The organism is Roseovarius salinarum, from assembly GCF_002834145.1.
Classification (GTDB): Bacteria; Pseudomonadota; Alphaproteobacteria; order Rhodobacterales; family Rhodobacteraceae; genus Roseovarius; species Roseovarius salinarum.
In genome coordinates this window covers 192610-247552 of the sequence record NZ_PHNT01000001.1, presented here as the reverse complement: position 1 = coordinate 247552, position 54943 = coordinate 192610, and the positions used below count along the sequence as shown (strand labels likewise).

Sequence of the window (54943 nt, the reverse complement as noted above, 5' to 3'; positions counted from 1 at the left end):
AAGCGGCGGTGAGCGGATCGGAGGCCCGGATGAGTTTTTCCCACGCCCATCTTCTGGGGATCGAACCTCTCGCCCCGTCCGAGATCACGACGGTCCTCGACCTTGCCGACCAGTACGTCGACCTCAACCGGCGCCCGGAAAAGCATGCCGAGGCGCTCCAGGGGCTCACGCAGATCAACATGTTCTTCGAGGCCTCCACGCGCACGCAGGCCAGCTTCGAGATCGCGGGCCAGCGGCTGGGGGCGGACGTGATGAACATGGCGATGCAGGCCAGTTCACTGAAGAAGGGCGAGACGCTGATCGACACGGCGATGACGCTCAACGCGATGCACCCGGACCTTCTGGTGGTCCGCCACCCGCATTCGGGCGCGGTGGACCTGCTGGCGCAGAAGGTCAACTGCGCGGTCCTCAACGCCGGCGATGGCCGGCACGAACATCCCACCCAGGCGCTTCTGGACGCGCTGACGATCCGCCGGGCCAAGGGACGGCTGCACCGCCTGAACATCGCGATCTGCGGCGACATCGCGCATTCGCGTGTCGCACGTTCGAACATCCTGCTTCTGGGCAAGATGGAAAACCGCGTCCGGCTGATCGGGCCGCCCACGCTGATGCCGGCGGGCATCCGCGACTTCGGCGTCGAGGTCTTCGACGACATGGCCGAGGGCCTGCGCGGGGCCGACGTGGTGATGATGCTGCGCCTTCAGCGCGAGCGGATGGACGGCGGCTTCATCCCCAGCGAACGCGAATACTACTTCCGCTACGGGCTGGACGCCGAGAAGCTGGCCTTCGCCGCGCCCGAGGCCATCGTCATGCACCCCGGCCCGATGAACCGCGGCGTTGAGATCGACGGCGAACTGGCCGACGACATCAACCGCAGCGTCATCCAGGAGCAGGTCGAGATGGGCGTGGCCGTGCGCATGGCTGCGATGGACCTTCTGGCGCGCAACCTGCGCGCGCCCGCCGAGGGGGTCATGGTGTGAGCGAGACGGTCGAGGTCAAGCCGGGCGAACACGGCACGGTGCGGGTCTTTGCCATCGACCTGCCGGCCGAGGACGTGTCCGCCTTCGCCGAACCGCAGGACGACGCATGGCCGCTGCGCGACGCCCTCGGCTCGGCGCACCTCGACCCCGATCAGGTGGAGGTGATCGCGCTGGACGACCTCGCCGGGCTGGGACTGTCGGCATATCTGTCCGAGGGGCACCGGATCCCCGACAACCAGCTGGCGGACATGAAGGCGCGCCTGGACTCGTTGCGCGGGCATGTTCTGGTGCTGCCCTCGCGCGCGTTCGGCGGGCAGGCACAAACACTGACGCCGCGCGCGCCGCTGCGGCTGGTCGGCACCTTCTTCGAAGAGGGCGACCGCGTGAAGTTCGAACCGCTGCCGGCCGGTGGCGCGCGCGGCACTTTGGCGCCATCCGGCCCGGGCGCCGGCGGGGATCATCGCATCCGGTGGCGTCCCGTCATCCTCGCGGCTCTGGCGGTGCTTTTGCTGCTGGCGCTGGTCGTCGCGGGGCTGGCCGCGTGACCGAGGCGCTGACACCCACCACCCCGCTGGCCGACGGCGAACGCGTGACCGCCAGCTTCCACCCCGACCGGGCGACCTACTGGCGCGATCACGCGTGGCTTGCCGCGCTCGCCATGGCAGCGGGCATGGCCATCCTCTGGGCCATCGGCAACCCGCATGTCTGGACGGGGGCCGTGGGCGGACTGGCGGCGATCGCGGTGCGCGCCTTCTACCTCGCCTCCGACGAGTTGCAGGTGCGCTGGGACCTGACCGACCGGCGCCTTCTGGGGCCGCAGGGCCGGGCCATCCGGCTGGGCGAGATCGAGATGATCCGCACGCTGGGCAGCGCGGTGCAGGTCGTCACCCGCGGCGGCGACAAGCACCTGCTGAAATACCAGCCCGACCGGGACGCCACGCGCGCCGCCATCGAACGGGCCATGGCCGGGGGGCGGGGATGACCGACGCGAAGGACTGGGACGAGATCCTCGAGCCGGGCGAGCGCATCCTCTGGCAGGGGCGGCCCGACACGCGCCTCGTGTTCCCGCCCGAGCGCAAGGGTTTTTTCGTGTTCGGCCTGATTCTCGTCGCCATCGGCGTCATCCAGTTCTCCGTGCTGCGACGCGTGGAGCTGGACATCACGCTGTGGCCCTACACGCTGGTGCCCGTCGCGCTGGGCCTCGCGATCGTCGGCGTGCAGCCGTTCTGGACACGGCTGCGCCGCCGGCGGACGTGGTATACCCTGACCAACCGGCGCGCCTTCATCGCGACCGACCTTCCGGTGCTGGGCAAGCGGCTGAAATCCTGGCCGGTCAAGAGCGACGCGCCGCTGGTGCTGACCGAGGGCGCCCCCGCGAACGTCTGGTTCGCGGAAAGGCGCACCCGCACCGACAGCGGGCGTATCCGCGTCACCCCCATCGGGTTCGAACGCATCGCCGACGCGAAGGACGTGGCCGAACAGATGCGCACGCTGCGCGAGGAGGACCGATGACGCGGCCGGACCGCGACGACAAGGGGCACGGCCGGCGGGCCCGGCGGCTGTTGCGCCGCGGGGTGCTGGGCATTCACATCCTGCAGGTGCCGCTGCTGTTCGGATTGATGCTTGCGCTTCTGGTGCTCAGTGCCAGTTTCTTCTACGCGCTGGGCGAGGCCGTGATCACCCTCGACTTCCTCGATCGCGACAAGACCATCCTGCTGGTGCTGGACCTGCTGGACATGGTGTTCATCGCCAACCTGATCGTCATGGTCATGGTCTCGGGCTACAATGCCTACGTCGCCGCGACGCGCCAGGACGCGCCGGAGGACGGGATGTTTGCCTACAGCGACGAATTCCAGCCGGTGAAATCGCGCATCGCGGCGACGCTGGTCATCATCACCGGGATCCACCTGGTGCACGAGGTTCTGGCCGGCGATGTGAATGAGCCGCGGGGCCTGCTGGTCTTGGGCGCCACACACCTCATCCTGCTGGCCAGCGCCGCGGTTTTCATTTACATGGGCCGGTTCGAAAATCGGGCGCCGCCGGGCCCGGCCGGCGACCAGGGGAAGGACGGCCAAGATGGCGCATGACGATCCGAAGTGCACGCCCGAGGGGGCACAGGGATCAACCCTGTTCATCAACGCCCGGCTGATCGACCCGGAGGCGGGGACCGACGCGGCGGGCTGGCTGCTGGCCGAGGGTGGCACGATCCGCGCGACCGGGCATGGCAGCGACATGCCGGAAGCCGGGCAGACGGTCGACTGCGCCGGCCACTGCCTTGCCCCGGGGCTGGTCGATATCGGTGTGAAGGTCTGCGAGCCGGGCGAACGGCACAAGGAATCCTACCGCTCGGCGGGCCTTGCCGCGGCCGCCGGGGGGGTGACGACGATGGCCACCCGCCCCGACACGCTTCCCGCGATCGACAGCCCCGAGACGCTGGAATTCGTCGAACGCCGCGCCAACGCCGCCGCGCCGGTGAACGTGCTGCCCATGGCCGCGCTGACCAAGGGGCGGGACGGGCGCGAGATGACCGAGATCCGGTTCCTGATGGACGCCGGCGCCGTCGCCTTCACCGATTGCGATCATGTCGTGACCGACACCAAGGTGCTGTCGCGCGCGCTGACCTACGCCCGCGCCTGCGGCGCGCTTGTCATCGCGCACCCGCAGGAACCGGGCCTTTCGGCGGGGGCGGCAGCGACCTCTGGCAAGGTGGCCAGCCTGCGTGGCCTGCCATCGGTGTCACCCATGGCCGAGCGCATGGGGCTGGACCGCGACATCGCGCTTCTGGAAATGACAGGCGCGGCCTATCACGCCGACCAGATCACGACCCAGCGCGCCCTGCCCGCACTGGAGCGCGCGCGCCACAACGGCTTTGACATCACCGCGGGCACGTCGATCCATCACCTCACGCTGAACGAGCTGGACGTCGCGGACTACCGTACCTTCTTCAAGGTCAAGCCGCCCCTGCGATCCGAGGACGATCGCCAGGCGGTCGTCGCCGCGGTGCGCGACGGGCTGATCGACATCATCAGCTCGATGCACACGCCGCAGGACGAGGAAAGCAAGCGCCTGCCCTTCGAGGAGGCGGCCAGCGGCGCCGTGGGGCTGGAAACCTTCCTGCCGGCGGCGATGCGCCTTTATCACGCCGGGGAGCTGGAGCTGCCCGCGCTGTTCCGGGCACTGTCGCTGAACCCGGCGCGGCGGCTGGGGCTGGATTGCGGCCGGCTGGCACGGGGCGCCCCCGCGGACCTGGTGCTGTTCGACCCGGACAAGCCCTTCGTGCTCGACCGGTGGACGTTGCATTCGAAATCCAAGAACACGCCCTACGACGGCCAGCGCCTCCAGGGGCGCGTGCTGGCCACCTATGTCGCGGGCACCTGCGTGCACGGGGGGGCCGCCTGATGCCCGCGCTGGAGACCTCCGCCGCAGGTCTGATCCTCTGGGCCGTGCTCGGGTATCTTCTGGGCGCGGTGCCCTTCGGCCTGCTTCTGTCGAAGCTGCTGGGGCTGGGCAACTTGCGCGAGATCGGCTCGGGCAACATCGGCGCCACCAACGTGCTGCGGACCGGGTCCAAGGCCGCGGCGGCCGCGACCCTGCTGCTGGACGCGGCCAAGGGCGCGGTCGCGGTGCTGGCGGCGCGCGCGCTTGCCGGCGGGGATGCCGCGCAGGTCGCCGGGCTGGCCGCCTTCCTCGGCCATTGCTACCCGGCTTGGCTGGGCTTCAGGGGCGGCAAGGGGGTGGCGACGTTCCTTGGCCTCGTGCTGGCGCTGGCCTGGCCGGTGGGGCTGGCCTGCTGCGCGACATGGGCGGCGGCCGCGGGGATCACGCGCATCTCCTCGGCCGGTGCGCTTGCCGCGGCGGTCAGCGCGCCGCTGTGGATGCTGGTCAAGGGCTTCGGCGGCATGGTTCTGCTGGGCGTGGTGCTGGCGGCGCTCGTGCTGCTGCGCCACCGCGAGAACATCACGCGCCTGCGCGCAGGCACCGAGCCGAAAATCGGTCAGAAGTCGTGATCCCGTCTCAGTAGGAATATTCCGCGTAGATACGGCCCAGGTCGCCCTGCCATTCGCCATGGTAGCGCGCCAGCAACTCGTCGGCCGGAACCTGGCCGCTTTCGACGCTTTCCTTGAGCGTGCCCAGGAAATGCGTCTCGTCGGGGATCATGCCGCCGCCGCCGGCGCGTGCCCGGGCCCCGAGACCGGCCTCGGCGATCTCCAGCACCTGCGCCGCCAGCTCCTGCATGCGCAAACCGTCGACCTCGGCCTGCAGGGCGCTTTCCCCGGCGGCGATGCGCAATGCCTCGCGGAACGGCGCCGTCCAGCCCTTCACCAGATCCCAGGCGGCATCGAGGCTGTTGGCGTCGTAAAGCAGCCCCACCCAGAGCGCGGGCAGCGCGCACAGCCGGCGCCACGGCCCGCCATCGGCGCCGCGCATCTCCATGTACTTCTTGATCCGCGCCTCGGGGAAGATGGTGGTCAGGTGGTCGGCCCAGTCCGACATCAAGGGCACCTCGCCGGGTAGCGCGGGCAGCTCGCCCTTCATGAAATCGCGGAAGGACTGGCCCAGCGCGTCGTGGTAGACACCGTCGCGGTGGACGAAATACATCGGCACGTCCAGTGCGTAGTCGACCCATGCGTCGAAGCCGAAACCGTCCTCGAACACGAAGGGCAGCATGCCCGTGCGGTCGGAATCCAGATCACGCCAGACGCGGGCGCGCCAGGACTTGAAGCCCGTGGGCTTGCCTTCGAAGAACGGTGAATTGGCGAACAGCGCGGTTGCCACCGGCTGCAGCGCAAGCCCGACGCGCAACTTCTTGACCATGTCCGCCTCGGAGGCGAAGTCGAGGTTCACCTGCACCGTGCAGGTGCGATACATCATCGATTTGCCCATGGTTCCGACCCGGTCCATGTAGTCGGTCATCAGCTTGTAGCGGCCCTTGGGCATCCGCGGCATCTGTTCGTGGGTCCATTCGGGCGCCGCGCCCAGCCCGATGAACCCCACCCCGACCTTGTCGGCGATGTCCTTCACATCGGCGAGGTGCGCGTTCACCTCCTCGCAGGTCTCGTGGATGTTCTCCAGCGGCGCGCCCGAAAGCTCCAGCTGCCCGCCGGGCTCCAGGCTCACGTTGGCGCCGGCCTTCTCCAGCCCGATCAGCTTGCCGTCTTCTTCCAGCGGGGTCCAGCCGTGCAGATCCCGCAAGCCTTCGAGCACGGCAAGCACGCTGCGCTCACCTTCGTAGGTGATGGGAAGGTGGTCGTCCTTGCAATAGCCGAACTTCTCGTGCTCGGTGCCGATGCGCCACTGCTCGCGCGGCTTGCACCCGCTTTCGAGGTATTCGGCCAATTGCGCGCGGCTCTCGATCGGCCCGCCGCCGGACTGGGGAATGGACATGGGGCCTCCTGTCTTGCCGCGCGCCCGTGACGGTCCGTTACTTGCGCCGATCGCCGCCGGTGTCAATCCGGCGGTCACCGCTTCGGCAGGGCGGTGGCCTGATCGGTGTCACGGACCCAGATCCTCTCCGTCCGGCTGCTGGTATCACGCATCCGGGCCAGCATGTGGTCGGTGCGCAGGCCCGGCAGGCTAGCGAAGGCGTCGAACAGCGCGTCCGCGCCCTCCGCGTTCAGCGGGATGCACAGGTCGGGCTGGCCGGGCTGCGCGATCACCCAGTGTCCGGGGCGCCCGGACCGGTCAAGCGAGATCTCGGTGATTTCCGACAGCGCCACTGCCCCGCCCGTGACCGGCCCGAAATAGACGATCTGCCCCTCGTCCACACGGACGACACCCGGCCCGGCACCTCCGGTGCGAAAACGCGCGCGCTGCACGCCCGCGGCGGCAAGCCCGGTGCCGGCAACGAGGAGTGCCGCGCCCACGATGCGCAGGGCACCCGCGCCGACGACGACCCACCATAGCCCCACGCCCAAAAGACCCACCGCGACCAGGGCTTCGCGCCAGCGCAGCAGTGCCGCCCGCGCCTCCGGGCGAATGAAACTCATGCCCAGTCCCCCAGCGCCTGCTGCCAGACGGTCATCGCGGCGACCGCCGCGGTGTCGGCCCGCAGAACGCGCGGCCCGAGGCTGACGGCATGGGCAAAGGGCAACGCGCGCAGGCGGTCGCGCTCGGCCTGCGAAAACCCGCCCTCCGGGCCGATCAGGATGGCCCACGGCAGGCCCGCCGCATCACGCGGCAAGGTGGCTGCGCCACCCGCCAGGACCTCGTCGCAGAACATCAGTTGGCGCCCGTCGGGCCATGACTCCAAAACGGCATCCAGTTTTTGCAACTGACCGACCTCGGGGACGTAGGTGCCGCCGCACTGTTCGGCGGCCCCGATGGCGTGGGCCTGCAGCCGGTCCTGCCGGATGCGTTCGGAATTGGTGAAATCCGTCTGCACGGGCAGGATGCGGGACGCCCCCATCTCGGCGGCTTTCTCGACGATGAAATCGGTGCGCGCCTTCTTGATCGGTGCGAACAGCAGCCACAGGTCGGGCGGGTCACGCTGCGGCGCACTTTGCCCGCGGCAGACCAGCGTGCCCGCCTTCCTGCGCGCATCACGGACCTCGGCCTGCCATTCGCCGTCGCGCCCGTTGAAAAGCGCCACGGCATCGCCCGGGCCGCGCCGCATCACCCCGAAAAGATAGTGCGCCTGCTTGCCGTCGAGCGGAACCGTTTGCCCTTCCCCCAGCGGGTGCTCTACATAAAGCCTTATCTTCCCAGCCGTCATGAGGGCACCATATGACCGGCGACAACCGGACACCAGAGGACAGCGGCATCGTCGCCGACGCCGTGACCGGGAACTGGGTCGACACCCGCGCGCCCGCGGCGATGCGCCCCTACCTGCGGCTGGCGCGCGCGGATCGTCCCATCGGCACATGGCTGTTGCTTCTGCCCTGCTGGTGGGGGCTGCTGCTGGGCATGCTCCACGACGGCCGCGCGGAATGGCACGATCTGTGGATCTTCGCAGGCTGCGGCGTCGGCGCATGGCTGATGCGCGGCGCCGGCTGCACCTGGAACGACATCACCGACCGCGACATCGACGTGGGCGTGGCACGCACCGCCGCGCGGCCAATCCCCTCGGGGCAGGTGAGCGTGACGCAGGCACTGATCTGGCTGGCCTTCCTGGCCCTGCTGGCGTTCCTGATCCTGCTGACGTTCCGGGTGGGGGCCATCGTGCTCGGCGTGCTGGCCCTGGCGCCGGTGGCGGTCTACCCCTATGCCAAGCGGTTCACCTGGTGGCCGCAGGTCTTTCTCGGGCTGGCGTTCAACTGGGGGGCGCTGCTGGCATGGACGGCGCATACGGGCATGCTGGAATGGCCGGCGGTGGTGCTTTACCTCGCCGGGATCGCGTGGACCCTGTTCTATGACACGATCTACGCCCATCAGGACGCCGAGGACGACGCGCTTCTGGGGGTGAAATCGACGGCCCGCCTGTTCGGGGCGCGCACGCCGCGGTGGCTGCGTCGCTTCCTTGTGGCGACCGTGATGCTGATGGGGCTGGCGGTGCTGTCGGCCGGGCTGGGCCACGCGTCGCCCCTGGCCGTGCTGGTCGCGTTGGCCGGGCCGCTCGTGATGGGCTGGCACCTGCACTGGCAACTGACCCGGTTCGACCCCGACGACGACAGGCGCCTGCTTTCGCTGTTCCGCTCGAACCGCGATGCCGGGCTGATCCCCTTGCCGTTTTTCGCCGTCGCGCTGCTGCTCTGATTGCACTCGCCTCCTGCTGGGCCTAAACAGTCGGACGGAGCCAGAACAGCAAGAAGTTGGCCAAATCCATGCGCCTTTCCTCGATCGTCCCGGTCGCCGCCGCCTTCCTGGTTGCCGCGGTGTTGTCATTGGTCGCCGCCGGGTATGCCGTCTCGGCGGTCGAACAGGGGTCGAAATCGGTCGTGCGGCAGGAACTCGTGCGGCGCGGCATGGAATGGGTCACGGTCGATACCAACGGGTTGCAGGTCTTTCTCGCCGGCACGGCACCGTCCGAAGCGGCGCGCTTCAACGCGCTGTCGGCGGCCGGATCGGTCGTGGACGCCGCCCGCCTGATCGACCAGATGCTCGTGGCCGAGGCAGAGGACATCGCACCACCGCGCTTCTCGGTCGAGATCCTGCGAAACGAAAGCGGGGTTTCCCTGATCGGGCTGATTCCCGGGAACACCGACCGCGCGGCGCTGACCGGGCGCATCGCCGAGGCGGCGCCGGACGAAGAGATCACCGACCTGCTCGAGACCGCGGACTACGCGCGACCGGACACCTGGAGCGACACGCTCGATTTCGCGATCCGCGCATTGGCCGAGCTGGAGCGGGCCAAGATCTCGGCCGATGCAGACCGGGTCAAGGTGACCGCGATGACCGAAAGCCGTCGGGCCAAGCGCGAGATGGAGGAAACACTGTCGCGCCTTGCCCCTGCCGAGGTTGGCCTCGCGCTCGACATCTCGGCGCCGCGGCCGGTGATCACGCCCTTCACGCTGCGCTTTCTTATCGAGGACGGGAAGGCGCGGTTCGACGCCTGCTCGGCCGATACCGAAGCGGCCCGCGAGCGCATACTGGCCGCCGCCCGCGCCGCCGGGATGGAGGAGGACGGCGAAAACGCATGCACCGTCGGCCTTGGGGTGCCCTCGCCGAAATGGGCGACCGCGGTGGAACAGGCCATCTCGGCGCTTTCCGACCTCGGCGGTGGCAGCGTGACGTTCTCGGACGCCGACATCAGCCTGCTGGCGCAGCGCGGCACGCCGCAGGAGCGGTTCGACAGCGTCGTCGGCCGGCTGGAGAACGAATTGCCGGAGGTTTTCGCGCTTCACGCCGTGCTGCCCGAAACACCGGACGAGGAAGAGGCGGGCGGCGCCCCCGAGTTCACCGCGACGCTGTCACCCGAGGGGCTGGTCCAGCTGCGCGGGCGTCTGCCCGGCGCCCGGTCCCGCCGCGCGGTCGAAAGCCTGTCCAAGGCCAGGTTCTCTGCCGATTCCGTGCACAACACCGTGCGCGTGGACGAGGACCTGCCGTCGGACTGGCCGTTGCGCGTCATGGCCGGCATCGAGGCGCTGTCGCACCTGTCCAACGGCGCGGTCACCATCACGCCCGACAGCCTGCGCATCGCGGGCGACACCGGCCAGAAGGACGCACGGGCGCGCATCGCCGGCTTCCTGTCGGACAAGCTGGGCGAAGGCGCGCAGTTCTCCATTGACGTGACCTACGAGGAACAGCTCGACCCCGTGGCCAGCAAGCCCACACCCGAGGAGTGCGAAAGCCGGATCAAGGCCGCCCAGGAGGACAGCAAGATCAGCTTCGAACCCGGCTCGGCGAAAATCGGGGGCGATGGCAAGAAGGTCATGAACGAAATCGCAGAGATCCTGAAGGAATGCGGCGAGATCCGCATGGAGATCGGCGGGCACACCGACAGCCAGGGCCGCGAGGTGATGAACCAGCAGCTGTCGCAGGCGCGCGCGCAGGCCGTTCTGAATGCGTTGCGCGCGCGGCGGGTGCTGACATCGTCGTTCACCGCGAAGGGCTATGGCGAATCGCAACCGATCGCCGATAACGATACCGAGGAAGGGCGCGAGGCGAACCGCCGGATCGAATTCCGGCTGATCCGGCCCGAGTCCGTCGCGGAAGCCGACGACTCCGACACCGGAAAGCCCGGAAAGGAGGAAGCGGCGGCAGACGCCGCGGAACCGGCGGACGGCACCGCACAAACCGGCGATGGCGCCACGGACGCGAACCAGGATGGCGCCGCCGACGCAGAACAGGAAGACAACACCGATGAACAGGACTGAGTTTATCGTCGCCACGGCCGTGGTGCTTTTCGTGGCCTTCTGTGTTGGCTGGTTCTCCAACTGGTTGATACACCGCTTCATCCGCGTGTCGAAATCGGACGTTGGCGAACTGGAGAAGATGGCGCAGGAACTGCACGAGGCGGAGGAAACGCGCGACCAGGCCATCACCTACATGCAGCAGCGCGAGGCCGAGCTGACGAACCAGCTTTCGCAGACGGAGGCCGAATTGAAGGCGACGATGGACGGTCTGCGCGAAGCGCGTCACGAGGCCGAACAACTCCGCGCGCAACTCGATCGCATGCGGGCGCGCGCAGAGTGAGGCGCGGGTGGCACGCGGGCCTCAGCCCCAGCGGTCCAGCGCGGCCTCGTCGGCCTGCCTGGCCTCGACCCAATCGGCGCCGGCGTCGGTGACTTCCTTCTTCCAGAACGGCGCGCGGGACTTGAGGTAATCCATCAGGAAGTCGGCGGCCTGGAATGCGTCCGCGCGGTGCGGCGCCGAGGTCGCGACCATCATGATCATGTCCTGCGGGGTCAGCCGGCCAAAGCGGTGAATGATCAGGACGTCGCCCAGGCTCCAGCGGTCCGTGGCGTCGCGCGCGATCTGCCCGAGCGCCTTTTCCGTCATCCCGGGATAATGCTCGATCTCCATGGCCTCGAGGCGCCCGGCTTCGAGGTCGCGCACGATGCCGGTGAACGTCACGACCGCGCCCATGTTGTTCTGTCGCGCGGTAAAGGCGTTCACTTCGCCACCAAGGTCGAAGGGCGCCTTCTGGACCTTGATACGCATCCTCAGCCTCCGGTCATCGGCGGGAAGAACGCAACTTCACGCACGTTCTTCAGGGGGGCGTCGAAATCGGCGAGTTCCTGGTCGACGGCCACGCGCAGCGCGTCGAGATCGGCGAAGGCGGCGGCATAGCGGTCTTCGCGGCCGCGCAGTTCCTCGACAAGCTCACGCACCGTCCGCGCGCCCGTCTCGACGTGCTCGCGCGGTTCTCCGATGCGTTCGCGAACCCAGGCGAAATACAGAACGTCCATCACGCGTCATCCTTCAGATAGGGCACCGACTTGCGGAAATAGTCGATGCCACTGAGCAAAGTCAGGGCGGCGGCCAGCCACAGCAGCCAGAGCCCGAGGTGCCCGCTCCAGATCATGCCGTCGAGCTTCCAGCGCAGGCCGTGCAGGTCCTCCTCGCGGCCCGAGAGAATGTCGTCGACCATCGCCTGGTCCATGCCCTCGGTGCTGGCCACGAGATAGTGCTCGAAGACGCCCTGTGCAAAAAGCACCGCGATCGCGATCATCTGCGCCGTGGTCTTCCATTTGGCCAGCTTCGTGACCTTCAGCGTGCCCGCTACGTCGCCCAGGTATTCGCGCAGGCCCGACACGAAGACCTCGCGGAAAAGGATCACCGTCGCCGGCAGCACCAGCCAGGGCGACATGCTGGAATACCCCACGATCACCATCAGCGCGACCACCACCATCGCCTTGTCGGCGATGGGGTCCAGCATGGTGCCCATCTTGGTTTCCTGCTTCCACGCCCGTGCGAGGTAGCCGTCGAACCAGTCGGTCATCGCCGCGACGAGGAACAGCACCAGCGCGAACCAGTCGGCATAGGGCCGCGTGAAATAGAGAAACATCACCGCCACGCCCGGCGCCGCCAGCAGGCGCAGAATCGTCAGGATGTTGGGCAGCGTCCACTTCATCGCCCCTTTCCTAGCCTGTTCGCAGGGCGCGGGAAAGTGGGCACGCAACGTCGTGCCCGACTCCGTGCGACACCGTTCTCAGGCGCGGTCATGGAAGAACGCATAGATACGTTCGGCAAGCGCCTCTGACACGCCATCGACCGCCTTGAGATCGGCGAGGTTGGCGCGGCTGACGGCCTTGGCGGAGCCGAAGTGCGACAGCAGCGCGCGCTTGCGCGCGGCCCCCACGCCCGGCACCTCGTCCAGCGGGGTGGCACCCACTGCCTTGCCACGCTTGGCCCGGTGCGTGCCGATTGCGAAGCGGTGCGCCTCGTCGCGCAGGCGCTGGATGAAATAGAGGACGGGGTCGTTGTGCGGCAACGCCTTGGGGCGCCGGCCGGGGCGGTGGAACTCCTCCTTGCCGTGTTCGCGGTCCACGCCCTTGGCCACACCGACGACGGGGATGTCCTCGACCCCCAACTCGGCCATGATCCCGGCCACGGCGCCGACCTGCCCGGCGCCGCCGTCGATCAGAAGCAGGTCGGGCCATTGGCCGCCCTCGCGGTCGGGATGCTCCTTGAGCAGGCGTTTGAAGCGTCGGGTCAAGACCTCCTTCATCATCCCGAAATCGTCGCCGGGCGTCAGATCGTCGCCGCGGATGTTGAACTTGCGGTAGCTGTTCTTCATCAGGCCCTCGGGCCCGGCGACGATCATCGCGCCCACCGCGTTCGCGCCCTGGATGTGGCTGTTGTCATAGACCTCGATCCGCTGCGGCGGCGCGGGCAACTCGAATGCCTCGGCCAGCCCGCGCAGCAGCCTGGCCTGCGTCGCTGTTTCGGCCATGCGCCGGGCAAGGCTTTCGCGCGCGTTGCGCAGGGCGGCGTCCACCAGCTCGGCCTTTTCCCCGCGCCGGGGGGTCAGGATCTCCACCTTGCGGCCGCGCTTGTCAGACAGCGCCTGCGCCATCAGGTCGGTGTTCTCGATCGGGTGCGACAGGATCACCTGCCGCGGCGGCTCCTTGCCGTCGTGGAACTGGCCGAGAAATGCCTCGAGCACCTCGGCCTCCTCCATCTCCGCGTCCACCCGCGGATAGAAATCGCGGTTGCCCCAGTTCTGCCCGGCGCGGATGAAGAACACCTGCACGCAGGCCTGCCCCTTTTCCAGGTGCAGGGCGACGATGTCGGCCTCTGTCACGGTGCGCGGGTTGATGCCCTGTGCCGTCTGCACCTGCGTGAGCGCCTTGATCCGGTCGCGCAGCGCCGCGGCGCGTTCGAATTCCATCGCGTCAGCGGCGTCATGCATCTGCTGCTTGAGCTTTTCCTGCACCTCCGTGGAGCGCCCCGACAGGAATCGTTCGGCATCGCGCACCGAGGCGGCATAGTCCTCCTCGCTGATGAGCCCCACGCACGGGCCGCTGCACCGCTTGATCTGGTACAGAAGGCAGGGGCGCGTGCGGGATTCGAAGGTGCTGTCGGTGCAGTTTCGCAGCAGGAACACCTTCTGAAGCTGGTTGAGCGTGCGATTGACCGCGCCGGCGCTGGCAAAGGGGCCGTAATAGGCACCCTTGTCCTTCTTCGCGCCGCGGTGCTTGCGGATCTGCGGAAAGGCGTGATCCTTGGTCACGAGGATGTTCGGAAAGCTCTTGTCGTCGCGCAGAAGCACGTTGTAGCGCGGCTTGAGCTGCTTGATGAGGTTCTGCTCCAGCAGCAGCGCCTCGGTCTCCGTCGCGGTGCTCAGGAACATCATCGAGGCCGTTTCGCGGATCATCCGGGCGATCCGTGGCGTGTGGCCCGTGGGCCGGGCATAGCTGGAAACGCGCGCGTGCAGGTTGCGGGCCTTGCCGACATAGAGGACCCGCGCCTGCTCATCCAGCATCCGGTAGACACCGGGCGAGCTGTCCAGCGTCCGCAGGTAGGACTGGATCACCTCGTGCCCCTTCTTCGGCGCCTGCTCTGAGGAAAGGTCGGTCATGGCGTCTGACTTATGATTCTCGGGCACCGGCTGCAATCTCGGGGGGCCGGTTTCAAGGGGAATCCTTTCCACGATTCCTGTGGATAAACCTGCCGATAACTTTCGCGAAGCGGTGGTTTCTCGTTGATTCCGGCCTGTTTCGCCGGTTTGATTAAAAAATAGGCAGAATCGCAACTGATTGATTTTAAATCATAAAAATATGGTGCCGTGACAAAGGCCTGAAAATATTGAAGTTTTTGTAACGCGATCACGACGCCCATTCGCCCCGTGCACAACTTTCCTGCTACCGCGTCGCCCGTTATTCGGGGCCGAGCACATCGGGCGTCTGCCAGCCAAGGTGCTGCCCGCCGTCCACGCAGATCAACTGGCCTGTCACCGCCGGCGAGTCGAGCAGGAAAGCTAGGGCCCGCGTCACGTCCTCGGGGCCGGCGCCGCGCTGCAGAACGGTGTTCTGCCGCTGCCGCGCAAAGTGGCTTTCGCTCTGGCGGTGGCCCTGAAGCGTCGGGCCCGGACCGATCGCGTTCACGCGCACGCCCGGCGCCAGCGCCTGCGCGGCCGTCTGGGTGAACGTCCACTTGGCGGCCTTGGCCAGCGTGTAGCTCATGAACTCGGGCGTCAGCTTGCGCACGCGCTGATCGATCATGTTGACGACCAAAGCCTGTGCCACGGGTTCGCCGGCGGCATCCGGCACGGGCTCCGGTGCCTGCGCCGCGAAGGCCTGCGTCAGAACCACCGGCGCGCGCAGGTTGCTTTCGAAATGCCGGTCCCAGCTTTCGCGCGTCGCTGTGGGCAGGGTGTCGTATTCGAAGATCGAGGCATTGTTGACCAGCACGGACAGCGGCCCGCCCAGGGCCTCCGTCGCGGCCGGGACCAGGCCCGATACCTGCGACTCGTCCAGAAGGTCGGCCTGAAGCGTGCAGGCCCGGCGGCCCAGCGCGCGGATGTCGCGCGCCGTCGTTTCGGCGGCCTCGGCCGAACGCGCGAAGTGCACGGCAACGTCAAAGCCGCGTTCGCCCAGCGCCACGGCCATGGCGCGGCCCAGTCTCAGGCCAGCCCCCGTCACGAGTGCCCGTGTCATTCGATCCCTCCAGTCAGGTCAGTACCTGCCAGACATAGACCAGATAACCGACGGTCAAGAGCAATCCCCAGACGCGATTCATGTCCATCTTGAGGAACACGAAGGGCACGATCAGCACCGAGGCCCCCAGCATCACCCAAAGGTCGAACCGCAGGAACGAGGGGTCGACGGGAATCACGCCGACAAGGCCGGTCACGCCGATGATCGCGAGGAGGTTGAACATGTTCGAGCCGATCACGTTGCCAAGCGCGACGTCGGCCTGCCGGCGCAGCGCGGCCATCACCGTGGTCGCCAGTTCCGGCAGCGAGGTCCCCAGCGCAACCAGCGTGAGCCCGATCACCGAGTCGGTGACGTGGTAGCGGCGCGCGATGATCGCGGCATTGTCCACGAGGATGTCGGCCCCCAGCGGCAAGCCGATCAGCCCCAGGACCAGAAAGACGGTGATCTGCCACCACGGCATGTCCGGATCGGCGCCCTCGACGCCCTCGGACTCGTCGGCATCGACCAGCAGCATCTCGGCGGTGGCGCGGCGATGTCTTCCAGCTTCGACAAAGGCGTCGAGCAGCACGAGGCCCAGGGCGAACAGCAGCACGGCGCCCTCCAGCGCCCCGAACTCGCCCGTGAACGCCAGCCCGACGAACAGAAGCGAGGCGATGATCATGAAGACATAGGTCTTCCGGCTGTCGCACTCGCTGGTGTGCAGCCCCGACAGCAGCGCGGGCACGCCCAGGACCAGGAGGATGTTGGCGGTGTTCGACCCCACGACATTGCCCAGCGCCAGGCCCGCCTGATTTTCCAGCACCGCGTTGATGGAAATGAGCAGTTCGGGCGCCGAGGTGCCGAAGGCCACGATGGTCAGGCTGACGATCAGCGCGGGCACGCCCACCCTCAGGCTGAGGTTCACCGCGCCCTTCACCAGCGCGTCACCCGCCAGCAGCAGGATCGTCAGCCCCAGCGCCACGAGCAGCCAGGCGATCATTTGCGCCTGCCCTTTCGGCCGCAGCTGCACGGTCCCTTGCCGATGCGGAACCGGCCGCAACGCGGGCAGCGCGCCGATTGAAGCTTCTTTTGCCCCGGAAAGCGCAGCTTGCCGAACATGGCCATCACGCCCATGAAAACGAGAAAGAGAATGACGATCTTGACGATCACGTCAGAGCCCGTAACGCGCGTAGCCTGCCCGCTCCTCGACCGCGGCAAGCGCATCCTGTGCAAGCGTCATTCCGAGCCGCTGCAACAGCGGCCGGCGCCGGCCGTAGTGGGACAGCCGCACATTGTCTCCGTAAAGCTCCCGCAACTTGGGCAGAAGGTGCGCCTCGCCGTCTGCCAGCCCCAGTTCGACGGCGCGGCGGCCCGCCCAGAACTCGCCCGTGAAAAGATCGTGCAGATCGGTCAGCCGGTCCCCGCGCCGTGCCTTGACGTGCTCGACGAACCCGGCGTGGAGTTGTTCCAGGATGCCTTCGAGGCGCGCGACGTCCTCCTCCTTTTCGGGCAGGAAAGGGTCGAGCATGCTCTTGGACCTCGCCGAGGTATGCACCCGGCGCTCGATCCCCTGGCGGGCCAGGAACACATGTGCGCCGAAGCTCGCCGAGATCACGCCGATGGAGCCGACGATCGATCCGTGATCGACCCAGATATCGTCTGCCGCGGTGGCCAGCCAGTAGCCGCCAGAGGCCGCGACATCCTCGACAAAGGCATGCACCGGCAGGCCCTTTTCCTCGGCCAGCCGGCGGATCCGTGCCGCCATGAGCGACGATTGCACCGGCGAACCGCCGGGCGAGTTGATCACCAGCGCAACCGCCGCCGGCTTTCCCCGTTTGAAGGCCTTGTCGATGACCGGCCCCATCGTCTCGTCGTTGAGGTGGGCCCGTGCCCCCGTGCCGATGGCCCCGGAAAGACGGATGACGGCCACCTTCGGGCCAAGGTTCAGGAAAGGAAGCCGCTCGATCATGGGGCCGATTTAGGACGGCGGCGCCGCACAAGCAAGGCACCCGCGCCCGCCCCGGGGCCTTCGCTGCCAAATTCCGCGAACGCGGGCAAATAGGTCACGCCGCGCAACGCTCAGGCCTTGATCCGGTACCCCGTCCTGAAGATCAGCCAGACGAGCGCCAGGCACAGGCCCGTGAACCCGGCAATCGCGAGGAGACTGTAACCGACCGCGACGTCGGCCTGCCCGAAGAAGGACCAGCGAAACCCCGAGATCAGGTAAACGACAGGGTTGAACAGGGTGATCGTCTGCCAGACCGGCGGCAGCATGTTGATCGAGTAGAACGAGCCGCCGAGGAACACCAGCGGGGTGATGACCAGCAGCGGGATGATCTGCAACTGCTGGAAGTTCTGCGCCCAGATCCCGATGATGAACCCGAACAGCGAGAACGAGGTGCAGGTCAGCACGAGGAAGGCGACCATCGCGACGGGATGCAGGATCTCGATGTCCACGAAGAACCCTGCCGTGAACAGGATGACAAAGCCGATCATAAGCGATTTCGTGGCCGCGGCCCCCACGTAGCCGAGCACGATCTCGAAGAAATTCACCGGCGCCGACAGGACCTCGTAGATCGTGCCGATGAACTTGGGAAAATAGATCCCGAAGGAGGCGTTGGAGATCGCCTGCGTCATGGTCGACAGCATGATCAGCCCCGGCACGATGAAGGCGCCATAGCTCACCCCCCCCACCTGGTCGATGCGGCTGCCGATGGCCGCGCCGAAAACCACGAAGTAAAGCGAGGTGGAGATCACCGGCGAGAGCAGGCTTTCCATCAACGTACGGAAGAACCGCTTCATCTCGTAGACATAGATCGCTCGAACCCCGTGCAGGTTCATCGCGCGTCCCCCTTCTTGACCAGGTCGACGAAGATCTCCTCGAGGCTGGACTGGCGGGTATGCAGATCCGAAAGCGTGATTCCCTCTGCCGCCAACGCCTGCAACAGCCGGGTGATCCCGGTGCCGTTGCCGCCGGAGGTGTCGTAGTGGTACGTCAGCGAGCGACCGTCGCTGCCCAGTTCGAGATCATAGCCGTCAAGCGCGGCGGGCACCCGGTCGAGCGCGGTGTCGAGGTCGATGCGCAGCGTCTTGCGCCCCAGGCGGCGCATCAGCGCGGTCTTGTCCTCGACCAGAAGGATATCGCCCGCGTTGATGACAGCCACGCGATCGGCGATCGCCTCGGCTTCCTCGATGTAGTGCGTGGTCAGGATGATCGTCACGCCCGAGGCACGCAGCCCCTCGACCACGCGCCACATGTCCCGTCTCAGTTCCACGTCCACGCCCGCCGTCGGCTCATCAAGGAACAGGACCCGCGGTTCGTGCACCAGCGCCTTGGCGATCATCACCCGCCGTTTCATGCCGCCCGACAGTTCCATCGTCTTGGCCTGCCGCTTGTCCCATAGCGAAAGGTCACGCAGGGTGCGCTCGACCAGCGCGTCGTCGCGCGGCCGGCCGAACAGACCGCGCGAGAACCGCACGGTGTTGATAACGCGCTCGAAGGGTTCCAGCGCGACCTCCTGCGGCACCAGCCCCACGAGCTTGCGCGCGGCGCGGTAGGCGGTCTCGGTGTCGTGACCGCCCACGCGGGCCGCACCGCCGGTCGGCGTTGTGATACCGCACAGCGCCGAGATCAGCGTCGTCTTGCCGGCTCCGTTCGGCCCGAGCAGGGCAAGGATCTCGCCCTTGTGGATATCGAGAGAGACGCCCTTGAGCGCCTCGAACCCGTCATCGTAGACTTTCCTCAGCTTGTCGACCTCGACGATCGGCGTCATTGCCGTTCCTCCACGCGTTCCGCGCCAACCTATTGCGTTTGACCGCCGGGGCAATCACCGTCTGCGCAGGGGCGCCTGTGCATCACCGCGGGGCCGCCTTTCGTGCGCCGCTCCGTTTGCCGGAAAATCGCCCGAAAGTGGCCATGCGCAGGCCATTCCCCTTTCCGAAATGCTGCTACACTGCCTGCAAGGCGACACGCACAGGACAACAGGAATGATCCCCATACTCAGACTTGCCGCCGCGATGCTGGTGCTGGCGGGGTGCACCGAACCCGTGACACGGGACGATACCTCGCGCATCCTTCTGATTGGCGATTCCCTGATGGCCATGCACGGGCTGTCGGGGCAGTCGGTGTCGCACGCCGTAGAGAAACGCCTGGGAGAGCCGGTCACCGACCGCGCCGTGATGGGGGCACGGTTTCTCTACGCGTTGCCCATCTCCGGGGCGGCGGGGCTGAACATCACCAAGCAATACCGCCCCGGCGACTGGGAATGGGTCATCGTCAACGGTGGCGGCAACGACCTGTGGCTGGGCTGCGGCTGTTCGCGCTGTCACCGCAGGCTTGACCGGCTCATCGCCGCCGACGGGCAGGACGGCGAGATCGCGGAGTTCGTCCGCCGCGTGCGGGCGGGCGGCGCGCAGGTGATCTTCGTGGGCTACCTGCGCAGCCCCGGCGCCGGATCCCCGATCGAGCACTGCCGCGAGGAAGGCGACGCCCTGGAGGGCCGCGTGGCGCAACTGGCCCGCACCGACCCGGGCGTGCATTTCGTGTCGCTGTCCGACCTCGTGCCCGAGGGCGACACCTCCTACCACGCGGTGGACATGATCCACCCCAGCGTGAAGGCCAGCCGCGCCATCGGGGCGCGCGTCGCGCGGGTGATCCGCGAACAGGGAGAAACCGCAGACCCCCCCCGGCGCTAGCTGATCAGCCGCTTGAGCCAGCCCTTCTTCTCGGCCTTTTCGGGCTCGTCCTCTTCCTTTGGCCCCTCGATCACGCCCTCGAGACGTTCAAAGAACTGGTCGGCCATCTTCTTGGCGAACCCGTCGACGACGCGGCTGCCCAGCTGCGCCAGCTTGCCGCCGACCTTCGCCTCGACGTCGTAGACCAGCCGCGTGCCGTCCTCGATTTCCTCGAGCCGCACGTCGGCGCCGCCCTTGGCGAAACCGGCCGCGCCGCCCTTGCCCTCGCCGGTCAGGGTCAGGCTGTCGGGCTCGGCCATCTCGGAAAAGGTCACGTGTCCCTTGAAGGTGGCCTTCACGGGGCCGACTTTCTGCGTGACCGTGGCCTCGTACCCCTCCTCGGGCGAACCCGTCACCTCCTGCGCACCCGGCACGCATTCCTTCAGAACCTCGGGCCGCATGAGCGCCGTCCAGACGGTCTGCCGGTCGGCCGCGATCTCGCGTTCGCCACTCATTTTCATGGAATGTTCCTTCGCCCTGTTCGCCGGATTCATCCTAGTGGATCGCGGCGCCCCGGCCAAGTGCCCGACCCGTCGGGAAACGGCATGACGCGGGGCGTGCCCCCATGGTAGGGGCGATTCGAAAGGATCCGTCCCATGACAGTTCAGACGAAGGCCCAGAACCCGGCCACCGGCATCGGATTCATCCTGCTGGGCATGCTGGCGATCTCGGTCAACGACATGCTCATCAAGTTCCTGTCGGGCGGCTACCCGCTGCACCAGATGGTGTTCACCCGCTCGGCCATCGGCATCGTCTTCAGCCTGATGATCGTGCAACTCGAGGGTGGCTGGCGCATCCTTCGCACCCGCACCCCGGGGCTGCACCTGTTGCGCGGGTTGATGGTGGCGATCGCCAACATGACGTTCTTCGCCGCGCTGGCCGTGCTGCCGCTGGCCGAGGCGACGGCGATCTTTTTCGTGGCGCCGCTGATGATCACGCTTCTGAGCATTCCCTTCCTGGGCGAGAAGGTGGGGCCGCTGCGCCTGGGCGCCGTGGTGGTGGGCTTCGCGGGCGTGGTGGTGATGACCCGGCCATGGGCCAGCGGCGCGGAGCGGCTGGCTCCTGTCTATGTCTACCTGCTGCCGGTACTTGCGGCGCTGACCTATGCCATCAACCAGATCCTCACCCGGAAGCTGGGGGTGAATTCCAAGGCCTCGGCGATGGCCGTCTACATCCAGTTGGTCTTCATCCTGGTCAGCCTCGGATTCTGGAGCGTCGCAGGCGACGGCCGCTTCGCCGAAGACATCCGGAACGAGAGCCTGGTCTTCCTGCTGCGCGCCTGGACCTGGCCGGAGGGCAATGACGTCTGGCTGTTCGCCGCGCTCGGGCTGAACTCGGCGATCATCGGCTACGCGCTCAGCGCGGCCTACCGAAGCGCCGACGCGGCCACGGTGGCGCCGTTCGAATACGTGGGCCTGCCGCTCGCGGTGCTGTGGGGCTGGGCCATCTGGGGCGACCTGCCCGACACGGTGGTGAGTATCGGTATCCTGTTGATCCTGGGGGCAGGGCTGTTCGTCTTCCTGCGCGAGCAACAGAGGAAACGTCCTCTCGTCAGCCGCAGGCGCGTGCACCGCAGGTACTGAGGGCTGGCCGGCACCTCTCGCGCCGCTTAGGGTGACCGCCGTGATGCGACGAAAGGCCGGGCATGCTTGAAGGACTGCGCGTGATCGAGATCGAGGGGCTGGGCCCCGCCCCTTTCGCGGGGATGATGCTGGCCGACCTCGGGGCCGAGGTGATCGTCGTGCATCGCCCCAGGGGCAACGGGATCGTGCCCGAGGACGAAAACCTGCTGGACCGCGGCAAGAAATCCATCGTGCTCGACCTCAAGGCGCCGGATGACCTTGCCACCGCCCGCGCCCTGATCGCCACGGCCGACGCGGTGATCGAGGGCTTCCGCCCCGGCGTGATGGAACGGCTGGGGCTGGGGCCGCAAGAGTGCCGGGCCGACAACCCGGCGCTGGTCTACGGGCGCATGACAGGCTGGGGCCAGGAAGGGCCACGCGCGCAGACCGCCGGGCACGACCTGAACTACGTCGCCGCCTCGGGCGCGCTCTGGTACGCCTCCGAACCCGGCCACCCGCCGATCACGCCGCCCACCCTGCTGGGCGACATCGGGGGCGGGGCGCTGTACCTCGTGGCGGGCGTGCTGGCCGGCATGATCGCGGCACAGCGAACGGGACGGGGCACCGTCGTGGACGCGGCGATCGTGGACGGTTCGGCGCACATGATGGCGCTGCTCATGGCACTGCGGCAGGCCGGGCATTTCACCGAGGAGCGGGGCAAAAGCCTGCTCGACGGGCCGCCGTGGTCGCGCAGCTATGTCTGCGCGGACGGCGGGCATGTCACCGTGCAATGTCTCGAACCGCAGTTTCACGCCGAGTTCCTGTCGCGCATGGGGCTCGCGGAGGACGCAGGGTTCGCCACGCAGCACGACGCCACCCGATGGCCGCAGCAGACCGCGCGGCTGGCGGGCATCTTCGCGGAGAAACCCCGGGCCCACTGGACCGCGCTGTTCGACGGCTCCGACGCTTGCGTGGCCGCCGTGCTTTCCCCCGATCAGGCCCGCGAAGAGCCGCACATGGCCGCGCGCGGCACCTGGCAGGACGCCCACGGCGCGTTGCAACCCGCCCCGGCCCCGCGCTTCGACGGGCAGCGGACACAGCTTCGCCCTGCTCCGCGGCGTGGACAACACGACGCCGCGATCCGGGCCGAACTGGCGCAGAACGCACGGGAATGAGGCGCACGCGCACCTTGTCCTGGACCCTGGGCCTTCCTGAAATGCGGGAAGATGGCGGACCGAGGAGGATTCGAACCCCCGACCCCTTGATTCGTAGTCAAGTGCTCTATCCAGCTGAGCTATCGGTCCGTGGAGGTGAGCGTGTATCCCCTGCCCGCGGGCTTTGCAAGGGGGAATCCGTGCCAAATCACGCGGCGGTTTCGAGTTCCCCCTTGGGCAGCGTCACGATGAAGACCGTGCCATCCGGGCCTGTCCGGCCCAGGTCCAGACGCCCGCCGTGGCCGCGCACCAGCTCGGCCGCGATGGTCAGGCCCAGCCCGGAGCCGCCCTTGCTGGCGCCGCCCTCGAAGGGTTTGAACAGGTTGTCGCGCGCCTTCTCCGGCAGGCCCGGGCCGTTGTCGGCAACCTCGATGATCCAGTTGGCCTCGTCCTCGCGCGCCCGCACCCGGATCTCGCCCGGCGTCCCGCTCGCCACGATGGCCTGGCGGGCATTGCGCACCAGGTTCGCGATGACGCGGTAGAGCTGCTCGGAATCCGCGCGGACCGTAAGCGCCGGCGGCACCTCCTCGACGAAGCGGATATCGGCCTCCCCGGCGGACAACCGTTCGCTTTCGATCACGTCGCCCACGATGTCCTGCAGCGCGAACCGGCTGAGCGTCGGCGCCGGTTCCTCGGCCTTGCCGAAGGCCAGCGTGGATTCGCACAGGTGCATGGCGCGCGTGAGCGAGTTCACCAGCTTGGGCGCCAGCCGCTTGACGCCGGGGTCCTCGCTCATCTCGATGCGGTCGGTGAACAACTGCGCGCTGTTGAGGATGTTGCGCAGGTCGTGGCTGATCTTGGCCACGGCCCCGCCCAGTTGGGCCAGCCGCTCCTTTTGCCGCAACGCGGTGGTCAGCTGCGTCTGCATGGTCTTGAGCGTCTCTTCCGCCTCGCGCAGCTCGGTCACGCCGGCGCCGGGCTCGATGATGCGGTTCGCATCCTCGGGTGCGGCGGCATAGGCCTGCATGTGGCTGACCACGCGCTTAATGGGCCGCACGAGGAACCGCCGGACGGCAAGGAACAGCAGCCCGGCGGTGATGACCGAGATGACCAGGGACAACATCAGGATGCGCAGACCGTAATCGATCATGGCGGCGCGCAGCGCCTGCGTCTCCATCGTGACCTCGATCAGAAGGCCGGCTTCGCGTACCGGCTCACCGATCACCCGGATCACCCCGGGCTCGGGATCGGCCAGGCGGCGCATGGCATCGCCGATCAGTTGGATGGCAGATGCGTCGCGCAGGTCGAAGGACGCGGCAACCGGCCCCGGCACGGGCGAGGACAGGATCAGCTGCCGCGCGGTGTCGCGGCGCAGCACGACGTTGAAGACGCCGGCGTTGCGCAGCAGTTCCTCCTCGAGCTCCTCGTCGATCATGTCGTCGGCAAGCAGCGCGAGCGATGCGATCTGCGCGCGTTCCAGCCGCGACAACAGGAAGTCCTCGCGGTAACGCGCCACCGAGGGCACGAAGATCAGCACCTCGGCCAGCATCACGAAGACGGCGGTGAGTATGAGGAAGCGCCCGGAAAGTGAGTTCATCATGCCCGTGTCGATCCCTTCAGGGAAGCCAGCGTTGCACCAGCCTGACGACCCTTCTGACCAGTTTACTATCAAACAACCTCGGCGAGAAATAGGCCCCCGCCGCCCGCTTGCTGATCTCGCCCAGCGTCGGGTAGGGCGAGACCATGGCGGCCACGTGTTTCATCTTCAGCCCGTTGGCCAGCACCAGGGCCCAGAGGTTCGCGATCTCGCCGGCCTGCGCGCCGACGACCGACACGCCCACGGGCCGGCCGCGCCGCACCATGACCTTGATGAGGCCCTCCGTCTTTCGCTCCGCCACGGCGCGGTCGGTCTCGGCATAGGGAAACCGCACGACCTCCAGCCGGTCGCCGTGCGCGGCGCGCGCCTGCGCCTCGGTCAGACCAACCTGCGCGAGCTCCGGTTCGGTGTAGGTCACCCAGGGGATGTGCGCGGTTCCGGCCCTGGCGGGCAGGCCGAACAGCGCCGAGCGGATCACCACCCCCGCTTGATAGCCCGCGACATGGGTGAATTGCAGACCGCCCGTCACGTCGCCGATGGCATAGACCCGCCGGTTCGTGGTGCGCAGGCGGGCGTCCACCCTGATGCCCGCGCGTGTCGTCTCGATCCCTGCGCCCGGCAGGTTCAACCCGTCAATGTTGGGTTGGCGCCCCGCGGCGAGCAGCAGATGCGTGCCGGTGAAGCGGCGGCCATCCTCCGTGGCCACCTCGATCTCGCCCGCGGTGCCGCCGACCCGGGACACCATCGCGTCTTCGGCGATCTCGACGCCCTCGGCGCGCAGACGGTCCAGCGCGACGGCGGCGGTTTCGGGGTCGTCCGCGGGCAGCGCGCGCTTGCCCTCGATCACCGTGACGCGGCAGCCGAGACGTCTGTGCGCCTGCGCCATCTCGACACCGATCGGCCCGCCGCCCACGACAAGCAGGTGTTCGGGCCGCTCGCGCAGGTCGAAGATCGTCTCGTTGGTCAGGTAGGGCACGTCGCCCAGCCCCGGAATCGGCGGCACCATCGGCGACGAGCCCGCGGCGATCACGACGCGCCGCGCCACGATCACGTGCCCTCCGGCCTCCACTTCGCGCGGGCCGGTGAAGCGACCCCACGCGCGGATCACCCGCACGCCCAGCCCTTCGAAGCGGTCCTGGCTGTCGTGCGGCGCGATCTGGGCGATGACCCCGGCGACGTGCGCCTGGGCGGCCGCGTAATCCACCTGCGGCACGGCCCGGCCGATGCCGTAGACCTCTCCCGCGCCAAGGGCATGCGCCGCCTTGCCGCTGGCCAGAAGCGCCTTCGAGGGCACGCAACCATGGTTGAGGCAATCGCCGCCCATCTTGCCGCCCTCCAGCAGGGTGACATCGGCGCCCATCTGGGCGGCGCCCGCGGCGACGGACAACCCGCCCGAGCCCGCGCCGATGACCAGCAGATCGGTTCGGATGCGCGACATGGTCAGATATCCTTGCGGCCACGGATCGTCTTGATGACGATCGGCAGCGCCGCCAGTGCCGCCAGACCCAGCAGCGGGCCGATGATCTGCGGCTCCCACAACAGCGACATGTCCGGTTTCCCGCCGCGGTCGAAGACCTCTCCCACGCCCACGCCGATCCATGTGAAGACGATCGCGCCGGGAATGATGCCCAACACGGTGGTGATGGCGAAGTTGACGAATTTCACCCCCACCAACGCGGGCAGCAGGTTTGCGGCGAAGAACGGCACCGCGGGCACGAGCCGCAGCAGGAACAGGACGCTGATCTCGTGCTCGCGCAGGCCCTGGCGCACCCGCTTGAGCGTGCCCTCCGATGCCTCCAGCCGCGCCGCCAGCGTCCGGCCCAGCCCCCAGCGTGCCGCGAGGAAGATCGCGAATGCCCCGAGCGACGCCCCGATCACGTTGTAGACCGTGCCCACGGCAAGCCCGAACAGGAAGCCGCCGGTGACCGAGGCCACGGCCGCGCCGGGCAGCGAAAAGGCCACGATGACGAAGTAGGTGGCCACGAAGGCCGCCGCCATGACTGCGTAGTTCGCGTCACGGAAATCCAGCAGCGCCTCGCGGTGCTGCTGCAGCGTGTCGAAGGTTATGTAATCGCGCAGGGTGAAAAACCCCACGACCGCGAAAAGGATGATGATTGCCAGCGGCGCGTGTCGCACAAACATGCTCTTGTTCCATCGGGAAACGTCGTCCATTGGCCTGCCTCCATTGCGTTTGACCGCAAGATGCGTGGCCGGCATCCCTTTGCCTAGGTGCTTCACGCGCGATTGATGGCCGGTGACGGTTTCCGTGATGACCCGCGCCGCATCACCGCAGTCTGTAACATGCCGGCCGGCCGTGGGAAGGAAATTTGTTGCAAAACGCCCGGCGCGGGTTTGACTTGCGCGGCGCGCGCGCCTATAGACCGGGCTTCGAACATTCCCGGGCGTTGGCACGATTCCCGCATCCAGCGGACGTGCGTCACCCGCAAGAACCGGAGTCGGAGCGATGAAACGCACCTTTCAACCCTCGAACCTGGTCCGCAAGCGCCGCCACGGCTTCCGGGCGCGCATGGCCACCAAGGGCGGCCGCAAGGTTCTGAACGCGCGCCGCGCGCGCGGTCGCAAGACACTGAGCGCCTGACGCGCCAGCCTTGATCGGACAGATGACGCCGCCGGAGGCCCCCGACACCGCAGCGGGGAACCACGCCCCGGCGGTTTCGTCGTGTCTGACGACCCTCAAGACCCGCCGCGATTTTTTGCAGGCTGCCCGCGCACGCAAGCAGGGCACGCCGTCGATGATGGTGCAGGCCAGGCGCAGGCGACCGCAGGAGGACGGGGCCGGCATCCGCGTCGGTTTCACCTGTTCACGCAAGGTCGGCAATGCCGTGGCGCGCAACCGCGCCAAGCGCCGCCTGCGCGCCGCCGCCCGCGAGGTGCTGCCCCGCCACGGCCGCGCGGGCTGGGACTACGTTCTTGTCGGCCGCGCCGGCGCCACCGCCGAGCGGCCGTTCGACAAGCTCAAGCGCGACCTGGAACAGGCGCTGGAGAAGCTGCACGGGGGGCGGGAATGACGCCGCTTGCCCGCGTCCTTGCCCTTCCGGTGCGCGCCTACCGCCTGGTCCTGTCGCCCTGGGTGGGGCACAACTGCCGCTATTACCCCACCTGCAGCGCCTATGCGCTAGAGGCCCTGGAAAAGCACGGCGCCGTCAAGGGGGGCTGGCTCGCGCTGCGACGCATCCTGCGCTGCAACCCCTGGGGCGGCTGCGGCCACGACCCGGTGCCCGATCGCGACGATCCGTGACCGCTTTGCCCTTCCCCGCCGGGGCGGAATCTGCGATAGCGCGCATGATGTTCGACGAAACCGACGAGATCCACGCGCTGCTGGCCGGCGCGCCCCGGACCACCGAGTTCAAGAAGCTGCGCAAGCGCATAGTGCAGAACGTTCGCGAGGCCGTGGAAAGCTACGCCATGGTCGAAAAGGGCGCGCGGTGGCTTGTCTGCCTGTCGGGCGGCAAGGACAGCTACACCATGCTGGCCGTGCTGCACGAGTTGCAGTGGCGCGGCCTGCTGCCGGTGGAGCTGCTGGCCTGCAACCTCGACCAGGGGCAACCGGGATTTCCCGCGACCGTTCTGCCCGAATTCCTAAAGCGCATGGGCGTGCCGCACCGGATCGAGTACCAGGACACCTATTCCGTCGTCACGGACAAGATCCCCGAAGGCCGCACCTACTGTGCGCTGTGTTCGCGCCTGCGGCGCGGGCACCTCTACCGTATCGCGCGCGAGGAGGGGTGTTCGGCCGTCGTGCTGGGCCATCACCGCGACGACATCCTGGAAACCTTCTTCATGAACCTCTTCCACGGTGGGCGGCTTGCCACCATGCCGCCCAAGCTGGTCAACGAGGAGGGCGACCTCTTCGTCTACCGTCCGCTTGCCCACGTCGCCGAGGCCGACTGCGAGAGGTTCGCCCGCGCGATGGATTACCCGATCATTCCCTGCGACCTGTGTGGCAGCCAGGACGGGCTGCAACGCCAGCAGGTCAAGGCGATCCTCGATGGCTGGGAGGCCAACAGCCCCGGCCGGCGGCAGGTCATGTTCCGTGCGCTGATGAATGCCCGGCCCTCGCACCTTCTGGATCCGGCACTGTTCGATTTTGCCGGTCTCGTGCGTCAATCGGGAAAATTCGAGGAAAATCCGGGCACGGCTTCGGAGTCGCATTAAGCGCGTGTTGAATGCCCGGCACTAGCCTTTCCGGCGAACCACTGGAAGGGCTGGCTATGAAATCGGGCCTCGGGGGCATTCGGATGATACTCCAGCGGCGCCTGGTTCCGGCGCTGAAGGGGCCGCATTGGCTGGCCTTCGCGCCCGCCGCGGCGCTTGCGGCCTTTTGGTTGGGCGGCGAGGGATTGTTGCTGCTTGTCGCGCTCTGCCTGCCGGCCCTGCTGGCCGTTTCCAGCCTGGGCCCTGGCGCCCAGCAGGCCGCCGCGTCACGGCCCGCCCCCGTATCGGCACAGGAACTGCTGGAACGGGCGCTGGACACCGGACCCGCGGACAATGGCGCCGGCGCGTCCAAATCCGGGTGCTTCCTGATCGAGATCGACGATTTCGACGCGTTGCTCGACCGGCACGGACAGGCCGCCGCCGACGATGTCGCCGAACGGCTCCTGGCGCGGTTCCAATCCGTGCTGCGCGCGCCGGACACGGTCGTCATGCTCGATACGCACCGCTTCGGCATCGCCCTGTCGCCGGTGCGCCATCTCGACCTCGGGGCGGCTCTCGCGCTTTGCGGGCGCCTTCAGGCCGCCGCGGAGGAGCCGGTGACGCTTGACGGCGCGGCGCTCTACATATCCGTATCGCTGGGTTTCTGCCTGTCAGGGCAACTGCCATCCCCCGATGGCCGGGCATTGATCGAGGCGGCCAGCACGGCGCTGGATTCAGCCCGCCACGAAGCACCGGCTGCGGTGCGGGCCTTTTCCCCCGGCAGCGAAGCGCGGACCGTCGCCGGGCCACCCGAGATCACCGAGGCGGGCCGCGCGCTGGAAAACGGCCAGATACAGCCCTGGTTTCAGCCGCAGGTTTCCACCGACACGGGACAGCTGACCGGGTTCGAGGCGCTGGCGCGCTGGGTTCACCCCGAACGCGGCGTGATCGCGCCGTCCGCGTTCCTGCCCATCCTCGAGCGGTCGGGCGGACTCGAGCGGTTGGGGGATGTCATGCTGTTCAACGCGCTTCAGGCCCTGAAGGACTGGGATGCCGCGGGGTTCGACATCCCGCGCGTGGGAATCAACCTCGCGGCCGGGGAACTGCACAACCCGCGGCTTGTGACCAAGGTGGAATGGGAACTCGACAGGTTCGACCTCGCCCCCGGGCGGCTGGCGGTGGAGATCCTCGAAACCGTGGTCGCCACCTCGCCCGACGACGTGGTCGCGCGCAACATCGCCGGGCTGGCCCGGCTGGGGTGCGGCATCGACCTCGACGATTTCGGGACCGGGCATTCCTCGATCTCCGCGATCCGGCGGTTCGCGGTGCAGCGCCTCAAGATCGACCGCTCTTTCGTGATGAAGGTCGACCGCGACGGCGAACAGCAGCGCATGGTCTCGGCCATCCTGGTCATGGCCGAACGCCTCGGGCTCGACACGCTTGCCGAAGGGGTGGAAACGGCCGGGGAACACGCCATGCTGGCCCAACTGGGCTGCGGCCACGTACAGGGTTTCGGAATCGCCCGGCCCATGCCCGCCGACCAGACCGCCGACTGGATAAGGGCCCATGACGCCACGATCTCGGCGCCACCCCGGATCGGCCGGGACGCCCGCTGAGCCGGAGTGACATGTCCTGCCACCCGACCCGGCACGCGCATTCCACACTTGACCTTTGGAGCCGCACTCTGTTGAAGGCCCGTGAAACACAAACACCGGTGGCCTTCCGCGATGGACGATCAGAACAAGAACCTCATCCTGGCGACTGCGCTCAGTTTCCTCGTGATCCTGATCTGGTTCGTGCTCTTTCCCCCGCCCGAGCCGGAAACCGCGCGCGCGCCGGATGGAACCTCGGCGGGTGAAAGCACCACGGCGGACGATACCGCCACCGCGCCCGGCCCCGTGGCCGCCCCGCCCGAGGACGCCGAGGGGGCCGCGCCCGAGGCCGCCGAGACGCTGAAAGAGGACGCGCCGCGTGTCGAGATCGACACTGCAAGCCTGAAGGGGGGGATCTCGCTCAAGGGCGGGCGCATCGACCAGCTGTCTCTCAAGAATTACCGCGAGACGCTGAAATCCGATTCCGACATCGTCGACCTGCTTTCGCCCATCGGCACCGCCAACCCGTATTACGCCCTGTTCGGCTGGGCGCCCGGTGCCGGGTTGACGCTGGATACCGTTCCGGGCGCCAATACCGTCTGGCAGGTCGAGGACGGCGGGCCGCTCACCCCGGAAAGCCCGGTGACGCTGGTGTGGGACAACGGCGCCGGCCTTGTTTTCCGACGCGAGTTCGCGGTTGACGAGGACTACATGTTCACCGTCACGCAATCCGTGGAGAACACGGGCGACAATCCGGCCGCGCTCGCGCCGTACGGTATTCTTGCCCGCCACGGCGAACCGCCCGACCTGAAGAACTTCTTCATCCTCCACGAAGGTCTCATCGCCATGAGCGATGGCGAACTGACCGAAACCGGCTATTCCGACATGGCCGATTTCGAGATGAACCCGGCCGAGGGCGCCCGCGCCGAGGTGACGCGCGTGGCGGAAAACGGCTGGACCGGCTTCACGGATCACTTCTGGATGACCACGCTCATCCCGGAGCAGGGCAAGTCCTTCAAGTCGGTCGCCAAGTTCGACCCGCGGCGCGAGATCTACCAGACCGAGACGGTGATGCCCACGCGCACCGTCGGCCCGGGCGAGTCGGTCGAGACCCGGACCCGGCTGTTCGCCGGCGCCAAGGAATGGGACACGATCCGCGAATACCAGAACGATGACGGCGTCGTCCGCTTCCTGGATTCGATAGACTGGGGCTGGTTCTTCTTCCTGACCAAGCCGATCTTCGCGGTACTGCACTGGCTCAACGTCACGCTCAACGGGCTGGGCATCGCGGGCTCGATGGGCTGGGCGATCATCGGGCTGACGCTGCTGATCAAGATCATCCTGTTGCCGCTGTCCTACAAGTCGTATTCGTCGATGGCCAAGATGAAGGAACTCCAGCCGCAGATGGAGCAGATCAAGGAGGCCGCCGGCGACGACAAGCAGAAGCTCCAGAAAGAGATGATGGAGCTCTACAAGCGCGAAAAGGTCAACCCGGCTTCCGGCTGCCTGCCGATCCTGCTTCAGATCCCGATCTTCTTCTCGCTCTACAAGGTGATCTTCGTCACCCTGGAGTTGCGCCACGCGCCCTGGATCGGCTGGATCCGCGACCTGTCGGCCCCCGACCCGTCGTCGATCCTCAACCTTTTCGGCCTGATGCCGTGGGGCGTGCCCGATCCCGGGTCGATCCTGGGGATCGTTTCTCTGGGTGTCCTGCCGATCCTTCTCGGCGTGTCGATGTGGCTGCAACAAAAGCTGAACCCCTCGCCCACCGATCCGACGCAGGCGATGATCTTTGCCTGGATGCCCTGGGTCTTCATGTTCATCCTCGGGAACTTCGCCAGCGGGCTGGTGCTCTACTGGATCGCGAACAACATGCTGACGTTCCTGCAGCAGTACGCGATCATGCGCAGCCAGGGCTACAAGCCGGACGTCTTCGGCAACATCAAGGCCAGCTTCCAGCGAAAGACGGCAGACGAGAAGACGAAGAAATGAGCCGGGTGAACGCGCTCTGGCGGTATCCGGTCAAGTCCCACGGCCGCGAGCCGCTCGAGCGCGTGACCCTGACCGCGGGCGCCACGATCCCGTGGGACCGCACCTGGGCCGTCGCGCACGACCGCTCCGGTGCCGACGGGTCCGAATGGGTGCCCTGCGCCCATTTCTCGCGCGGGGCCAAGGCGCCGGCCCTCATGGCGATCACCGCCGAACTGGATCCGGGGGCACGGCGCCTTGTGCTGCGCCATCCCGATCTGCCCGACCTGGTCTTCTGGCCCGACGAAGATCCGCAGGCACTGCTCGACTGGAGCCGCCCGCTGATGCCCGACGACCGTGCCGCCTCGGCGCGCGTGCTGCCCTGCCCCGGGCGCGGCTACACCGACAGCGATTTCCCCTCGGTCACGCTGTGCAACCTGGCCTCCCACCGTGCGGTCGAGGGGCGGCTTGGCCGGTCGATCTCGACGGCGCGCTGGCGCGGCAACATCTGGGTCGACGGCCTCGCCCCGTGGGAGGAATTCGACTGGATCGACCGCGAAATCCGGGTCGGGGACGCCATCGTGATTCCCCGTGAACGCACCGAGCGATGCAAGGCGACCACGGCGAACCCCGGCACGGGGCGGCGCGACACCGACACTCTCGGCGTGCTCGAAAGCTGGGGCCACCGTGACTTCGGAGTGCGCGCCGAGGTTGTCCGCTCGGGCGAGGTCACGCGCGGCGCCAGGGTCGAACCGCTGTGAGCGAGATGAGCTTCCCCGTGGCGCACCCGCCCGACGGCGAAACCGCCGGGCGCGCGCGGCGCCTGCTCACCGGTGACGTGCGCTTTCTCAAGGGCGTCGTCGCGATGGACGGCCTGCCGTCGGCGGATCGCCCGGAGGTCTGTTTCGCCGGCCGCTCGAACGTCGGCAAGTCCAGCCTCATCAACGCTCTGACCGGGCGCAAGGCGCTGGCGCGCACCTCGGGCACGCCCGGGCGGACGCAGGAGATCAATTTCTTCTCCGCGGCCGAGGCGCTCTACCTCGTGGATCTGCCCGGCTACGGATTCGCCAACGCCCCGCTCGATGTGGTGCGTCGCTGGCAGGCACTTCTGAAGACCTATCTTTCGGGGCGCGCCACGCTGCGCCGGGCCTTCGTGCTGATCGACGCGCGGCACGGGATCAAGCCGGTGGACGAGGAGATCCTGTCGCTGCTCGACAGCGCGGCGGTGACCTTCCAGTGCGTCCTGACAAAGGCCGACAAGGTCAAGACGAGGGACCGCGACGCGCTGCTGTCGGGCGTTGGTACCGCACTCGCGCGGCATCCAGCGGCCTTCCCCGAGATCATCCTGACCTCCGCCGAAAAGGGCGAGGGGATCGACACGCTGCGCGCCGCGATCGCCGGCCTCGTCTGACGGCCCGCCACGGGCGAATGCAGCGGCCCCCCTTGCACCTTTGCGCACGGGCGGAGATAACCGCGGCACGAGGGACACCGCATGAAGAAACGTGACATGAACCGCGACTGGATCGCCACCGCCCGGACCCTGTCCGAGGCCCTGCCCTACTTGCAGCGCTACGATGGCGCGATCGTCGTCATCAAGCTGGGCGGCCACGCGATGGGCAGCGACGACGCGATGGAAAGCTTCGCGCGCGACGTCGTGCTCATGCAGCAGGTGGGCGTGAACCCGGTGATCGTCCACGGCGGCGGGCCGATGATCAACTCGATGCTCGAACGCCTGAGGATCGAATCCGATTTTGTCGGCGGCAAGCGGGTTACCGACGCGGCCACCATGGAGGTGGTCGAAATGGTGCTGTCGGGCCTCGTCAACAAGAAGATCGTTCAGGCGATCAACGCGCAGGGCGGCAAGGCGGTCGGGCTTTCGGGCAAGGACGCGGGGCTTATCACCTGCGATCCGGCGGACCCGGAACTCGGCCTCGTCGGCGCGCCGACCGAGATCGATACCACCATCCTGACGACGCTTTTTGCCGACGACGCGATCCCCGTGATCGCGCCGCTGGGCGCGGGCCGGCAGGGCGAGACCTTCAACATAAACGGCGACACCGCCGCCGGTGCCATCGCCGCCGCGCTGAAGGCCGACCGCCTGCTGCTGCTGACCGACACCGACGGCGTGCGCGATGCCGGTGGCGAGGTCGTGACCGAACTGACCGCCGCCCAGATCCGCGAGATGACCCGCGCGGGGATCATCGCCGGCGGCATGATCCCCAAGACCGAAACCGCGCTGGCCGCGATCGACGGCGGCGTGCGCGCCGTGGTCATCATCGACGGCCGCGCGCCGAACGCAGTTCTTCTGGAACTCTACACGGAGCACGGGGCCGGCTCCATGATCCGTGCCGGCTGAGGCACACGCCCCCGGCCTGGAGACCGTCGCGCGGCGTTGCGCCGACGCGCATCTGTCGGTCTTCGGCGCCTTTCATCCGGGGCCGTCGTCCGGGGCACCGGCCGACGTGGGCACGCTGGTCCTGCTCGGCCCGCGCGACCCCGGCTTCTGGGACCATTTCACGGGTCAGCCCGAGTACGCCGACGGCGCCCCCGACCCGCTCGACCGCTGGTCGCGGCGGGTGATCGGCGCGCTTGCCGAGGACCTCGGCGCGGTGCCGCTGTTCCCTTTCGGCGGGCCGCCGCACCACCCCTTCGTCCAGTGGGCACGGGCCACGGGACGGGCCCATGTCTCGCCGGTGGGGCTTCTCGTGCATGACACCGCCGGCCTCATGCTGTCCTTCCGCGGGGCGCTTGGGCTGGCCGGGCGCCTTCCGTTGCCCGCGCCGCCGCCCAACCCCTGCGACAGCTGCGCCGCGCGCCCCTGCCTGTCGGCATGCCCGGTCTCGGCCCTTGGTCCGGACGGTTATGACGTGGCCGCCTGCAAGACCGACCTCGACCGGCCCGGCAACGACTGCATGGCGCGTGGCTGCGCGGTGCGCCGCGCTTGCCCGGTCAGCCAGCGGCATGGCAGGCTCGAGGCGCAATCGGCCTTTCACATGGACCACTTCCGATGACCCTGCGCCTGATCCTGATCCGCCACGCGAAATCGAGCTGGGACGACCCGGCACTGGACGACCACGCCCGCCCGCTGAACGACCGCGGCCGCCGCGATGCCCCGCGCATCGGTGCATGGCTCGCCAAGCACGGCCATGTGCCCGATTTGGTCCTGTGCAGCACCGCCGCGCGCACCCGCGAAACATGGGATCTCATCGCGCCGACCCTGCCGGAGGGCATCCCCGTGTCCTGTGTGCCCGACCTCTACGACGCCGGCCCGCGCGACATGATCGCCGTGATCCACCGGGCCGAGGCGCCCTGCGTTGCCGTCATCGGCCACAACATGACGATCGGACAGGTTGCGCGCCAACTGGCCGAGGCGCGCCCGGACCACCCGAAGTTCAACAAGTATCCCACGGCGGCCACGCTTGTGCTGGATTTCGACACCGACGACTGGCGCGGCGTGTTGCCCGGCACGGGTCGTGTCGTCGACTTCGTCGTACCGAAGGACCTGCCGGACTGACACGCCCCCGTCCTTCACCTTGGGCGAAATACTCCGGGGGTGAGGCCGAAGGCCGAGGGGGCAGAGCCCCCTCCTGCCCCGTCAGTGCCCCAGGATCTGGCTCAGGAACAGCTTGGTCCGCTCGCTCTTGGGGTTGTTGAAGAACTCCTCGGGCTCGTTCTGCTCCACGATCTGGCCCTGGTCCATGAAGATCACGCGGTTCGCGACCTGCCGGGCGAAACCCATCTCGTGGGTCACGCAGAGCATCGTCATCCCCTCCTCCGCGAGCTCGATCATGGTATCGAGCACTTCCTTGATCATTTCCGGATCCAGCGCCGAGGTGGGTTCGTCAAAGAGCATGATCCGCGGTTTCATGCACAACGAGCGGGCGATCGCGACGCGCTGCTGCTGCCCCCCCGACAGCTGGCCGGGATACTTGTCGGCCTGTTCCGGGATCTTCACCTTCTCGAGGAAATGCATCGCCGTTTCGTCGGCCTCGCGCTTGGGCGTCTTGCGCACCCAGATGGGTGCCAGCGTGCAGTTCTCGAGGATCGTCAGATGCGGGAACAGGTTGAAGTGCTGGAACACCATCCCGACCTCGGACCGGATCTTGTCGATGTTCTTGAGGTCGTTGGACAGCTCGGTGCCGTCCACCACGATCCGGCCCTGCTGGTGCTCCTCCAGCGCGTTGATGCAGCGGATCAGCGTGGACTTGCCCGACCCCGACGGCCCCGCGATGACGATGCGCTCGCCCTCGTTCACGGTCAGGTTGATGTCGCGCAGAACGTGGAAGGCGCCGAACCACTTGTTCATTCCGGTGATTTCGACGGCGACCTTGTCGGAGACCTGCATCCTGGAGCGGTCGACGTCGCGCTCGATGGCCAGTTCAGACATCAGCGGTTTCCTTTCTTGTCAGTGGCCCTTCTGGAGCTTGCGCTCCAGCCACATGGAATAACGGGACATGCCGAAGCAGGTGACGAAGAACAGCAACGCGATGAAGGCGAACAGTTCCCAGTAGATGCCGTTCCATTCCTGGTTGGCGCGGATGCCCTGGCTCAGCCCGATGGGATCGAGCAGGCCGATGATCGACACCAGCGTGGTGTCCTTGAACACCCCGATGAAGGTGGAGACGATCCCGGGGATCGAGATCTTCAGCGCCTGCGGCATGATGATCAGCCGCTGTGCCTGCCAGTAATCGAGGCCGAGGCTGTCGGCCCCCTCGTACTGCCCCTTGGGCAGCGCGGCCAGCCCGCCGCGGATCACCTCGGCGGTGTAGGCCGAGGCGAAAACCGTGACCATGATCATCACCCGCATGATGATGTCGAAATCGGTGCCCGGCGGCATGAAATAGTTGAGCAGCACCGAGGCCACGAACAACAGGGTGATCAGCGGCACGCCGCGGATCAGTTCTATGAAGCCGACGCTGAGCGACTTGATGATCAGCAGGTCCGACCGCCGCCCCAGCGCGAGGACGATGCCGATGGGCAGTGACAGCCCGATCGCCACCACCCCGATCAGGATCGCCAGCATGAAGCCGCCGAACTCGCGGCTTTCGACCGATGGGATCGCGATCGGCACGATCTGGTCCAGCCCGGCGGTGACATAGCCCATGATGAGCCCCCACCAGAGAAGCGCGGCCAGCACGCCGACGATCACCGCGAGAAGGAACCCCATCGCCACCTGGCCGTAGCGGATCACGGCGAAGAGGATCGCGAACCCCGCGGCAATGCCGACCGGCGTCCAGACCGAGCCGCCCCACATCAGCCAGGGCATCACGAACGGGTAAATCGCGGTGAAGACCAGCATCTTGCGCGGCACGCGGTCGAACAGCACGGGTGCAAGCGCCGCGAACAGCAACACCAGCGCGAGGTTCGGGCGGAAGTACGCGGGCAGCCAGTGGCCCACCGGCGCCTCGCCGAAGTTCGCGTCGGGGTAAACCGGATAGGGCGGGTAGAAGCCATAGAGCAACTGAAGCCAGCGGTCCTTGATCACCGCCCAGCAGGCATGGCCATGGGTTTCGCCCCAGGTGGCCTTCATGATCTCGCGGCACTCGTCCAGGGACCCCGCGTTCCAGACCGACTGGAAGATCCAGGGCAGCAGGCCCGAAAGCACGTAGTAGATGACCCCGATCGCCAGCAGCGTGAGCAGCGTGTTCAGCCATCCCGAGAACAGGTTCTCGCGTATCCAGCCGACGATCCCGGCCTCGGTGGGCGGGGGATCCTGCTCGGGCAGCATCTCGGTTCGGACGAATGCCTTCTGTGTCATGCTACCGCTCCACCAGTTTGACGCGGTTGTTGTACCAGTTCATCACCGACGAGATGATGAGCGACAGGGTCAGGTAGACCAGCATCAGAAGCAGCACGCATTCCAGCTCGCGCCCCGTCTGGTTCATCGTGATCCCGCCCAGCGTGCCGGTGATGTCCATGTAGCCCACGGCGATCGCCAGCGACGAGTTCTTCGTCAGGTTCAGGTACTGCGAGATCAGCGGCGGCACGATCACCCGCAGCGCCTGCGGCAAGACCACAAGCTGCATGACACGGTTGGGCCGCAGCCCCAGCGCGGCGGCGGCTTCCGTCTGGCCGTGCGAGACCGCCAGGATGCCGGCACGCACGATTTCGGCCACGAAGGCCGCGGTATAGAGGCCCAGTGCCATCCACAGCGCGATCAGCGAGTTGCGCATGTGGATGCCGCCACCGAAATTGAAGCCCTTCAACTCGGGATACCCAAGGTGCAGGCCGAGCGCGGTGAGCAGAATGGCCGAGGGGATCAAGATGATCCCGAGGTTGATGTACCACGTCGTCGGCCGCTCGCCCGTGGCGTTCTGGATCCTTTCGGCCCGCGCAGTGACCTTGCGCGCGGCGAAGATGGACAACCCGAGCACCACGACAAGCGCGAGCAGATCCAGCGAGACATCCATCCGCAGGCTGCTTTGCCCGAAAAGGTGGATATTGCCCAGGCTGTTGGACAGCAGCGGCTCGGGGACGTAGACGCCCCGGTTCGTCAGCGCGACGCTGTCAAAGATCTTCATCGTCGCGTCCGGGTCATCGCCGCGGAAGGCCGAGGGGCGCGGCAGGCTCTCGATCAGGATGGCCATGGCCAGCACGATCCACAGAAGCACCGGCACGTTGCGGAACATCTCGACGTAGACGGCCATGATCTTGGCAACGAGCCAGTTCTTCGAAAGCCGCAGAACCCCCACGAGAACGCCGACGATGGTCGCGGTCACACAGCCCAGCACCGCCACGATGATCGTGTTCAGAAGCCCGATGAACGAGGCCCGCAGGTGCGTGTCCCGGCTGTCGTATTCCAGGATGTGCTGGTTGATGTCATAGCTCGAGGGTTCGGTGAAAAACCCGAATTCCACCGGCTTTCCCAGCGCGGCGAGGTTCTGCATCGTGTTGTTGATCAGCCAGGCGGCCGCAAGCATGAACCCGATCAGCGCGACCACCTGGATGGTCATCGACCGATACCGGGTGTCGTAAAGAAGCATCGACAGCCGGAACGACTCCTGCGGCGGGTCGGAGTGTGTGGTCATATGGGATTTTCCCTGTCTGCCGGCCCCGTATCCTTGTTGTCGGCTCGATGGCCGCGGGCCGGTCCGTTGGACGCACGTGACCGAGGGGCGCGGGGGTGCCGCGCCCCTCGGCTGTCCCGCCTTAGCGGAACGGCGGTGCGTACATCAGGCCGCCATCGGTCCACAGCGCGTTCAGCCCGCGCGCGAGGCCGACCGGCGTGTCCTCACCGATGTGCTTGGCGAAAAGCTCGCCATAGTTGCCGCCCGCCGCGATCGCCCGCACGGCCCAGCGATCGTCGAGCCCGAGCATCTCGCCCAGGTTGCCCTCGACGCCGAGGATGCGGTTGACTTCCGGCTTGTCGGTGCCCTTCTCGGCCAGTTCTTCCACGTTTGCCGAGGTCAGGCCGTTCTCCTCGGCCGAGATCAGCGCGTTCAGCGTCCAGCGGACGATGTCGCCCCACGCCTGGTCCCCGTGGCGCACCAGCGGGCCAAGCGGTTCCTTCGAGATGATCTCGGGCAGGATCACGTGATCCGACGGGTTCTCGAAGGTTGCGCGCGTCGCGGCCAGGCCGGAGCTGTCGGTGGTGTAGACGTCGCAGGCACCCGCCAGGTACTGCTGCTGGGCCTCGGCGTTGGTCTCGATCGGGACCGGCTCGTATTCCATGTCGTTGGCGCGGAAGAAGTCCGCGAGGTTGAGTTCGGTCGTGGTGCCGGTCTGGATGCAGACGGTCGCGCCGTTCAACTCCTTGGCCGAGGTCACGCCCAGCGCCTTCGGAATCATGAAGCCCTGACCGTCATAGTAGTTGATGCCGACGAACTCGTTCTTCAGGTCGACGTCACGGGTCAGCGTCCAGGTCGTGTTGCGGGCCAGCATGTCCACCTCGCCCGACGCGAGCGCGGTGAAGCGCGTCTTGCCGGTGGTGGGCACGAATTCGACGGCCGTCTTGTCCTCCAGCACGGCGGCTGCGACAGCGCGGCAGACGGCCACGTCAAAGCCCTGCCATTCGCCGTTGGCGTCCGGCGCGGCAAAGCCGACAAGGCCGGTGGTGACGCCGCAGTTCAGCTTTCCGCGCGCCTTGATGTCGTCAAGCGTGGCAGCGGCAGCGGCACCGGCGGTCAGACCGGCGACAGTCAACGCGCCAAGAAATACGGATTTTTTCATCTTTACCTCTTCCTGATTGGCCGCCCTTTTTCAAGAACGGTTTTTTTCTTCGGTCCCGGCGGGACCGGGGCGATACTGCAGAGGGTCCACCCCCTCAGTGCAAGGGAGTGTGATTGGATTCATCTCGGATCGTCAAGTCCCGCATCAAGAAAAACGATGGTCATGCCCGAGGTTGTCCGGGCCGCGATCGCCTTGTCCCGCGGGCCGCGAAAGATTGTAAAACCTGTGGGCATGCAGAAAATCCGATCGTTTCCTGGCGGCCTGCGCCGCCGCCTGTTCATCGGTGCCCCACTGCTCTTCCTGCCAGGTTTCGTCGATGCGCGAGGCCGTCCACAGCGCCTCGGGCGTCATGACGTCCCTCGTGGCGGCCAGACCGATCACCAGGGACCCCGACAGGCCGACCAGATCGTGCAGCGCCGTCAGCGCGAAGGCGTCCATGCCACGCACCCACGCGTCCAGCCGGGCCAGCGCCCGCGGATCCTGGGGCACGTGCATGACGCCGCTTACCGGCGTCAGGCGCGCGCCCGCCTCCCGCGCGACCCAGTCGAGCAGCGGGTCCCACGCGCGGGCCTGCCGCTCTGCCAGCCCCTCGGGATAATCCGCGCGGTAACAGGCCAGGTCGGTATCGCCATAGGCCGAGATCATCGTCGCGACCTCGGCATGCTGCGGCACCACCTTGTCGAGCGCCGCGTTGGCCGATCGCGTCGCCGGCATGGTGGCCGGGTCAACCTTGTCACCCTGCGCCTGCCATTCCGCGGCGATTTCCTCGGCCAGGGCACGCGTGGGCACCGCGAGCGTGCGCTTGGCGGGCGTCTTCACAACCCGGCCGTCCAGCCGGACCGCGAAGCCGGCGTCGGTTTCCGCCGCCTCGGCCGTGGTCCAGAACCGTTTGGGTGTCCATTCGCTCATGCCGCAGTCTCCCATAACGCATCGAGGCAGGCCGGCAGTTCGCCGAAATCGTCGATGACCCTCTCCGCCCCGGCAAGCGCCCCGCGCGGGTGGTAGCCCCAGCTCACGCCGATGGCCCGCATCCCGGCCGCCCGCGCCATTTCCATGTCGAAACTCGTATCGCCGACCATCACCGCGTCGCCGGGCGCGACGCCGGTCTCGGACAGCGCGGCCATCAGCATCGCCGGATGCGGCTTGGACGGATGGTGGTCACTGACCTGCCGGGTCAGGAAATACCGGTCCAGCGCATGGCCCTCGAACAGCTTGTCGAGCCCGCGGCGCGACTTGCCGGTGGCCACGCCGAGGATGTTCTCGGGCACCGCATGCAGACGCTCCAGCGTCTCGCGTGCGCCGGGGTAGAGCGGCGAAGCCTCCGCCGCGCCCGAGCGGGCGCGCAAGCCGACGTAGGCGTCCTTGTACCAAGACACCATTTCGCCCCGCAGCGGCGCGGGCGCCTGCGGCGCGAGCCGGTCCATGGCCACGTCCAGCGACAGCCCGACGATACCCAGCACGGCCGCGCGCGGCGGCGCCGGCAACCCGGCGCGGGAAAAGGCATCGGCCATCGCCGCTACAATGTCGTTCTGGCTGTCCACCAGCGTGCCGTCGACGTCGAAGACGATGAGGCGCAGGCGCGGCGACATCATTCCGGCTCCTCGAACGGGTCCTCGGGCGCGGCGGCAGTGTCCCACTGGAAGGTCGCCCAGGTGTCGGCCATGTGCCGCGGCAGCGGCGCGGTCAGGTTCAGCCGCGCGCCGGTCACGGGGTGATCCAGCGTCAGGCTGCGCGCGTGCAGGTGCAGCTTGCGGCTGATTTCCCCGCCCAGCTGCGCGCCCTGCCCGCCTCCCGGCGTCTCCTGCGCGTGGGCACCGTACTTGCCATCGCCCACGATGGGATGCCCGATCTGTGCCATGTGTGCCCGCAACTGGTGCGTGCGCCCCGTCACCGGCACCAGAGCGACCCAGGCACAGCGCTTGGCGGCCGCCTCGATCACCGCGAAATCCGTCACCGCCTTCTTTGCCCCGGGCGTGTCCGCCACATCGTCGGGATGCACGCAATGCATCTTCTCGCCCTCGCCCCCGGCGCCGCGGACCGGCGCCTTGACCAGCCCGTAGCGGATCGTGCCGATGCGCGGACTGGGCACGCCGGCCACCGCCGCCCAGTAGATCTTGCGCGCGTCGCGCGCGCGGAAAGCCGCGGTGAGGCCCGTGGCAACCTTGCGCGTGCGTGCCATGATCAGAACGCCCGAGGTATCCTTGTCCAGCCGGTGCACGAGGCGTGGCTTGTCGTCCAGTTCGAAACGCAAGGCCTCGGCCAGGCCGTCGACGTGGCGGTTCTGGCCCGATCCGCCCTGCACCGGCAGCCCCGGCGGCTTGTTCAGCGCGATGACGTGGTCGTCGCGGTAGATCACCGTTCGCCGGATCATCTCGGCATCGGCATCGCCGAGCCTTTGCGCCGCTCTTGGTGCGGCTCCCGCAGGATCCGGCAGCGGCGGCACCCGGACGCTCTGCCCCTCCACCAACCGGGTGCTCGCCTTCACGCGCCCGCCATCGACGCGCAGCTCGCCCTTGCGGCACATCTTCTCGATCCGGCCCTGCGGCAGGTGCGGGAACTGCCGGCGCAGCCACCGGTCCAGCCGCTGGTCGGCGGCATCGCCGGGCACCGTCAGGGTCTGCACGCGGCTCACTGGTAGAACCCGCGGACCAGATACATCGCCAGAACGATCGCGCCCAGCGACAAAAGGACGGAGGCGCCCACGTAGAACCCCGCCAGCGCGGCCTGGCCGCGTTCGAAGATCGCCATGGCGTCCAGCGAGAAGGCCGAGAAGGTGGTGAACCCGCCCAGCACGCCGGTCATCAGGAAGGGCGCGAGGCGCGTGTCGTCTCGATGGGCCAGAATGACGACCAGCACGCCCATGAGGAAGGACCCGGCGACGTTCACCACCAGCGTGCCCCAGGGAAACCCCGGCCCCATGAGCCGCATCGTGCCCACGGACGCCAGGTAGCGTGCCGCCGCCCCGATCGCCCCGCCAAGAGCCACTTGCAGTATGGTCGCCAACATGGGCGCGTCTGTCGCCCGACGCCCCGGATTTGTCAAGCTGGCGCCACCTGCTTCGCAAACACGCCGCCACCTGCCGCGGGCGGATTGCCCCGCGACACCCCGGGGCGCTAGGATCCGGGCGCCGGTAAAGGCGCCGGCACCGCCCGGGGAGGTCTGCAAAGTGTCACAGATTGCCGATCCGGCCGCGTTCCTGCGGTCTCTGTTCGACCGTGCCGTCGCGGTCGCCGACCCGATGCGCACCCTGCACCATTTTCTTCCCCCGCCGCCGGCAGGTCGCCTGGTCGTGGTGGGCGCCGGCAAGGCCTCTGCCCGGATGGCCGAGGCAGTCGAGGCCCACTACGGCCCCTGCGAGGGGCTGGTCATCACCCGCTACGGCTACGGCCGGCCATGCACCGGCATCGAGATCGTGGAGGCCGCGCACCCCGTGCCGGACGCGGCCGGCCGCGACGCCACCGCGCGGATGCTCGACATGCTGACCGGGCTGGACGAAGGCGACCTCGTGCTCGCCCTGATCTCCGGGGGCGCCTCGGCGCTGCTGGTGCAGCCCGCGGGCGAGATCACGCTGGACGACAAAATGGCCATCAACGCCGCGTTGCTGGCCAGCGGCGCGCCCATCGGCGAAATGAATACCGTGCGCAAGCACCTCAGCCGGGTCAAGGGCGGCCAGCTCGCCGCGGCGGCGCATCCCGCGCGGGTTCTGGCGCTGCTGATCTCGGACGTGCCCGGCGACGATCCGGGCATGATCGGCTCGGGCCCCACTGTGGGCGACACCAGCACGCCGGCCGAGGCCCGCGCCATCCTGGACAGGCATGGAATCGATGTGCCGGCGTCCGCGCGCGCCGTGCTATCGGGCAAGACCGGCGTCGTGTCGCCCGACGACCCGCGGCTGGCCCGCGCCGAGGCCCTCGTCTATGCCGCGCCGTCCCAGTCGCTCGGGGCCGCGTCGGCGCTGGCCCGCGACGCGGGCTGCCGCGTGCAGATCATGGGCGACGCGCTGGAGGGCGAGGCGCGCGAGGTCGCCGGCGCCGATGCCGCCCGTGCGCGCGCCGCGTGGAAGGACATGGCGGCCGGACAGCCGCCGCTGCTGCTGCTTTCGGGCGGCGAACTGACGGTGACGCGCCGTGGCGACGGCTGCGGCGGGCCCAACGCCGAATACGCGCTCGCACTGGCCGTGGCGTTGCAGGGGGCCCCGGGCATCCATGCCCTCGCCTGCGATACCGACGGCGTGGACGGCGCGGCCGAGGTCGCGGGCGCGATCATTGGCCCGGACACCGAGGCGAGGGCGAAGAAGGTGGGCCGGGATCCGGCAACCGCGCTGGCCGACAACGACGCGCATGCCTTCTTCGCCGCGCTGGACAGGCAGGTCGTGACAGGCCCGACCCTGACCAATGTCAACGATTTCCGCGCCATCCTGATCCTGCCGCCGGGCTGACACACGCGCCAATGGCTTGTGTCCCGCCACGACATGCGACAGAGATGAAACAGACAACGGCGAGGCGAGGCACCCGGAAGACATGATCACACCGGTTCTGCTGTGCGGGGGATCGGGCACGCGGCTGTGGCCGCTGTCGCGCAAGAGCTATCCCAAGCAGTTCGTGCCCCTTCTGGGGGAGACAACCCTCTTCCAGGCCTCGGCCGAGCGGCTTTCGGGGCCGGGCTACGGCGCGCCGCTGGTGCTGACGAATGCCGAGTTCCGCTTCATCGTCACCGAGCAGCTCACCGAGGTCGGCATGGACCCGGGCGCCATCATGATCGAGCCCGAGGGACGCAACACGGCGCCCGCCGTCCTTGCCGCCGCGCTGTGGCTGGAACGTACGGACCCCGATGCGCTGATGCTGGTGGCGCCGTCGGACCACGTCGTGCCCGACCCGGCTGCCTTCCGCCAAGCGGTGACAGCAGGCGAACCGGCCGCGCGGGCGGGTCAACTCGTCACCTTCGGCATTCGGCCCACCCACCCCGAAACCGGATACGGCTACCTGGAACTGGCCGAGCTGGCGCAGGGCGACGCCCCGCAGCCGGTCGCGTTGCGCCGGTTCGTCGAGAAACCGGACCGTGAGCGCGCCGCCCGAATGCTCGACGCGGGCAACTTCCTGTGGAACGCGGGCATCTTCCTGTTCTCCGTCCGCGCGATCCTCGACGCCTTCGAGGCGCACGCCCCGCAACTGCTCGCGCCGGTGCGCGCGGCGGTCGAGACGGGGCAGACCGATCTCGGCTTCCTGCGGCTCGATCCCGCGGCCTGGGCGGCGGCCGAGGACATCTCGCTCGACTACGCGGTGATGGAGAAGGCGGACAACCTGACCGCCGTGCCCTTTTCCGCCGGCTGGTCCGACCTTGGCGGCTGGGACGCGGTGTGGCGCGAAACCCCGCAGGACGACCGCGGCGTGGCGGTGTCGGGCGCGGCCACGGCCATCGATTGCGACACCACGATGCTGCGGTCCGAGGATTCCGGGCTGGAGGTGGTGGGAATCGGCCTGCAGGGCATCATCACAGTGGCGATGCCTGACGCGGTTCTCGTGGCCGACGCCACGCGCGCGCAGGACGTGAAAAAGGCCGTCGCCGCGCTCAAGGACAAGGGCGCGCGGCAGGCCGAGGCGTTTCCCAAGGATCACCGTCCGTGGGGCTGGTTCGAAAGCCTCGTTCTGGGCGACCGTTTCCAGGTCAAGCGCATCGTCGTGCGCCCGGGCGCGGCACTGAGCCTGCAAAGCCACCACCACCGCTCGGAGCACTGGATCGTCGTGGAGGGCACCGCGCGGGTGACCATCGACGACGAGGTCAAGCTCGTGTCGGAAAACCAGTCGGTCTATATCCCGATCGGTGCCACGCACCGTCTGGAGAACCCGGGCAAACTGCCGATGGTTCTGATCGAGGTCCAGACCGGCAGCTACCTCGGCGAGGACGACATCATCCGCTACCAGGACGATTACGCCCGCGAGTGAGTCCGGCGGCGGGTTCCGCCGGCGGGCAGCATTTGATCCGAATCATTTCCAGCCCGGCACCTGACAGGCAACATCGGCCCATCCACGACGGACAGGACAGGTGTCATGGCGAACACGCAGACCACGCCGCCCCCCCTCGCGCCCGCGCAGCTGCGCCCGAAGCTCGACCCGGACACGCTCGGCCTGCCCGGCTCCGGCGCGCCCGAGCCCTTCGAGGGTTTCCTGGGCCAGGATCGCGCAATCGACGCGATCAGGCTGGCCGCGGCCGTGCCGCACACGGGCTTCAACGTGTTCGTGGTGGGGCCGCAGGGATCGGGACGCCACCGCGCCGTGGCCAGCCTGCTGCAAGAAGAGGCGAAGGGGCGTCCGGTTCCAGATGACTGGGTCTACGTCAACAACTTCGAGGCAGAGCACAAGCCGCGCAAGATGCGCCTTGCTCCGGGCACGGCACAGGCCCTCAAGCAGGACATGGAATCACTGGTCGACGACCTGGCCAACGACATCCCCGCCCTGTTCGAATCCGAGGATTACCAGACGCAACGGCGCGCGATCGAGCAGGAGTTCGGAGAACGCCACGAATCCGAGATGGCCGATTTCGCCGAGCGCGCGCGCGAACAGGGCGTGGCTCTGGTGCGCACCCCGATGGGTTTCATGCTCACCGCGATCAAGGACGGCAAACCGCTCAAGCCCGACGAGTTCAACCAGCTGGACGAGGACGAGCGGGCCGAGATCGAGCAGAAGATCGAGGAACTGCAGGAGGAACTGGCCGAGATCCTGCGCAAGGCACCGCGCATCGAGCGCGAGCACCGCCGGCAGGTTGAGGGGCTGAACGCCTCGATGGCCGAGCGCGTGGTGACCACCCGGATGGAGGAGATCGAGGCGCGTTTCAAGGATTCTGAGGCCGTGCTCGAATACCTGGGCGCGGCCAAGCGCGACATCATCGACAACGCCGACCTTTTCCTCGCGGCCAAGCAGAAGGACCAGGAGGGTGCCTTTCCCGAGGCCGTGAAACAGCACCAGCGCGACCCGTCCTTTGACCGTTATCGCGTCAACGTCATGGTATCGCACGATCCCGAAACCGCCGAGGGCGCGCCGGTGATCCACGAGGATCTGCCAAACCTCGACCACCTTGTCGGCCGGATCGAGCACATGTCGCAGATGGGGGCGCTGTTCACCAACTTCACGATGATAAAATCCGGCGCGCTGCATCGCGCGAACGGTGGATACCTGGTGCTGGATGCGCGCGACGTGCTGCAGGCGCCGATGGCGTGGGATGCGCTGAAGCGGTCGCTTAAGTCGGGCAGCGTCACGATCACCTCGGCGGCCGAGCGGCTGGGGTTCGCGTCCACCATCCAGCTCGAGCCGGACCCGATCCCGATCGACCTGCGCGTGGCGCTGGTGGGCGACCGGTTCCTCTATGCGCTGCTCGTGCACCTCGATCCCGACTTCGGCGAGCTCTTCAAACTGCAGGCCGATTTCGAGGACTCGATCGACCGGTCCGACGAATCGATGGCGGGTTATGCCCGCCTACTCTCGACGCTGGCCGCCCGCGAGGGACTGGCCGCGCCGGATGCCGGTGGCACGGCCCGCGCGCTGGAAGAGGCGATCCGGCTGGCCGACGACGCAACGAAATTCACCCTGCGCACCGAGGCGCTGCTCGACCTGCTGCGCGAAGCCGACCATTATGCCCGGAAGGCCGGGCGCGAGACCATTGGCGCGGAACAGCTGGACCGCGCCGTCGCCGAACAGGAACGCCGCGCCAGCCGTGTCCGCGACCGGCTCCGCGAGGCGGTGCAGCGCGACATCCTCAAGGTGGAAACCGATGGCAGCGTGACCGGGCAGATCAACGGGCTTTCGGTTGCCGGGCAGAACGGTTACCGCTTCGGGCGTCCGGCCAGGATCACGGCGCGGGTGCGCACCGGCGCCGGCAAGCTGGTGGACATCGAGCGCGAGGTCGAACTGGGCGGGCCGCTGCATTCCAAGGGGGTGATGATCCTCTCGGGCTACCTGACGGCAAACTACGCCACCGATGTGCCGTTCTCCCTTCACGCCAGCCTTGTGTTCGAACAAAGCTACGGCGGGATCGACGGCGACAGCGCGTCGTCGGCCGAACTCTACGCGCTGCTCTCGGCACTTTCCGGCCTTCCGCTGCGGCAGGACCTCGCGGTGACCGGGTCTGTCAGCCAGACCGGCGAGGTGCAGGCGATCGGCGGCGTGAACGAGAAGATCGAGGGCTTTTTCGACACCTGCAAGGCCCGCGGGCTGACCGGCGACCAGGGCGTTCTCATCCCCAAGTCGAACATGGAACACCTGTGCCTGCGCCCCGAGGTCGTGGAGGCCGTCGAGGCCGGCCAGTTCAGCGTCACGGCGGTCGAATCGATCGACCAGGGGATCGCGCTGCTCACCGGTGTGCCGGCGGGTCAGCGCGATGACGACGGGCGCTTTCCCGAAGGCAGTGTTCATGCCCTCGTTGACGCACGCCTGCGCGCCTTCGCGGAGGACAGGCGTGATTTCATGCGCCGCACGTTGCCCGGGAAAGGGGAGGAGCAATGAGCCGCCCGGCCATCACGCGCAAGCGGCTGCTGATCGGCGCGGGATCCCTCGCCGACGCTGCCAGCGCGCTGCAACTGGCCGAGATCCTCGTGCTGCGGCAGATGGCCAGCGATCTTGGCGGGCTGATGGTCGAGGACCCGGCGTGGCTGTCCTTCTCCGAGCGCCCCGCCGGCAAGCTGGTCACCTTTGGCGGCGAGGTCACCGGCGCGCCCAGCCCGCAGGCGGCCGCACGGCTGGTCGAGCGCGAGGCGCGCGCGTTCCGCGAAAAGCTGGAGCTGCTGGCGCGCCGCCGTCGCGTGGAATGGAGCTTCGATCAGCAGACGGGCGATCTCGTGGCGAACATCGTGGGTGCGGCGCCGAAATGGGACGTGGTCCTGATCGGGCACGGCAGGCTGCAAAGAGGCGCCGGGCGGGTCGTCTGGCTGTCCCCGGCCGACCCCGATGCCGCGCAGGAGGTCCGAGACATTGCCGACACCGTCGCGCGGGGGCTGGGCACCGAGGCCGTGGCATTCGCCCTCGACGAAGCTGATGCCCCCGCCACGCCCCAGACGCGTATCACCTTTCCCGATCCCGACGCGCTGCTGGCGGGTCTGAGCCGGACCTATGCCGCCGCCGTCATCACCGATATCCGCGCGGGGCCGTTTGCCGATGCGGCAAGCCTGCGCGCCCTTGTCGATGCCGCGCGGTGCCCGGTCCTGCTGCTCGGGGCCGACCCCGCAAGCGCAGGCCGGCCCGAAGGTCAGTAGTTGCCCGAGACGTATTTCGCGATCGCGCCGCCGCGGGAATTCACCTCGAGCTTCTGATAGATGGCCTTCAGGTAGTACTTGACCGTGTTCTCCGACAGCCCGAGCCGCGCCGAGATCTGGAAATTGGTCAGCCCGCCGGCCAGCAGGCCCAGGATCTCGTGTTCGCGTCGCGACAGGCTGTCGGCCTGATCGCTGGTCAGCCGGCGCAAGATCTCGGTGGGCACGATCGAATGCCCCGCCACCAGCTTGTCGAGGATCCTTGGCAGGCTCGTGAGCACCTGGCTCATCATGCACACGGAATTCGCGCCGGACTTGATGGCAGCGCGGATGAAAGCGAACTCGCTGTCCTCTGCCACCACGACGACCATCGCGTCAGGGTGCTGGCCGCGCAACATGTCCAGCGTTCGGGTCAGGTCGGAATCCGCCAGCCGCACGCCGAGGATGACGATCGACGGTCCGCGCGCCGCCGCGAGCGCCTTGCGCAGGCCGGCGGTGTCGGTGGCGTAGGCGCCCAGGCGCACGGCCTCGATCTGCGCGACGAGCGAGCCCAGCCCCTGGCAAACGATGAGCTGGCGGTCGGCGACGACGACCTCGGGCTGTTGCGTGTCTTGTCCTCCCATGCCCCAACCCACCACGTTCGCTGCCCGCAAGCCGCCCAGATTACGACACAAGACAACCGGAAACCGATGAAATCAAAGGAAATTTCGGTATGCACCGGCATGCCGGCGGGCCGCGCCCGCCCGGGTGGGTAGGGCGCCCCACCCGTCCGGTGCCGCGGCCGTGCCATTTGCCCCGCGCACCATGCTTGCGGGCGTTTCGCGCGGGTCCGGCCGCGGGAATACAGGGCGGGCAAGAGGAGGAATTGAAATGAACGGCCACCAGCACCTGTTCGTTCCCGGGCCGACCAACCTGCCCGAACCCGTCCGCCAGGCCATGAACCTGCCTATGGAGGACATGCGCGCGCCGGACTTCGGCGAATTCGTCCACGGCCTGCTGGACGACCTCAGAAAAGTCTACCGGATGGATGGCGGGCGCGTCTTCATCTTCCCCTCCTCGGGCACCGGCGCCTGGGAGGCCGCGATCCAGAACACCCTGCAGCCGGGCGACCGGGTCCTGATGTCGCGTTTCGGCCAGTTCTCGATGCTCTGGGCCGACATGGCCGAGCGGCTGGGGCTGCAACCCGACGTCATCGACGTCGAATGGGGCAAGGGCGTGCCGGTGGAGGACTATGCCGCGCGGCTGGAAGCCGACACCGAACACCGCATCAAGGCCGTTTTCGTCACCCACAACGAGACCGCCACCGGCGTGGCCTCGGACGTCGCGGCGGTGCGCCGGGCGCTCGACGCCGCCGATCATCCGGCGCTGCTGTTCGTGGACGGCGTCAGTTCCATCGCCTCGATCGAGTTCGAGATGGACGCCTGGGGCGTCGACCTTGCCGTTTCCGGCTCGCAGAAGGGATTCATGCTGCCCGCGGGCCTGGGGATCCTTGCCGTTTCGGACAAGGCGCTCGACATCAACAAGACGTTGGGCGAGGCCGCGATGCCGCGCTGCTACTTCAGTTTCGAGGACATGATCCGCCTCAACGACACCGGCTATTTCCCCTACACGCCGGCCACCCAGTTGCTGCGCGGGCTGCGCACCTCGCTCGACCTGCTGCTGGATGCGGGCATTGAGACCGTCTGGGCACGCCACGCGCGGCTCGCGGCGGGCGTGCGCGCCGCCGTGCAGGCCTGGGATGGCTGCACGCTGGTCGCGCAGGGGCCGCAATGGCATTCCGACACCGTGTCGGCGATCTTCGCGCCCGAGGGTGTGGATGCCCGCGATGTCATCTCGGCGGCCTACTACACCTATCAGACCTCGCTCGGGTCCGGGCTGAGCCAGCTGGCAGGCCGCGCCTTCCGCATCGGGCACCTCGGCTCGCTCAACCCGGTGATGCTGTGCGGCGCGATCTCGGCCGCCGAGATGGCACTGCGCGACGCCGGCGCGCGCATCGAACCCGGATCGGGCATCGCGGCGGCCCAGGAACACTTCCGCGACACAACCCCGGCGGGGGGCTGACGATGGCCCGGCCAAGCGTTCTGGTCACCCGGGCATGGCCCGCTGCCGCCGAGGCGCGGCTGGAGGAGGTGGCCGATGCCACCTTCCGCCACCCCGACCGCCCGATGACCGGAGACGAGTTCCTCGCGGCGGCCGGGCGTTACGACGCGATCCTGCCCACGGTGTCCGATCACCTTCCCGAGGCGTTCTACGACACGGCCGCAGGGCGCGTGAAACTGCTGGCGAACTACGGCGTTGGCTTCAACCACATCGACCTCGACCGTGCCCGCGCCGCCGGAATCGCCGTGACCAACACGCCCGGCGTCCTGACCGACTGCACGGCCGACATGGCCATGGGCCTGCTGCTGGCCGCCGCGCGCCGCATCGGCGAGGGCGAACGCGAACTGCGGGCCGGGCAATGGGCGGGCTGGCGGCCCACGCACCTCGTCGGCACCAGGGTAACGGGCGCGACGCTGGGCATCGTGGGCTTCGGGCGGATCGGGCAGGCGATGGCCCGGCGCGCGCATCACGGCTTTGGCATGCGGGTCGTCGTCCAGAACCGGTCACCGGTGGCGACCCAGACACTGGCCGCCTGCGGTGCGACGCAGGTGGACACCGTGGAACAGGTGGCCGCGCAGGCCGATTTCCTGTCGCTGCACTGCCCGGGTGGGGCCGAAACCCGCCACCTGATCGGGGCAAGCGTCTTCGACGCGATGAAGCCGGGCGCGATCCTGATCAACACCGCCCGCGGCGACGTGGTGGACGAGGACGCCCTGTTCGCCGCACTGGACAGCGGCCGGCTGGGGGGCGCGGGGCTGGACGTCTACCAGAACGAACCGGCGCTCGACGCGCGGTTCCTGGCCCATGACACCTGCGTGCTGGCGCCGCACCTGGGCAGCGCCACGCAGGCCACGCGCGAGGCGATGGGCCTCAAGGCCGTCGAGAACCTGCGCGCCTTCTTTGCCGGCGACACCCCGCCGGACCAGGTGACGTGACGGCCGCGACGGGCCGCTATTCGAGGGAGGAGACCCAACATGAGCTACACGCTGCACCCGCTGAAACGCCAGCGCCTGCAACGGTCCGAGCTGGCGGTGCCCGGATCGAACCCGGAGATGATCGAGAAGGCCGCCGACAGCGCGGCCGACTACGTCTTCCTCGACCTGGAGGACGCCGTCGCACCGCCCGACAAGATCAAGGCGCGCGCCAACATCATCGAGGCGCTCAACGCCATCGACTGGCAGGCCCGGGGCAAGACCGTGTCGATCCGGATCAACGGGCTGGACACCCACTACATGTACCGGGACGTGGTCGAGATCGTCGAACAGGCCGGCGCGCGGGTCGACACCATCCTGGTGCCCAAGGTGGGCGTGCCCGCCGACCTCTACACCGTGGAGACCCTGCTGTCGCAGATCGAGGACGCCACCGGCCTGACCCATCGCATCGGGCTGGAGGCGCTGATCGAGACCGCGCTTGGCATGGCCAACGTCGAGGCGATCGCGGCGACACCCGGCCGGCTGGAGGCGCTGCACTTCGGCGTGGCCGATTACGCCGCCTCCAACCGCGCGCGCACGGTGGTCATCGGCGGGCTCAACCCCGACTACCCCGGCGACCAGTGGCATTTCGCGCTCTCGCGCATGACCGTGGCCTGCCGGGCCTACGGGCTGCGCGCGGTCGATGGCCCCTTCGGCGATTTCTCCGACCCCGATGCCTATACCGCGTCGGCCAGGCGCGCCGCCGCGCTGGGGATCGAGGGGAAATGGGCCATCCACCCCAGCCAGATCGAGCTGGCCAACGCCGTCTTCTCGCCGCCCGAGGCCGAGGTGACGCGTGCCCGGCGCATCATCGAGGAGCTGCAGAAGGCCGAGGCCGAGGGGCGCGGCGCGGCCAGCCTGGACGGCAAGATGATCGACGCGGCGAGCGAACGCATGGCGCGCAACGTGCTGACGGTGGCCGATGCCATCGCCGCGCGCGGCGGCACGGCGGATTGAAGGGAGGCAAGGGATGGACATCCACGAATACCAGGCCAAGGAACTTCTGCAGAAGTTCGGCGTGGGCGTGCCGCGCGGCGGGATCGCCTACTCGCCCGAGCAGGCGATGTACCGCGCGCACGAGCTTTCCGGCGAGAGATGCGTTGTCAAGGCGCAGATCCATTCCGGTGCCCGCGGCAAGGCCGGCGGCGTCCGGGTTTGCAGCTGTGAGAAAGAGGTGATGGAGGCCGCAAGCTGGATGCTCGGCCGCAAGCTGGTCACCCACCAGACCGGCCCGCAGGGCAAGCTGGTCAGCCGGCTCTACGTCGAGGAGGCCACCGACATCCGGCAGGAGATCTACCTCGGGTTCGTGCTGGACCGGAAGGAGGAACGGGTGGTGGTCGTCGCCTCCGCCGCCGGCGGCATGGAGATCGAGGAGATCTCGGCCAACGAACCCGACAGCATCATCCGGTCGGTCGTCGATCCGGCCGTGGGCATGCAGAATTTCCAGGCGCGCGAGATCGCCTTCCAGCTCGACCTCGACCCGGCACTCATCCCGGCGGCGGTCAAGATGATCACCGGCTGCTACCGGGCGCTGCGCGAACTCGACGCCACCATGGTCGAGATCAACCCGCTGGTCGTCACCGGCGCGGGCGAGATCGTGGCGCTGGACGCCAAGATGGCCTTCGACGACAACGCGCTGTTCCGCCGCCCCGACATCTCGGAGTTGCGCGACAAGAGCCAGGAGGACCCGCGCGAAACCTATGCCGAGGACCGCGGGCTGAGCTACATCGGTCTCGAGGGGCGCATCGGTTGCATCGTCAACGGCGCCGGTCTGGCGATGGCGACGCTCGACATGATCAAGATGGCCGGCGGCGAACCGGCGAACTTTCTCGACGTGGGCGGCGGCGCCTCGCCCGACAGGGTTCTCATGTCGTTCAAGGCGGTGCTGAACGACCCCAACGTCGAGGCGATCCTCGTCAACATCTTCGCGGGCATCAACCGGTGCGACTGGATCGCCGAAGGGGTCGTGCGCGCGGTGCAGGAGCTTGACCTCGACGTGCCGCTGGTGGTGCGGCTCTCGGGCACCAATGTCGCCGAGGGCAAACGCATCCTCGACGACAGCGGGCTGGACATCGCAACGGCCGACACGCTGGCCGAGGCCGCCGAGGCGGTCGTGGCGGCCTGGAAGACATCGATCACGGCAGAGGAGGCGGTGTGATGGCCATTCTCATCGACAAGGACACGCGGGTGCTGGTCACCGGGCTGACGGGGCGCATCGGCAGCTTCCACGCGAAGGACATGATGGCCCACGGCACCAACGTCGT

The 54943-nt window shown here is 68.0% G+C and carries 59 protein-coding genes and 1 tRNA gene (1 of these 60 cut by a window edge); 33 read left to right on the top strand and 27 right to left on the bottom strand.

The window, feature by feature from the left end; translation table 11 throughout:
* Window positions 1-29: 29 nt before the first annotated feature.
* From CEF10_RS01265 to plsY, 7 genes are read left to right on the top strand one after another with little or no spacing between them, the layout of a single operon-like run.
* Entirely contained in the window at window positions 30-980 is a 951-nt protein-coding gene (locus CEF10_RS01265) for an aspartate carbamoyltransferase catalytic subunit (protein ID WP_101065541.1), read from the top strand.
* Window positions 977-1525, top strand: coding sequence for an aspartate carbamoyltransferase catalytic subunit (locus tag CEF10_RS01260; protein WP_101065540.1), 549 nt, complete (start codon window positions 977-979; stop codon window positions 1523-1525). The genes CEF10_RS01265 and CEF10_RS01260 overlap by 4 nt, the downstream gene beginning before the upstream one ends.
* Window positions 1522-1962 carry a hypothetical protein gene (locus tag CEF10_RS01255; RefSeq protein ID WP_101065539.1) on the top strand — a complete coding sequence of 147 codons (441 nt, stop codon included), beginning with the start codon at window positions 1522-1524 and terminating at the stop codon, window positions 1960-1962. The genes CEF10_RS01260 and CEF10_RS01255 overlap by 4 nt, the downstream gene beginning before the upstream one ends.
* Window positions 1959-2492: an aspartate carbamoyltransferase catalytic subunit gene (locus CEF10_RS01250; protein ID WP_101065538.1), complete on the top strand. Its 534-nt coding sequence runs from the start codon at window positions 1959-1961 to the stop codon at window positions 2490-2492. The genes CEF10_RS01255 and CEF10_RS01250 overlap by 4 nt, the downstream gene beginning before the upstream one ends.
* Window positions 2489-3067, top strand: coding sequence for a YqhA family protein (locus CEF10_RS01245; RefSeq protein WP_101065537.1), 579 nt, complete (start codon window positions 2489-2491; stop codon window positions 3065-3067). The genes CEF10_RS01250 and CEF10_RS01245 overlap by 4 nt, the downstream gene beginning before the upstream one ends.
* Window positions 3057-4379, top strand: coding sequence for a dihydroorotase (gene pyrC, locus CEF10_RS01240; RefSeq protein ID WP_101065536.1), 1323 nt, complete (start codon window positions 3057-3059; stop codon window positions 4377-4379). Before CEF10_RS01245 ends, pyrC begins: the two co-directional genes overlap by 11 nt.
* A complete protein-coding gene (gene plsY, locus CEF10_RS01235; RefSeq protein ID WP_101065535.1) occupies window positions 4379-4987 on the top strand; it encodes a glycerol-3-phosphate 1-O-acyltransferase PlsY in 609 nt (202 codons plus the stop codon). Before pyrC ends, plsY begins: the two co-directional genes overlap by 1 nt.
* A 7-nt stretch (window positions 4988-4994) precedes the next feature.
* Here plsY and CEF10_RS01230 read toward each other — a convergent pair whose 3' ends face one another.
* The 3 genes from CEF10_RS01230 to CEF10_RS01220 form a co-directional block, all read right to left on the bottom strand.
* The gene (locus CEF10_RS01230) at window positions 4995-6365 is read right to left on the bottom strand and encodes a glutamate--cysteine ligase (protein WP_101065534.1); all 1371 of its coding nucleotides are present in this window, start codon (window positions 6363-6365) and stop codon (window positions 4995-4997) included.
* A gap of 74 nt (window positions 6366-6439) precedes the next feature.
* Complete coding sequence (locus CEF10_RS01225) at window positions 6440-6967, bottom strand: hypothetical protein (RefSeq protein ID WP_101065533.1); 528 nt, start codon at window positions 6965-6967, stop codon at window positions 6440-6442.
* Entirely contained in the window at window positions 6964-7692 is a 729-nt protein-coding gene (locus CEF10_RS01220; protein ID WP_101065532.1) for a 16S rRNA (uracil(1498)-N(3))-methyltransferase, read from the bottom strand. The genes CEF10_RS01225 and CEF10_RS01220 overlap by 4 nt, the downstream gene beginning before the upstream one ends.
* 11 nt (window positions 7693-7703) lie before the next feature.
* On the opposite strand from CEF10_RS01220, the gene ubiA reads away from it, so the two are divergent.
* From ubiA to CEF10_RS01205, 3 genes are all read left to right on the top strand, one after another.
* Complete coding sequence (gene ubiA / locus CEF10_RS01215; RefSeq protein WP_101065531.1) at window positions 7704-8672, top strand: 4-hydroxybenzoate octaprenyltransferase; 969 nt, start codon at window positions 7704-7706, stop codon at window positions 8670-8672.
* A gap of 68 nt (window positions 8673-8740) precedes the next feature.
* Complete coding sequence (locus tag CEF10_RS01210) at window positions 8741-10732, top strand: OmpA family protein (RefSeq protein ID WP_101065530.1); 1992 nt, start codon at window positions 8741-8743, stop codon at window positions 10730-10732.
* A complete protein-coding gene (locus CEF10_RS01205; protein ID WP_101065529.1) occupies window positions 10719-11051 on the top strand; it encodes a hypothetical protein in 333 nt (110 codons plus the stop codon). The genes CEF10_RS01210 and CEF10_RS01205 overlap by 14 nt, the downstream gene beginning before the upstream one ends.
* A 21-nt stretch (window positions 11052-11072) precedes the next feature.
* On the opposite strand, the gene CEF10_RS01200 is transcribed toward CEF10_RS01205, so the two are convergent.
* The 10 genes from CEF10_RS01200 to CEF10_RS01155 form a co-directional block, all read right to left on the bottom strand.
* Complete coding sequence (locus tag CEF10_RS01200) at window positions 11073-11519, bottom strand: molybdenum cofactor biosynthesis protein MoaE (RefSeq protein ID WP_101065528.1); 447 nt, start codon at window positions 11517-11519, stop codon at window positions 11073-11075.
* 2 nt (window positions 11520-11521) lie between these two features.
* Window positions 11522-11767 carry a molybdopterin converting factor subunit 1 gene (gene moaD / locus CEF10_RS01195; protein WP_101065527.1) on the bottom strand — a complete coding sequence of 82 codons (246 nt, stop codon included), beginning with the start codon at window positions 11765-11767 and terminating at the stop codon, window positions 11522-11524.
* Entirely contained in the window at window positions 11767-12432 is a 666-nt protein-coding gene (gene pgsA, locus CEF10_RS01190) for a CDP-diacylglycerol--glycerol-3-phosphate 3-phosphatidyltransferase (protein ID WP_101065526.1), read from the bottom strand. The genes moaD and pgsA overlap by 1 nt, the downstream gene beginning before the upstream one ends.
* A gap of 78 nt (window positions 12433-12510) precedes the next feature.
* Entirely contained in the window at window positions 12511-14382 is a 1872-nt protein-coding gene (gene uvrC / locus CEF10_RS01185; RefSeq protein ID WP_101065525.1) for an excinuclease ABC subunit UvrC, read from the bottom strand.
* Between the two features lie 298 nt (window positions 14383-14680).
* Window positions 14681-15460 carry an SDR family oxidoreductase gene (locus CEF10_RS01180; RefSeq protein WP_101065524.1) on the bottom strand — a complete coding sequence of 260 codons (780 nt, stop codon included), beginning with the start codon at window positions 15458-15460 and terminating at the stop codon, window positions 14681-14683.
* Between the two features lie 13 nt (window positions 15461-15473).
* Complete coding sequence (locus CEF10_RS01175) at window positions 15474-16439, bottom strand: calcium/sodium antiporter (protein WP_101065523.1); 966 nt, start codon at window positions 16437-16439, stop codon at window positions 15474-15476.
* Window positions 16436-16609: a hypothetical protein gene (locus tag CEF10_RS01170; protein ID WP_198586121.1), complete on the bottom strand. Its 174-nt coding sequence runs from the start codon at window positions 16607-16609 to the stop codon at window positions 16436-16438. Before CEF10_RS01170 ends, CEF10_RS01175 begins: the two co-directional genes overlap by 4 nt.
* A gap of 1 nt (window position 16610) precedes the next feature.
* On the bottom strand, window positions 16611-17408 hold the full coding sequence (locus CEF10_RS01165) for a S49 family peptidase (protein WP_101065521.1): 798 nt from the start codon (window positions 17406-17408) through the stop codon (window positions 16611-16613).
* Window positions 17409-17518: 110 nt separating this feature from the next.
* Window positions 17519-18280 (bottom strand): ABC transporter permease, encoded by a 762-nt coding sequence (locus tag CEF10_RS01160; protein ID WP_101065520.1) that lies wholly within the window; start codon window positions 18278-18280, stop codon window positions 17519-17521.
* Window positions 18277-19212, bottom strand: a complete 936-nt coding sequence (locus CEF10_RS01155) for an ABC transporter ATP-binding protein (protein ID WP_101065519.1) — start codon at window positions 19210-19212, stop codon at window positions 18277-18279. Before CEF10_RS01155 ends, CEF10_RS01160 begins: the two co-directional genes overlap by 4 nt.
* A 214-nt stretch (window positions 19213-19426) precedes the next feature.
* On the opposite strand from CEF10_RS01155, the gene CEF10_RS01150 reads away from it, so the two are divergent.
* Complete coding sequence (locus CEF10_RS01150) at window positions 19427-20134, top strand: SGNH/GDSL hydrolase family protein (protein ID WP_232796365.1); 708 nt, start codon at window positions 19427-19429, stop codon at window positions 20132-20134.
* Here the strand turns inward: CEF10_RS01150 and CEF10_RS01145 are convergent.
* Window positions 20131-20634 carry a CoxG family protein gene (locus CEF10_RS01145; RefSeq protein WP_101065518.1) on the bottom strand — a complete coding sequence of 168 codons (504 nt, stop codon included), beginning with the start codon at window positions 20632-20634 and terminating at the stop codon, window positions 20131-20133. The genes CEF10_RS01150 and CEF10_RS01145 overlap by 4 nt on opposite strands.
* Before the next feature lie 135 nt (window positions 20635-20769).
* On the opposite strand from CEF10_RS01145, the gene CEF10_RS01140 reads away from it, so the two are divergent.
* Entirely contained in the window at window positions 20770-21756 is a 987-nt protein-coding gene (locus CEF10_RS01140; protein WP_101065517.1) for a DMT family transporter, read from the top strand.
* Between the two features lie 62 nt (window positions 21757-21818).
* Entirely contained in the window at window positions 21819-22910 is a 1092-nt protein-coding gene (locus tag CEF10_RS01135; protein ID WP_101065516.1) for a CaiB/BaiF CoA transferase family protein, read from the top strand.
* 52 nt (window positions 22911-22962) lie between these two features.
* Here CEF10_RS01135 and CEF10_RS01130 read toward each other — a convergent pair.
* From CEF10_RS01130 to CEF10_RS01115, 4 genes are all read right to left on the bottom strand, one after another.
* Window positions 22963-23039: transfer RNA gene (locus CEF10_RS01130), tRNA-Arg, on the bottom strand.
* A gap of 58 nt (window positions 23040-23097) precedes the next feature.
* Window positions 23098-24489, bottom strand: a complete 1392-nt coding sequence (locus CEF10_RS01125; RefSeq protein WP_101065515.1) for a sensor histidine kinase — start codon at window positions 24487-24489, stop codon at window positions 23098-23100.
* Between the two features lie 16 nt (window positions 24490-24505).
* Entirely contained in the window at window positions 24506-25924 is a 1419-nt protein-coding gene (locus CEF10_RS01120) for a dihydrolipoyl dehydrogenase family protein (RefSeq protein ID WP_101065514.1), read from the bottom strand.
* 2 nt (window positions 25925-25926) lie between these two features.
* Complete coding sequence (locus CEF10_RS01115) at window positions 25927-26628, bottom strand: TVP38/TMEM64 family protein (RefSeq protein ID WP_232796364.1); 702 nt, start codon at window positions 26626-26628, stop codon at window positions 25927-25929.
* Window positions 26629-26950: 322 nt separating this feature from the next.
* On the opposite strand from CEF10_RS01115, the gene rpmH reads away from it, so the two are divergent.
* The 11 genes from rpmH to CEF10_RS01060 all read left to right on the top strand — a co-directional run bounded on the left by rpmH (window position 26951) and on the right by CEF10_RS01060 (window position 35715).
* Entirely contained in the window at window positions 26951-27085 is a 135-nt protein-coding gene (gene rpmH, locus CEF10_RS01110) for a 50S ribosomal protein L34 (RefSeq protein ID WP_101065512.1), read from the top strand.
* Between the two features lie 22 nt (window positions 27086-27107).
* Window positions 27108-27515 carry a ribonuclease P protein component gene (gene rnpA, locus CEF10_RS01105; RefSeq protein ID WP_101066005.1) on the top strand — a complete coding sequence of 136 codons (408 nt, stop codon included), beginning with the start codon at window positions 27108-27110 and terminating at the stop codon, window positions 27513-27515.
* Window positions 27512-27745, top strand: a complete 234-nt coding sequence (yidD, locus tag CEF10_RS01100) for a membrane protein insertion efficiency factor YidD (RefSeq protein WP_101065511.1) — start codon at window positions 27512-27514, stop codon at window positions 27743-27745. The genes rnpA and yidD overlap by 4 nt, the downstream gene beginning before the upstream one ends.
* A 47-nt stretch (window positions 27746-27792) precedes the next feature.
* A complete protein-coding gene (gene ttcA / locus CEF10_RS01095; RefSeq protein WP_101066003.1) occupies window positions 27793-28662 on the top strand; it encodes a tRNA 2-thiocytidine(32) synthetase TtcA in 870 nt (289 codons plus the stop codon).
* Between the two features lie 83 nt (window positions 28663-28745).
* Window positions 28746-30257 carry a putative bifunctional diguanylate cyclase/phosphodiesterase gene (locus CEF10_RS01090; RefSeq protein ID WP_232796363.1) on the top strand — a complete coding sequence of 504 codons (1512 nt, stop codon included), beginning with the start codon at window positions 28746-28748 and terminating at the stop codon, window positions 30255-30257.
* 111 nt (window positions 30258-30368) lie between these two features.
* Window positions 30369-32225, top strand: coding sequence for a membrane protein insertase YidC (yidC, locus tag CEF10_RS01085; protein WP_101065509.1), 1857 nt, complete (start codon window positions 30369-30371; stop codon window positions 32223-32225).
* Window positions 32222-32962 carry an MOSC domain-containing protein gene (locus CEF10_RS01080; RefSeq protein WP_101065508.1) on the top strand — a complete coding sequence of 247 codons (741 nt, stop codon included), beginning with the start codon at window positions 32222-32224 and terminating at the stop codon, window positions 32960-32962. The genes yidC and CEF10_RS01080 overlap by 4 nt, the downstream gene beginning before the upstream one ends.
* Window positions 32963-32967: 5 nt before the next feature.
* Entirely contained in the window at window positions 32968-33612 is a 645-nt protein-coding gene (gene yihA / locus CEF10_RS01075; protein WP_101065507.1) for a ribosome biogenesis GTP-binding protein YihA/YsxC, read from the top strand.
* A gap of 81 nt (window positions 33613-33693) precedes the next feature.
* On the top strand, window positions 33694-34557 hold the full coding sequence (gene argB / locus CEF10_RS01070) for an acetylglutamate kinase (protein ID WP_101065506.1): 864 nt from the start codon (window positions 33694-33696) through the stop codon (window positions 34555-34557).
* Window positions 34547-35212 carry a ferredoxin gene (locus CEF10_RS01065; protein ID WP_408638400.1) on the top strand — a complete coding sequence of 222 codons (666 nt, stop codon included), beginning with the start codon at window positions 34547-34549 and terminating at the stop codon, window positions 35210-35212. Before argB ends, CEF10_RS01065 begins: the two co-directional genes overlap by 11 nt.
* On the top strand, window positions 35209-35715 hold the full coding sequence (locus tag CEF10_RS01060) for a SixA phosphatase family protein (protein ID WP_101065505.1): 507 nt from the start codon (window positions 35209-35211) through the stop codon (window positions 35713-35715). The genes CEF10_RS01065 and CEF10_RS01060 overlap by 4 nt, the downstream gene beginning before the upstream one ends.
* Window positions 35716-35796: 81 nt before the next feature.
* Here CEF10_RS01060 and CEF10_RS01055 read toward each other — a convergent pair whose 3' ends face one another.
* The 8 genes from CEF10_RS01055 to crcB form a co-directional block, all read right to left on the bottom strand.
* Window positions 35797-36588, bottom strand: coding sequence for an amino acid ABC transporter ATP-binding protein (locus tag CEF10_RS01055; protein WP_101065504.1), 792 nt, complete (start codon window positions 36586-36588; stop codon window positions 35797-35799).
* Between the two features lie 18 nt (window positions 36589-36606).
* Entirely contained in the window at window positions 36607-37959 is a 1353-nt protein-coding gene (locus CEF10_RS01050) for an amino acid ABC transporter permease (protein WP_101065503.1), read from the bottom strand.
* A gap of 1 nt (window position 37960) precedes the next feature.
* Window positions 37961-39229 carry an amino acid ABC transporter permease gene (locus tag CEF10_RS01045; protein WP_101065502.1) on the bottom strand — a complete coding sequence of 423 codons (1269 nt, stop codon included), beginning with the start codon at window positions 39227-39229 and terminating at the stop codon, window positions 37961-37963.
* A 121-nt stretch (window positions 39230-39350) separates the two neighbouring features.
* Window positions 39351-40370 carry an amino acid ABC transporter substrate-binding protein gene (locus CEF10_RS01040; RefSeq protein WP_101065501.1) on the bottom strand — a complete coding sequence of 340 codons (1020 nt, stop codon included), beginning with the start codon at window positions 40368-40370 and terminating at the stop codon, window positions 39351-39353.
* Between the two features lie 144 nt (window positions 40371-40514).
* The gene (locus CEF10_RS01035; protein ID WP_101065500.1) at window positions 40515-41279 is read right to left on the bottom strand and encodes an ATP12 family chaperone protein; all 765 of its coding nucleotides are present in this window, start codon (window positions 41277-41279) and stop codon (window positions 40515-40517) included.
* Window positions 41276-41959, bottom strand: coding sequence for an HAD-IA family hydrolase (locus CEF10_RS01030; RefSeq protein WP_101065998.1), 684 nt, complete (start codon window positions 41957-41959; stop codon window positions 41276-41278). Before CEF10_RS01030 ends, CEF10_RS01035 begins: the two co-directional genes overlap by 4 nt.
* Window positions 41959-43002, bottom strand: coding sequence for an RluA family pseudouridine synthase (locus CEF10_RS01025; protein ID WP_101065499.1), 1044 nt, complete (start codon window positions 43000-43002; stop codon window positions 41959-41961). Before CEF10_RS01025 ends, CEF10_RS01030 begins: the two co-directional genes overlap by 1 nt.
* A complete protein-coding gene (gene crcB, locus CEF10_RS01020; protein ID WP_101065498.1) occupies window positions 42999-43376 on the bottom strand; it encodes a fluoride efflux transporter CrcB in 378 nt (125 codons plus the stop codon). Before crcB ends, CEF10_RS01025 begins: the two co-directional genes overlap by 4 nt.
* A 169-nt stretch (window positions 43377-43545) precedes the next feature.
* On the opposite strand from crcB, the gene CEF10_RS01015 reads away from it, so the two are divergent.
* The 4 genes from CEF10_RS01015 to CEF10_RS01000 all read left to right on the top strand — a co-directional run bounded on the left by CEF10_RS01015 (window position 43546) and on the right by CEF10_RS01000 (window position 49611).
* Window positions 43546-44808, top strand: coding sequence for a glycerate kinase type-2 family protein (locus CEF10_RS01015; RefSeq protein WP_232796379.1), 1263 nt, complete (start codon window positions 43546-43548; stop codon window positions 44806-44808).
* Between the two features lie 82 nt (window positions 44809-44890).
* Complete coding sequence (locus CEF10_RS01010) at window positions 44891-46312, top strand: mannose-1-phosphate guanylyltransferase/mannose-6-phosphate isomerase (protein WP_101065497.1); 1422 nt, start codon at window positions 44891-44893, stop codon at window positions 46310-46312.
* Between the two features lie 105 nt (window positions 46313-46417).
* Window positions 46418-48865 (top strand): Lon protease family protein, encoded by a 2448-nt coding sequence (locus CEF10_RS01005; protein WP_101065496.1) that lies wholly within the window; start codon window positions 46418-46420, stop codon window positions 48863-48865.
* Window positions 48862-49611: a hypothetical protein gene (locus CEF10_RS01000; protein WP_101065495.1), complete on the top strand. Its 750-nt coding sequence runs from the start codon at window positions 48862-48864 to the stop codon at window positions 49609-49611. The genes CEF10_RS01005 and CEF10_RS01000 overlap by 4 nt, the downstream gene beginning before the upstream one ends.
* Here the strand turns inward: CEF10_RS01000 and CEF10_RS00995 are convergent.
* Window positions 49605-50231, bottom strand: a complete 627-nt coding sequence (locus CEF10_RS00995) for a helix-turn-helix transcriptional regulator (RefSeq protein WP_101065494.1) — start codon at window positions 50229-50231, stop codon at window positions 49605-49607. The two genes, CEF10_RS01000 and CEF10_RS00995, sit on opposite strands and share 7 nt — an antisense overlap.
* A 247-nt stretch (window positions 50232-50478) precedes the next feature.
* On the opposite strand from CEF10_RS00995, the gene CEF10_RS00990 reads away from it, so the two are divergent.
* The 5 genes in view from CEF10_RS00990 to sucD are tightly spaced (at most 39 nt apart) and all read left to right on the top strand, a layout consistent with a single transcriptional unit that may run on beyond the window.
* Window positions 50479-51669, top strand: a complete 1191-nt coding sequence (locus CEF10_RS00990; RefSeq protein ID WP_101065493.1) for an aminotransferase class V-fold PLP-dependent enzyme — start codon at window positions 50479-50481, stop codon at window positions 51667-51669.
* A 2-nt stretch (window positions 51670-51671) separates the two neighbouring features.
* On the top strand, window positions 51672-52643 hold the full coding sequence (locus CEF10_RS00985) for a 2-hydroxyacid dehydrogenase (RefSeq protein ID WP_101065492.1): 972 nt from the start codon (window positions 51672-51674) through the stop codon (window positions 52641-52643).
* A gap of 39 nt (window positions 52644-52682) precedes the next feature.
* Complete coding sequence (locus tag CEF10_RS00980; protein WP_101065491.1) at window positions 52683-53636, top strand: HpcH/HpaI aldolase/citrate lyase family protein; 954 nt, start codon at window positions 52683-52685, stop codon at window positions 53634-53636.
* A gap of 13 nt (window positions 53637-53649) precedes the next feature.
* Complete coding sequence (locus CEF10_RS00975; protein WP_101065490.1) at window positions 53650-54837, top strand: malate--CoA ligase subunit beta; 1188 nt, start codon at window positions 53650-53652, stop codon at window positions 54835-54837.
* Window positions 54837-54943, top strand: partial view of a succinate--CoA ligase subunit alpha gene (gene sucD / locus CEF10_RS00970; RefSeq protein WP_101065489.1) — the 5' portion only. It continues 784 nt past the right edge of the window; the window shows 107 of its 891 coding nt (coding positions 1-107); it begins with the start codon at window positions 54837-54839; its stop codon lies beyond the right edge, outside the window. Before CEF10_RS00975 ends, sucD begins: the two co-directional genes overlap by 1 nt.

Bases quoted from the DNA above. Each gene is read 5' to 3' on its own strand.
- CEF10_RS01265 (WP_101065541.1), top strand. From the start codon at position 30: ATGAGTTTTTCCCACGCCCATCTTCTGGGGATCGAACCTCTCGCCCCG.
- CEF10_RS01250 (WP_101065538.1), top strand. From the start codon at position 1,959: ATGACCGACGCGAAGGACTGGGACGAGATCCTCGAGCCGGGCGAGCGC.
- CEF10_RS01245 (WP_101065537.1), top strand. From the start codon at position 2,489: ATGACGCGGCCGGACCGCGACGACAAGGGGCACGGCCGGCGGGCCCGG.
- pyrC (WP_101065536.1), top strand. From the start codon at position 3,057: ATGGCGCATGACGATCCGAAGTGCACGCCCGAGGGGGCACAGGGATCA.
- plsY (WP_101065535.1), top strand. From the start codon at position 4,379: ATGCCCGCGCTGGAGACCTCCGCCGCAGGTCTGATCCTCTGGGCCGTG.
- CEF10_RS01230 (WP_101065534.1), bottom strand. From the start codon at position 6,365: ATGTCCATTCCCCAGTCCGGCGGCGGGCCGATCGAGAGCCGCGCGCAA.
- CEF10_RS01225 (WP_101065533.1), bottom strand. From the start codon at position 6,967: ATGAGTTTCATTCGCCCGGAGGCGCGGGCGGCACTGCTGCGCTGGCGC.
- CEF10_RS01220 (WP_101065532.1), bottom strand. From the start codon at position 7,692: ATGACGGCTGGGAAGATAAGGCTTTATGTAGAGCACCCGCTGGGGGAA.
- ubiA (WP_101065531.1), top strand. From the start codon at position 7,704: ATGACCGGCGACAACCGGACACCAGAGGACAGCGGCATCGTCGCCGAC.
- CEF10_RS01210 (WP_101065530.1), top strand. From the start codon at position 8,741: ATGCGCCTTTCCTCGATCGTCCCGGTCGCCGCCGCCTTCCTGGTTGCC.
- CEF10_RS01205 (WP_101065529.1), top strand. From the start codon at position 10,719: ATGAACAGGACTGAGTTTATCGTCGCCACGGCCGTGGTGCTTTTCGTG.
- CEF10_RS01200 (WP_101065528.1), bottom strand. From the start codon at position 11,519: ATGCGTATCAAGGTCCAGAAGGCGCCCTTCGACCTTGGTGGCGAAGTG.
- moaD (WP_101065527.1), bottom strand. From the start codon at position 11,767: ATGGACGTTCTGTATTTCGCCTGGGTTCGCGAACGCATCGGAGAACCG.
- pgsA (WP_101065526.1), bottom strand. From the start codon at position 12,432: ATGAAGTGGACGCTGCCCAACATCCTGACGATTCTGCGCCTGCTGGCG.
- uvrC (WP_101065525.1), bottom strand. From the start codon at position 14,382: ATGACCGACCTTTCCTCAGAGCAGGCGCCGAAGAAGGGGCACGAGGTG.
- CEF10_RS01180 (WP_101065524.1), bottom strand. From the start codon at position 15,460: ATGACACGGGCACTCGTGACGGGGGCTGGCCTGAGACTGGGCCGCGCC.
- CEF10_RS01175 (WP_101065523.1), bottom strand. From the start codon at position 16,439: ATGATCGCCTGGCTGCTCGTGGCGCTGGGGCTGACGATCCTGCTGCTG.
- CEF10_RS01165 (WP_101065521.1), bottom strand. From the start codon at position 17,408: ATGATCGAGCGGCTTCCTTTCCTGAACCTTGGCCCGAAGGTGGCCGTC.
- CEF10_RS01160 (WP_101065520.1), bottom strand. From the start codon at position 18,280: ATGAACCTGCACGGGGTTCGAGCGATCTATGTCTACGAGATGAAGCGG.
- CEF10_RS01155 (WP_101065519.1), bottom strand. From the start codon at position 19,212: ATGACGCCGATCGTCGAGGTCGACAAGCTGAGGAAAGTCTACGATGAC.
- CEF10_RS01150 (WP_232796365.1), top strand. From the start codon at position 19,427: ATGATCCCCATACTCAGACTTGCCGCCGCGATGCTGGTGCTGGCGGGG.
- CEF10_RS01145 (WP_101065518.1), bottom strand. From the start codon at position 20,634: ATGAAAATGAGTGGCGAACGCGAGATCGCGGCCGACCGGCAGACCGTC.
- CEF10_RS01140 (WP_101065517.1), top strand. From the start codon at position 20,770: ATGACAGTTCAGACGAAGGCCCAGAACCCGGCCACCGGCATCGGATTC.
- CEF10_RS01135 (WP_101065516.1), top strand. From the start codon at position 21,819: ATGCTTGAAGGACTGCGCGTGATCGAGATCGAGGGGCTGGGCCCCGCC.
- CEF10_RS01125 (WP_101065515.1), bottom strand. From the start codon at position 24,489: ATGATGAACTCACTTTCCGGGCGCTTCCTCATACTCACCGCCGTCTTC.
- CEF10_RS01120 (WP_101065514.1), bottom strand. From the start codon at position 25,924: ATGTCGCGCATCCGAACCGATCTGCTGGTCATCGGCGCGGGCTCGGGC.
- CEF10_RS01115 (WP_232796364.1), bottom strand. From the start codon at position 26,628: ATGTTTGTGCGACACGCGCCGCTGGCAATCATCATCCTTTTCGCGGTC.
- rpmH (WP_101065512.1), top strand. From the start codon at position 26,951: ATGAAACGCACCTTTCAACCCTCGAACCTGGTCCGCAAGCGCCGCCAC.
- rnpA (WP_101066005.1), top strand. From the start codon at position 27,108: ATGACGCCGCCGGAGGCCCCCGACACCGCAGCGGGGAACCACGCCCCG.
- yidD (WP_101065511.1), top strand. From the start codon at position 27,512: ATGACGCCGCTTGCCCGCGTCCTTGCCCTTCCGGTGCGCGCCTACCGC.
- ttcA (WP_101066003.1), top strand. From the start codon at position 27,793: ATGTTCGACGAAACCGACGAGATCCACGCGCTGCTGGCCGGCGCGCCC.
- CEF10_RS01090 (WP_232796363.1), top strand. From the start codon at position 28,746: ATGATACTCCAGCGGCGCCTGGTTCCGGCGCTGAAGGGGCCGCATTGG.
- yidC (WP_101065509.1), top strand. From the start codon at position 30,369: ATGGACGATCAGAACAAGAACCTCATCCTGGCGACTGCGCTCAGTTTC.
- CEF10_RS01080 (WP_101065508.1), top strand. From the start codon at position 32,222: ATGAGCCGGGTGAACGCGCTCTGGCGGTATCCGGTCAAGTCCCACGGC.
- yihA (WP_101065507.1), top strand. From the start codon at position 32,968: ATGAGCTTCCCCGTGGCGCACCCGCCCGACGGCGAAACCGCCGGGCGC.
- argB (WP_101065506.1), top strand. From the start codon at position 33,694: ATGAAGAAACGTGACATGAACCGCGACTGGATCGCCACCGCCCGGACC.
- CEF10_RS01060 (WP_101065505.1), top strand. From the start codon at position 35,209: ATGACCCTGCGCCTGATCCTGATCCGCCACGCGAAATCGAGCTGGGAC.
- CEF10_RS01055 (WP_101065504.1), bottom strand. From the start codon at position 36,588: ATGTCTGAACTGGCCATCGAGCGCGACGTCGACCGCTCCAGGATGCAG.
- CEF10_RS01050 (WP_101065503.1), bottom strand. From the start codon at position 37,959: ATGACACAGAAGGCATTCGTCCGAACCGAGATGCTGCCCGAGCAGGAT.
- CEF10_RS01045 (WP_101065502.1), bottom strand. From the start codon at position 39,229: ATGACCACACACTCCGACCCGCCGCAGGAGTCGTTCCGGCTGTCGATG.
- CEF10_RS01040 (WP_101065501.1), bottom strand. From the start codon at position 40,370: ATGAAAAAATCCGTATTTCTTGGCGCGTTGACTGTCGCCGGTCTGACC.
- CEF10_RS01035 (WP_101065500.1), bottom strand. From the start codon at position 41,279: ATGAGCGAATGGACACCCAAACGGTTCTGGACCACGGCCGAGGCGGCG.
- CEF10_RS01030 (WP_101065998.1), bottom strand. From the start codon at position 41,959: ATGTCGCCGCGCCTGCGCCTCATCGTCTTCGACGTCGACGGCACGCTG.
- crcB (WP_101065498.1), bottom strand. From the start codon at position 43,376: ATGTTGGCGACCATACTGCAAGTGGCTCTTGGCGGGGCGATCGGGGCG.
- CEF10_RS01010 (WP_101065497.1), top strand. From the start codon at position 44,891: ATGATCACACCGGTTCTGCTGTGCGGGGGATCGGGCACGCGGCTGTGG.
- CEF10_RS01005 (WP_101065496.1), top strand. From the start codon at position 46,418: ATGGCGAACACGCAGACCACGCCGCCCCCCCTCGCGCCCGCGCAGCTG.
- CEF10_RS01000 (WP_101065495.1), top strand. From the start codon at position 48,862: ATGAGCCGCCCGGCCATCACGCGCAAGCGGCTGCTGATCGGCGCGGGA.
- CEF10_RS00995 (WP_101065494.1), bottom strand. From the start codon at position 50,231: ATGGGAGGACAAGACACGCAACAGCCCGAGGTCGTCGTCGCCGACCGC.
- CEF10_RS00990 (WP_101065493.1), top strand. From the start codon at position 50,479: ATGAACGGCCACCAGCACCTGTTCGTTCCCGGGCCGACCAACCTGCCC.
- CEF10_RS00985 (WP_101065492.1), top strand. From the start codon at position 51,672: ATGGCCCGGCCAAGCGTTCTGGTCACCCGGGCATGGCCCGCTGCCGCC.
- CEF10_RS00980 (WP_101065491.1), top strand. From the start codon at position 52,683: ATGAGCTACACGCTGCACCCGCTGAAACGCCAGCGCCTGCAACGGTCC.
- CEF10_RS00975 (WP_101065490.1), top strand. From the start codon at position 53,650: ATGGACATCCACGAATACCAGGCCAAGGAACTTCTGCAGAAGTTCGGC.